Genomic DNA, 47,661 nt, shown 5'->3' with positions numbered 1-47,661 from the left:
ACTTCGGTACTTCAATGATAAGAATTCGCTGGTGAGAAAGTGGTGGGTGATGACGGGATCGAACCGCCGACCCCCTCCTTGTAAGGGAGGTGCTCTCCCAGCTGAGCTAATCACCCACTTCTCATTCTTATCTACACGGCGGAGACTACTTAAAGTAGTGGTGGGTGATGACGGGATCGAACCGCCGACCCCCTCCTTGTAAGGGAGGTGCTCTCCCAGCTGAGCTAATCACCCCCGCTGTGTGGAGTCGCATTATAGGGAGAGTTGAAAATGAGTCAACGCATTTTCAAAAGAAATTGTCCGTTCGTCGTAAATTTAAACAAAACTCTCAATGAACCCTCCGCATGGCCTGATTTATAAACAAAAAAGCCAAAGCGAAGCGTCCGGGCGGGAACAACATTGAGGAATCAGACCACAGTGATAGAATACCACCCTGTTTCTCTATTCCAGGATTTGCCGGTTGTCGGCATCTATACCAACGTAAGGCCTTTTCATGAAAATCAAAACTCGCTTCGCGCCAAGTCCGACAGGCTATCTGCACGTCGGCGGTGCACGAACTGCTCTCTATTCCTGGCTTTTTGCACGTCATCATGGCGGTGAGTTTGTGCTGCGTATCGAAGATACCGATCTCGAACGCTCTACGCCAGAAGCTATTGAAGCCATTATGGATGGCATGAACTGGCTGAGCCTGGAATGGGACGAAGGCCCGTATTTCCAGACCAAACGTTTCGACCGCTACAATGCGGTAATTGATGAGATGCTGGAAGCGGGTACCGCGTATAAATGCTATTGCTCTAAAGAGCGTCTTGAAGCACTGCGCGAACAGCAGATGGCGAATGGCGAGAAGCCGCGTTACGACGGTCGCTGCCGCCATAACCATGAACATCATGCTGATGATGAGCCTTGCGTGGTGCGGTTTGCAAACCCACTGGACGGTTCCGTGGTGTTCGACGATCAGATTCGTGGTCCCATCGAGTTCAGTAACCTTGAGCTGGATGACCTGATCATCCGCCGTACCGATGGTTCCCCGACCTACAACTTCTGCGTAGTGGTTGATGACTGGGATATGGAAATCACCCACGTGATCCGTGGTGAAGATCATATCAACAACACACCGCGTCAGATTAACATCCTGAAAGCGCTGAATGCGCCAGTACCGATGTACGCGCACGTTTCGATGATCAACGGCGATGACGGCAAAAAACTCTCCAAGCGTCATGGCGCTGTGAGCGTGATGCAGTATCGCGATGATGGCTATCTGCCGGAAGCGCTGCTCAACTATCTGGTGCGGCTGGGCTGGTCCAGTGGCGATCAGGAAATCTTCACACGTGAAGAGATGATCAACCTGTTCAGCCTGGGGGCGGTCAGCAAATCCGCCAGTGCGTTCAACACCGAAAAACTGCAGTGGCTGAACCACCACTACATTAATACGCTGGCACCGGAGTATGTAGCGACGCACCTGCAATGGCATATCGAACAGGAAAACATCGACACCCGCAACGGTCCGCAACTGGCTGAGCTGGTGAAACTGCTGGGCGAGCGCTGCAAGACACTGAAAGAGATGGCGGCGAGCTGCCGTTACTTCTATGAAGATTTTGCAGAATTTGATGCCGATGCGGCGAAGAAACACCTGCGCCCGGTTGCACGCCAGCCACTAGAAGTAGTTCGTGACAAACTGTCCGCCATTACCGACTGGACGGCTGAAAATGTGCATCATGCGATTCAGGAAACCGCCGATGAGCTGGAAGTCGGAATGGGGAAAGTGGGTATGCCGCTGCGTGTGGCAGTGACTGGCGCAGGTCAGTCGCCCGGACTGGACGTAACCGTTCACGCGATCGGTAAAACTCGCAGCATCGAGCGCATCAATAAAGCGCTCGCCTTTATCGCGGAACGCGAATCCCAGCAGTAAGCATCAGGCAACGATAACGGCAGGGCAGACCTGCCGTTATGAGGATGCTTCATCGGCGTCAGCAATACCCAGACGCGCCATAAATCCGCTAATGCCTTCTCGTGACAGCAATACCACCAGCCGCTGTTTTTCCGCGTCAGTCATTACCTGTAAAATATCAGCAACCTGCCGCAGAGCAGGATCGGCATCCTTCACGACATAATTCTGCACTGGCTCAGCAAGCTGATATTGTGTTGACCCACGGCGCAACGCTGGCGTGTTCGCCAGATATTCCCTGACGTGATGATCGATATGCACCAACCGCGCACGCCCACCTTTTACACCCGGAATCGTTTCTGTCTGCCAGCCCTGTTCGCGGATCCATCTGTTGACGGTCTGCTTTGCGATGCCGAGGCACTGGGCCAGCTCTTCAGTGGTCATTTTGCTATGTAATATTTTCATAGATGTTGTTAGCTTCGAATGCCCAGACGTTGTAATAACCCGGAGATACCCTCGCGCAGCAGCAATGACGTCAGATGCTGACGTTCTGCATCGGTCATCTCTTTGGCGAGAGTCAGTAGAAGTGAGTCAAAGCTGTTGCTGGCGGGATTCACCGTGGCCGCACCGTTAGCTGCTCTTTGCGCGCTGCGGATAAACTCTCTCACTCTGTCATTAACATGCACCAGGCGTGCCTTACCGCCCTGGACACCGGGGCGAGGAGAGGTTTCCCAACCTTCCTTTCTCACCCATTTGTTAATGGTTTGCCGGCTGTAACCGGTCAGATGAGCAATTTCCTCCGGCGTCATTCGTTCCTTGAGCATAGTATTTCCTGACTGGAAGTGTGGGAATTAGTGGTTCCTGTTATAGCATCATTTTAATAGAAAATGTGACAGCTTTTCGTACCGTCTGCGAAGCGGCTCGCAATGTCATTCATTTGTCTGCTTTTTCAGCGATTGAAATGGGGGGAGATATTTTGCCGTTGACACCTGGCAATGGAATTCATATTATGCCGCCCGTCAACACGACAGCTTTACGTGTCGGGGCTATAGCTCAGCTGGGAGAGCGCTTGCATGGCATGCAAGAGGTCAGCGGTTCGATCCCGCTTAGCTCCACCAAATCCTGCTCCCATCAGATTTGGTACGTAAAACCCCCGTGGGGCTATAGCTCAGCTGGGAGAGCGCTTGCATGGCATGCAAGAGGTCAGCGGTTCGATCCCGCTTAGCTCCACCAAATTTAAGAACCCTCGCTCAGGCGAGGGTTTTCTATTTCTGTTATCCTTATTACTCAGACGCCTTAACATAAATCACTCATTCCTTCGGCAGCCGCAAAAACCAGGAATTTTTCGCATGCGTGTAAACTTGATTCGCGCAATTAATGAACATACTATCTGGGCCGCTAATCCCGCACGGCCCAGGAATATTTGTTAATCATCATGCGTATCCTTCTGAACGACCCCACTAAAAAGTTTCTGCTGGCGCTGGGTCTGTGCCTGCTTTTTATTCCGTTTTCGCGTTTTATCTCGCCCCGGGCAATCATCGACGGTAACAGCATTTATCTTGCCTGGTTGCCGCTAAGCGTAATGCTGGCAATCATGATGTTATTTGGCCGCCATGCGGTGTTGCCCCTCATCGTCGGGTTGTCGCTGAGTAATGACTGGATGCTGAATCTGCCGTATCCCCAGTCAGTGGTATTGATCGCCTGTCAGCTCTCCGGTGTATTTGTGACCAGCGCGTGCATCCGCCTGCTGATAGGGCGGCGCTGGCGGTTTGGTCTGCCGGGCAAAAACGTCGGCGTACGGATTTTCTGGTTCGGATTCATTTCGCCAGCGATAATAAAATGCTCAATGTATTTGTCAGGGGAATATATGGACTTCCCTCTGACTGTCTCCAGCTATTTTGAATCCTCGTCAGTGATCTACACGATCGTTGATGTGCAGAGCCTGGTCAGTTCAGTGCTGATTTTCACCATGCTGTTCTATTATCCGATGCGTATGATCCTCAACCCGCGCTATGCACGGGCCTTCTGGATCCGTAACGTACGGCCCAGCATCACGCGCCCGCTCCTGTTCTTTACTCTCTACTGGGCGCTGGCTTTGACGCTGGTGTTAATCATCCTTTGCTCGCCCTACGAGTCTGACTATATTGCCGGTTACCTTGTTCCGGTGATCTTCATTCTCTATTTCCTTGCCGTAAGCCGGTTGAGCTGGCCCTTTCTCAATCTGACGTGGGCGGTTTCTGTCTTCTTGCTGGTGGCCTATAACAAAAATTTCCTGCACGGTGTGGATACTGAGTATTCGCTGGCGTTTATTCTCTCGGTGCTGATCTCTTTTACGATTTGTATTCTGTTCATGTCGCAAATCTATTTTCGCAGCGACGTGCTGAAGCATAAGTGGCAAAGCCAGGCGATGCAGGATCCGCTCACCGGTTTACCTAACCTGCGCGCGCTTGAAAACTTTTTAGCCTTGCATCAGAAAGTCAGCATCTGTTGCCTGCGAATAGGCAATCTGGATTTTCTCAGTCGCCACTACGGGATGATGATGCGGGTACACTGCAAGCGCACTATTATCAGCGAATTGCAGCCCTTGCTCGGTGCGGAAGAAAAACTGTATCAGTTACCGGGGAGCGAGCTATTTCTGGTGCTGGAAGGGCCAGAGACTATGTCGCGATTGACGCATATCGTCGATTTTCTCAACAGCCGCCCCATCTACTGGAACAATACCCGTCTGGAGCTGCAGTTTGGCGCGGCCTGGGGGATTGTGGACGGGCTGGAGGGCGAAGATTTGCACCATACGTTGGGGCAACTGAGCTGGCTGTCCGAGGAGGCCTGTCATACGCAGCACGTACTGGCGCTGGACAGCAGTCAGTCGACGGTCTCTGACCAGACGACAGGGCCTGTCCTGCTGCTCAATCGTATTAAACGCGCGCTGGAAGGCAACGGTGTGGCGCTTTATGCGCAGCCTATCGTGGATGCGCAAGGGAGGGGATATCACGAGATCCTCACCCGTCTGGTCTGTGACGGCGAAATCATCACCCCCGATCTTTTCATTCCGATGATTGCACAGTTCAACCTGAGTAAACGGTTTGACATGCAGGTACTGGAGACGTTGTTTACCTCGCTGCATGCACATCCCGGTCTGCATTTCTCAGTCAATCTGTTACCTTTTACGCTGATGCAAAAGGAGAGCGCGGCAGAAATCATTGCTCTGTTTGAGCAGCACGGCGTGGATGCGCAAGCCATTACTATCGAAATTACTGAAGAGCAGGCCTTTTCTAATTCGGAAACCAGTGTTAAAAACATCCAGAAACTGCATGATTTTGGCTGCCGGATTGCGATTGACGATTTCGGCACTGGCTATGCCAACTATGAACGATTGAAAACCCTGCAGGCGGATATCATCAAAATCGATGGCTGCTTTGTGCGTGACATCGTGACGGACTCGATGGACAGCATGATTGTGAAATCGATTTGCGACATGGCGAAGGTGAAAAACCTGACAACAGTGGCGGAGTTTGTCGAAACCGAAGAGCAGCGAGCGCTGCTGCTGAAGCTTGGTGTAGATTATCTGCAGGGGTATCTGTTGGGGAAACCTCGACCTCTCAGCGAATTACTGGCGTAAAAAAACCGGCACGAATGCCGGTTTTTTTATTGCAGCGGCTTACAGAACCAGCGCGGCAATAGAAGCAGACAGTACGCTTACCAGCGTAGAGCCGTAGACCAATTTCAGACCGAAACGGGACACAACGTTACCCTGTTCTTCGTTCAGACCTTTAATCGCACCCGCGATGATGCCGATAGAAGAGAAGTTAGCGAAGGAAACGAGGAAGATAGACAGAATGCCTTCCGCACGCGGAGACAGCGTGCCAGCTACTTTCTGCAGATCCATCATTGCCACGAATTCGTTGGAAACCAGCTTGGTCGCCATGATACTGCCGACCTGCAGCGCTTCGCTCGCCGGAACACCCATTACCCAGGCAACCGGGTAGAAGATATAGCCAAGGATACCCTGGAAGGAGATACCCAGTACTGCCGCGAACAGGGCGTTCAGACCAGAAATCAGCGCGATAAAGCCAATCAGCATCGCCGCGACAATAATCGCTACTTTAAAACCTGCCAGGATGTATTCACCGAGCATTTCGAAGAAGCTCTGACCTTCATGCAGATTAGACATCTGCAGGTTCTCTTCACTCTCTTCCACGCGGTACGGGTTCACCAGCGACAGAACGATAAAGGTACTGAACATGTTAAGTACCAGCGCAGCAACCACATATTTTGGCTGCAGCATGGTCATGTACGCACCGACGATAGACATCGACACGGTGGACATCGCCGTCGCCGCCATGGTGTACATACGGTTGCGGGACATCTTGCCGAGAATGTCTTTATAGGCAATGAAATTTTCTGACTGACCCAGAATCAGGGAGCTGACCGCGTTGAAAGATTCCAGTTTCCCCATACCGTTGACTTTAGACAGCACGGTCCCGATGGCGCGAATGACAATCGGCAGAACACGGATATGCTGCAAAATACCAATCAGAGCAGAGATAAAGACGATCGGGCACAGGACTTTCAGGAAGAAGAATGCCAGGCCTTCGTCGTTCATTTTGCCGAAGACGAAATTTGTCCCTTCATTGGCAAATCCGAGCAGTTTTTCAAACATTTCGGAAAAGCCTTTTACAAATCCAAGGCCGATATTTGAGTTCAGGAAGAACCAGGCCAGTAAAACTTCAATAACAAGTAATTGCACAACGTAGCGGATGCGAATCTGTTTACGGTCATGGCTGACCAGCAACGCAAGAATCGCTACCACAACAAGCGCGAGGACAAAGTGCAAAACGCGGTCCATATTTGCTCCAAATATGAGGCAGGTTAAATTTCCGTGCACATTCTATGCAACAAGCTAAAAGAAAACGAGATCCAGGCCGCATTATAATAACAGCCTGTGAGTAAACTATGAGAAAAGTGATCAGGCATACATTTTTGTTATGTTTGGTAAATGTATTAAAAGTTGTGTTTTTGTTCTAATCTTGATAACAAGGTAGCATGTGACAGAACACCTTGCCCGCACCTCATTTAAATTCAGCCCAGCTTATCGTTCATAGCTATCAGAGAAATCATTATCACCTTTCTAAATGAACTTGATAATCATTCTCATTTTAGTAATATGAAACATAGCAAAGGCTATATTTCAGAGGCAGAAAATGACAAACAGTCGCGTTGAGAACAGTCGTGGTCGTGCAGCGCGCCGAATGAGGCTGGCGCTGATGGGGCCGGCATTCATTGCTGCCATCGGGTATATTGACCCAGGTAACTTTGCGACCAACATTCAGGCGGGCGCCAGCTTCGGCTACCAGTTACTGTGGGTGGTGGTATGGGCAAATCTAATGGCCATGCTTATCCAGGTGCTGTCTGCAAAGCTCGGTATTGCCACCGGGAAAAACCTCGCTGAACAAATTCGCGACCACTATCCACGTCCGTTGGTCTGGTTTTACTGGGTTCAGGCGGAAATCATCGCGATGGCGACCGATCTCGCGGAGTTTATCGGTGCCGCTATTGGATTTAAGCTCATTTTAGGTATTTCACTTTTGCAGGGCGCTGTGCTGACCGGTATCGCAACCTTCCTGATTTTGATGCTGCAACGACGCGGCCAGAAACCGCTGGAGAAAGTGATTGGCGGTCTGCTGTTGTTTGTCGCCGCAGCGTATATCGTGGAACTGATTTTTTCTCAACCCAGACTGGCGCAGCTTGCCAAAGGGATGGTCATCCCGTCATTACCCACCAGTGAAGCAGTATTCCTTGCTGCCGGGGTGCTGGGGGCGACCATCATGCCGCACGTCATCTATTTACACTCTTCGCTGACGCAACATCTTCACGGCGGTACGCGTCAGGAACGTTACAACGCTACCCGCTGGGACGTCGCGATTGCCATGACCATCGCCGGTTTTGTTAACCTGGCGATGATGGCAACAGCAGCGGCGGCATTCCATTTTAACGGCCATACAGGTATTGCCGATCTGGATGAAGCCTATCTGACGCTGGAGCCACTGCTCAGCCACGCGGCAGCGACAATATTCGGTCTGAGCCTTATTGCCGCAGGGCTTTCTTCCACGGTGGTGGGGACTCTGGCAGGGCAGGTGGTGATGCAGGGATTTATTCGTTTCCATATTCCGCTGTGGTTCCGTCGTGTCGTCACCATGCTCCCTTCATTTATTGTGATTTTAATGGGGCTTGACCCGACCCGTATTCTGGTCATGAGTCAGGTTTTACTCAGTTTTGGTATTGCGCTGGCACTGGTTCCGTTGCTGATTTTCACCAGTAATAAGTCGTTAATGGGTGATTTAGTGAACTCTGAATTAGTGAAACGCACAGGCTGGACTATTGTTGTGTTGGTGGTCGCATTGAACGCCTGGCTGTTGATAGGCACCGCACTCGGACTGTAAGAAGGTCCTTAAATCTCTGGCTTTCCGTCGGCCTGGCCATGTGAAATCCACGCGCCAGGCATTTCTTAAACCTTTCACAACCATTTTGTGATCTTCTTATATAAGACCATTTCACTGCGTCCGGCGTGATCTCGCTGGCATTCTGTACTGACTAAATTTCACCCGTGGGCTGATGACAGCGACCACTAACGTTAAACAGTACAGACAATATGAAAAACATTTATATCGCGACCGAAAATGCCTTCTTACGCTCAGGACTGGTTGAACTGGCGCAGGAATCCGACATTACCCTTCAGCCCGCGAAGATTGATGAGCCAGGTTTCATTGACGCTCTTGAGAAAGACGATGCGGTCATTGTCCATATCGACAGAAACACACCGGCTGAATACTTTGATTACACCATGCGGATTAACGAAAAGTGCCGTCTGATGCTGGTACTCAACAATCCGAACCTGATGTACATCTGTGATGCGAGTGTTATCACCACTTCAAGAAGCTCACTCAAAGAGCTGATGCGGGCTGTGGGTGTGCTGATGAGCAACAAGAAGCTGGAAAACCAGATGCGAGTGTGCCTGACGGCGAAAGAGAAAATTATCCTGCGTGAAACGATGAACGGCCAGAAAGTTGACCAGATTGCGAAAGTGCTGAACATGTCGCCGAAAACGGTTTATACGCACCGGGCAAATGTTTTCAGCAAACTGGGAGGCAGCAGTGTAAACGCCATTTACTCGCTGAAAAACAGAATTATGAAAGAAATGACCGTTTGATTTCTTGTTTGATTTTTTTATTGCAGTAGTAGACCGGTTGCCAGAGTCCAGTTACCTTCGGACTCTGGCTTTTTTTTACCTTAGTGGCGATGCCCATGACCACGGCCACGCCCGCGATGGTCATCACGGTCACGCCAGCCTTCGCGATAACCACGTTCATATGCGTTGCGCTTATCCCAGCCGCGATGGAGACCATTGTCATGTCTCCACCAGCCTCTGTCACGCCATTCATAGTGACGATGCCAGTAATCCCGGTCGCGCCAGCGTCCGCCGTCCCAGTAGTTACCGTAATTGTCACGATCGCCAATTTGTAATTTTATTGATGGCACCAGGGTGATTTCGCCAGCACTGGCAATCAGCGGTGCTGATGAAGCCAGCAGTACTGCTGCAAGAATCATTGACCTGAACATACTCTTCTCCTTCACGATCGGGGCCATGCGCGGCCTGTTACCGTAATATTACGAGGTGGTAAACCCTCTTATCATCGGCAACATTCTGAAACATGCAGTGAGAGCATTTTTTGCTAAAGAAAAATCTACTTCTCCGTATTCAGGATTGTCTCAATTGCGGCACGTTCTTCTGCGGTAAATCGTCGGTTCGCCAGCATGCCCACCGCATCATCCAGTTGTGCAGTTTTACTGGCGCCAATCAGTACGGAGGTAATTTTCTCATCGCGCATCACCCATGCCAGCGCCATTTGCGAGAGTTTCTGTCCGCGCTGTGCCGCCAGGGCATTCAACTGACGCACCTTATGCAATTTCTCTTCCGTAATCTGCTCGGGGTTAAGAAAGCGACTGCCGCTGGCCGCGCGCGAGTCAGCGGGTATACCGTTCAGGTAACGATCGGTCAGTTGCCCGCCTGCCAGTGGTGAGAATGCGATGCTGCCGACGCCTTTTTCCTGCAGGGTATCCAACAGGCCGTCCTCCACTCTGCGTTCAAACATGGAGTATTTCGGCTGATGAATCAGACAGGGCGTTCCCAGGTCGTCGAGGATCTCAATCGCTTCCCGGGCCAGCGCAGCCGGGTAGTTCGACAGCCCGACATACAACGCTTTACCCTGGCGAACAATATGATCCAGGGCGCGCATGGTCTCTTTCAGCGGCGTCTCCGGGTCCGGGCGGTGGTGATAAAAGATATCGACGTAGTCGAGCCCCATGCGTTTCAGACTCTGATCGAGGCTGGCGATCAGATACTTACGCGAGCCCCAGTCACCGTACGGGCCGTCCCACATGGTGTATCCCGCTTTCGTTGAGATGATGAGCTCATCACGCCAGGGGAGAAAATCTTCGCGCAGGATGCGACCGAAATTGCTCTCCGCCGAGCCAGGCGGTGGACCATAGTTATTTGCTAAATCGAAATGGGTGATGCCGAGATCGAACGCATGGCGCAACAGCTGTCGGCTGTTCTCCACCTGCGTCACATCGCCGAAGTTATGCCAAAGCCCAAGAGAGATAGCCGGAAGCTTAAGTCCGCTGTTCCCGCAGCGGCGGTAGTCCATACTCTGATACCGCGCACTATTTGCCTGGTAAATCATCCTCATCTCCACAAATCGTCAGGGTGGGTAAGCACTTACACTAATGAATGTTCAGTCTGGAGTACACTGCTGATATTCGTAAAGCTGACGTTCCACCGGCTATCTCCGATACATCCTGGACAGCATTAGCGCTTCTCCAATACTCAAATTTATCTTAACAGAGGAGGTAGTGACGCTATGCAACTGACTTACACTATTGGTGATTATTTACTGGATCGTCTCTCTGCGCTGGGCATCGACCACCTGTTTGGCGTCCCTGGCGATTATAATCTGCAGTTTCTCGATCATGTCATTGCCCATGATTCTGTGTGTTGGGTTGGTTGTGCGAACGAACTGAACGCCGCTTACGCGGCCGACGGCTATGCCCGTATTCAGGGGGCTGGCGCTCTGTTAACTACGTATGGCGTTGGCGAACTGAGCGCCATCAACGGCACCGCAGGCAGTTTTGCTGAGTATGTGCCGGTACTGCATATCGTCGGCGCGCCACGGACGTCATCACAGCAACGCGGTGAATTATTACATCATACGCTCGGTGACGGAAACTTTAGCCATTTTTATGAAATGAGCAGGCCGGTGAGCTGTGCGCAGGCGCAACTGACCGTTGATAATGCCTGCCGGGAAATCGACCGGGTACTGCAGGAAATGATCGCCCAGCGCCGTCCTGCCTATCTGATGCTGCCTGCGGATGTCGCCAGTGCGCCGACGTCGCCGCCGGGTTGTCCACTGACTATTGCGTCTTCAACGGTGGATGACAATCAACTGGCTGAATTCAAAGAACAGGCACGCCGCCTGTTAAGCAACAATCGCCGCGTCGTATTGTTAGCTGATTTTCTGGCCCAGCGTTTTGGCCTGCAGCAACAGCTTCAGCAGTGGGTGGATTCGCAACCGTTGCCGCATGCCACCATGCTGATGGGTAAAGGGCTCTTTAACGAACAGCATCCGGCTTTTATTGGTACCTACAGCGGTGTCGCCAGCGACAAACAAACCCGTGAAATTGTGGAAAGCGCCGAAACGCTGATCTGCGTCGGTACCCGTTTCACCGATACCCTGACCGTCGGCTTTACGCATCAAATCAACGTTGAAAAAACCATCGATCTGCAGCCCTTTGCGGCACGGATTGGTCATCGCTGGTTCAGTGGTCTGCCGATGCACCAGGCGCTACTGGCGTTGATTGAGGTTACCGCCTCACTGTCCTCGCAATGGATAGTACCGCACTATTCGAGCAGACCAATCGCCAAAGAGAAGCAGGGCGACCTGACGCAGAAAAATTTCTGGAGCACGATACAAGAACAGTTACAGCCGGGAGACATCGTACTGGCCGATCAGGGCACCTCGGCGTTTGGTGTGGGCGCGCTGAAACTTCCCCGGGATGTCACGCTGATTGTCCAGCCGCTGTGGGGTTCGATTGGCTTCACGCTGCCCGCCGCTTTTGGCGCGCAAACCGCCGCTCCGGACAGACGAGTGGTGTTGATCATCGGCGACGGCGCCGCGCAATTGACGATTCAGGAGATAGGCTCAATGATGCGCGACGACCAGCGACTGGTTATCCTGCTACTGAACAACGAAGGCTACACCGTTGAGCGGGCCATTCACGGGCCGGAAGAACGTTACAACGACATTTCGCTATGGAACTGGACGCAACTGCCGCAGGCGCTCAATCTCGACAGCCAGGCGCAGTGCTGGCGTGTCACTCAGGCGGTACAACTGAAAGAGGCGTTGACCCATAGCGAACGGCGCGACCGGTTAACGCTGGTGGAGGTAATGCTGCCCCGAATGGACATCCCGGATTTCCTTCGCGTGCTTACGCAGTCCATCGAAGCGCGCAACCAGACCGCATAATCACTCACGCCGCTGCGCCATCATTACCGGTTTCCCTGCCAGCAATAGCCAGGCTGGCAGCATTACGATACACAGCAGCGGCAACAGGGTTGTATCCGGAACCACGACGGCGGCCATGAACAAACTGAGCCAGCCGTCGCGCGTAACCACCAGTACCAGCCCCAGGATGGCGCAGGAGACAGTAATAGCCGCTGGCACCGCGTCCACATGGGCATGCAGCATCAGCCCAAGGGCGACGGCGACAAACACTGCCGGGAAGATGCGCCCGCCGCGAAAACCACTGGCGGCGGCAATCACCAGCGCCGCCAGTTTCACTAGCGCAATGAGCATAAAATCGGACGCTGTCAGCGTCTGACTGAACGCCAGTTGCTGCATCTCATCCAGCCCCTTAAACAGCGTGATATGCCCGCCCACCACGCCCAGCAGACCGAGCAAAAAACCGCCCAGCGTGAGGATCAGTATCGGGTTTTTCAGGCGATGCAACAGGGTATGCATACGTGGCAGACACCAGACGGCAACCATCCCGACAGCGATAGCGATAATGGCGACGATTGCCCCGCTGAAGATATCCACGATACGCATCTGTCCGTAGTGGGGGATCGGCAGTGAAAAATGGGGCTGAAAAAAGAGACTGGTCGTCAGGGCACCTGCGGCGGCGGCGAGCAGCGGCGCAAACAGGCGATCCCATAGCGGGGCGTCGCCGTTGCCGCTCAGGGTTTGTGAAAAGACCAGCGCTGCGGCGACCGGGGTGCCAAACAGCGCGCCAATGGTGCCTGCCGCGGCGAGGATCGTCCAGTCGAGAGCGTTGACACGTGGGAACACGCGCGCGCCAATGGCCACCGCCAGTGCAATGTTCACCGACATGATCGGGTGCTCCGGCCCAAGACTGACGCCGCCCGCCAGCCCGAGAATCAGCGCGAGGATCAAGCCTGGCAGTGGACCTGTGTCGGTCGGCGCGCCAATCAGCGGCTCCAGCGCCGGATCCGGCCCTGCATGTCCCGGGCTGTAGCGGATCACCAGACCCACAGCCAGCCCTGTCAGCGTCAGCATCACCACGATCCAGACGTGGGAATCAAGTCCAACGCCGAGTCTGAGCGGGAATGTTTGCCAGAGAATGGTTTGTACGAGCGCGGCAACTTTCATCACCGCGACTAAAATCAGGCTGGATGCGATACCAATCAACAATGCCGGCACGGAGAGCAGCAACATGGTACGGGCTCGCGGATGGAGCATGGTGATTTCCTTTTAGTTTCAGTGTACAGCACAGTGCGCCCGTTTGCGGGAGGCGTCAGTGCAAATGGTGCTGAAACGATAAACGTAATCTGTGACGCAGATCGATAATCCTGGGGCGCTTGTACGGCGGGCGTTGTCGTTCTGGCGTCATGAATTTACAGTGTTTGCAGAAAAGTATTCTGACTTTAGCGGAGCAGTAACAGAATGACAAAGTTTGCGTTAGTGGGTGATGTCGGCGGTACCAATGCGCGTCTGGCGCTGTGTGATATGACCAGCGGTGAGATTTCACGGGCCAAAACGTATTCCGGGCTGGATTACCCCAGTCTGGAAGCGGTCGTACGGGTGTATTTAAAAGAGCACGATGTGGCGGTCGAAGATGGTTGTATCGCCATTGCCTGTCCCGTCACCAGCGACTGGGTAGCGATGACCAACCATACCTGGGCGTTTTCAATCGCAGAAATGAAAAAAAATCTCGGTTTTTCACATCTTGAAATTATTAATGATTTCACGGCGGTATCGATGGCAATTCCGATGCTGAAAAAAGAGAATCTGATTCAGTTCGGCGGTGCAGAACCGGTTGACGGCAAACCTGTTGCCGTATTTGGCGCGGGAACCGGGCTGGGTGTCGCGCATCTGGTGCATGTTGATAAGCGCTGGGTCAGTCTGCCGGGCGAAGGCGGTCATGTGGATTTCGCACCCAACAGCGAAGAAGAGGGCATTATCCTTGAGGAACTGCGTGCGGAGCTCGGTCACGTTTCTGCTGAGCGGGTGCTCTCCGGGCCGGGGCTGGTCAATCTCTACCGGGCGATTGTGAAATCAGACGGTCGTCTGCCGGAAAACCTGCAACCGAAAGACGTCACTGAGCGGGCGCTGGAAGATAGCTGCATTGACTGTCGTCGCGCGTTGTCGCTGTTCTGCGTCATCATGGGTCGGTTTGGCGGCAACCTGGCGTTGACGCTGGGCACTTTTGGGGGCGTATACATCGCGGGCGGGATTGTGCCGCGCTTCCTCGAGTTCTTCAAAGCCTCGGGTTTTCGTGGCGCGTTTGAAGACAAAGGGCGCTTTAAGTCCTACGTGCAGGATATTCCGGTTTATCTGATCGTCCACGAAAACCCGGGGCTTCTCGGTTCCGGCGCTCACCTGCGTCAGATCCTCGGGCAATACCTCTAAGTCTTTTACCCGGCAGGCGCTGGCCCGCCGGGTATTCCTCACAGATGCATCAACTGGCGAAATTCTTTCACTTTGCTGCGGCTGACAGGCACCTGAAAATCGAGATCCCGAAGGCGCAGAATATAAGTGTTGTTAAACCACGGTTCGATTTCGCGGATCTTATTCAGGTTCACGCAAAAGGATCGATGGCAGCGGAAAAAGTGTGACGGCGGCAGTTTGCTGCAAAATTCAGTGATATTCATCGGCATCACGAAGGATTCGCGCTTCGTATAAACAAACGTCATTTTCTCGTGCGCTTCCGCATAATAAATATCGTTGATGCTGGTGACGATAATCTTCTCGTCTTTGATCAGGTTGATGGTATCGTTTTCCCATGCCACGCCGGGCGTGCTGGTGCCCGACTGTTGCTGCCAGGCATTTTCCAGCTTTTGCAGCATATTAATGATCCGCGACTCCTGATACGGTTTCAGAATGTAGTCGAATGCTTCCAGTTCGAAAGCTTCCACCGCATGTTCTTTCCACGCAGTGATAAACACAATAAAGGGCTTATGGGCAAACTGGCTGATATTTTGCGCCAGCAATACGCCGTCCAGCGAAGGGATATTGATGTCGAGGAAAATGGCGTCCACTTTGTTGTGCTGCAGAAACTTCAGCACATCCAGCCCGTCGTCGAACGTGCCGATGATTTCCATCTGGCTGTGTTCTTTGATAAGCCAGGTCAGTTCCTGCTGGGCGAGGAATTCATCTTCAACAATAATGACTTTCATATGAACTCCGGATCAGAGTAACAGCGGGGAGGGCGTCGCGACAGGCGAACGCTGGTTCGGCACATAAAACGCAATCTCGGTTCCCGGCTCAAGACGACGAATGTGCAACCCTTCGCCATACAACAGTTTCACGCGGTGATGGACGTTCAACAAACCGATTTTATTGCCCGGCATCTCGTTGGCTTCCACCCTTTCCACCACACTCGGGTCAATGCCGTTGCCGGTGTCGCGAACACTGATGCGTACCCGGTGACCGCACTCGGTCACGCCAATCGTCACCACCCCTTTACCCTTGCAGGGCTGAATACCGTGAACGATGGCATTTTCTACCAGAGGCTGGATCAGCAGGCTTGGGATCACACAACTGACCTCATCATCAATGTCGTAGATCACCGTCAGCTTGTCACCGAAACGCGCCTGTTCTATCGCGATATAATCTTTTATCTGGTAAAGCTCTTTCTTGATATCAATCTGTTCATCGTCTTTTAATTCAATGTTATAGCGCAAATAGCGCGATAAATTGAAGATCAGTTGCCGCGCGGTATCGGGGTTCAGGCGAATCGACGATGAGATAGCGTTGAGCGCGTTAAACAGAAAATGGGGATTTATCTTGCTTTGTAGTGCGCGTAACTCTGCCTTATTTGCCATTTCGCGTAACTGTTCGGCGCGGGAAACTTCCAGTTGGGTGGAAATAATCTGCGACAGGCCAATCGCCATCTCCTGTAACGACGAGGTAATCTGGTGCGCGTGGCAGTAATAGATTTTCAGTGTGCCAGTGACGATGCCTTTTTCCCAGAGCGGGATGACCAGCATTGAATGAATTTCCGGCGTGCGGTGCGCTTCATCATTGTTTTTAATGATAATTTCCCCGCTGTTGATCGCCTGGCGGGTCGTCGGGCTGACGATGTCGTTGCTGTTGCGGTAGTTGTTTTCCCCGACGCCGACGTAGGCCAGCACGTGCTCGGTATTGGTAATAGCGACCGCATCGGCATTGATATCGCGACGGATGATATCGCAAACCTGACGCAGCGATTCGCTGTTCACATGGCGAAACAAGGGCAGCGTTTTGTTGGCGATATCCAGCGCCAGCTTGGCCTGACGCGCGGCGCTGGCCTCTTTTTCCCCTTCCACGCTTTGCACCAGCAGAACGATAAACCCGATGCAGACACTGCCGAGGATCATCGGAATTCCGATTTTGGACACAATATCAATGCCCAGTGCCGTGGTGGGCGCCCATATTACTACCAGAATCATCGTCAACGATTCGCACACCATACCGCCCAGAATCCCTGCCTTCCAGTGCTGCGCTTTTGGCACACGGCGATGGATCCAGCCTGACAGCACGCCTGCCAGGATACTGGTGATAAAGCAGGGCACCGCTGTCACGCCGCCGATGTCGATAAGATAACGATGCGTCCCGGCAATAAGGCCGGTGATCACCCCCACCCACGGGCCGAACAGAATTCCGCCGGACATCACGGCGATGATGCGCACGTTGACCAGCGACCCTTCCACCGGCACGCCGGACCAGGTGCTGAACAGGGCGAACAGCGAGAAAATGGCGGTGACTGCCAGCAGTTCTTTCGACGTGTGGGCGGATTTGTGCAGCAGCTCGCGGAACAGGCGGATACGGATCAGAAAGAACAGACAGATCAGCATCAGTGCCGCCCGATCGAAGACCGCGAGCAGCATGGTGAATATTTCGTGCATGGGGACGCCATCGGTAATGCAGGGAAGGGGTATGATAGAAAACCTCGTGCCGAATGACCAGCTATCCCGCACCGGGCGCATAAACCGGAAAAACCATAAATTTAAAAGGGGATTGTCAACGAGTTTCCGTTGTGCAGGGAAAATGCGGCAATCGCGAAAAAACAAAGTAAGAATTCTGATGTTATTGTGTTAATTAAAAATTTCTTTTTGCCGATTTGCGGAACATCATTGTTATTTCGCTGGCTGAACATGTTCCTCTTTTGCAGCTGCGCAATTATTTTTTGTTCATCCTCTCGACAGCAGGAAATTTTTCAGCGTATTTTCTAAAGACGCCACACACGTGGCAGCGTCGCTCGGACGGTCCGGGCGCTAACGTTACTCCGAGGAATCTATGGCTGACTTCAGTCCTGAACGCCGTTTTACGCGTATCGATCGTCTCCCTCCGTATGTTTTTAATATTACTGCCGAGCTGAAAATGGCTGCGCGTCGGCGTGGCGAAGATATTATCGATTTCAGTATGGGCAACCCTGATGGCCCGACACCGCCGCATATCGTCGAGAAACTTTGTACCGTGGCGCAACGCCCGGACACGCACGGTTACTCGGCATCAAGAGGTATTCCCCGCCTGCGTCGGGCCATTTCGCGCTGGTATCTGGATCGCTATCACGTTGATATCGACCCCGAGACCGAAGCGATTGTTACCATCGGCTCGAAAGAGGGGCTGGCGCATCTGATGCTGGCGACGCTCGATCACGGCGATACCGTGCTGGTGCCGAATCCCAGTTATCCGATTCACATATACGGCGCAGTGATTGCCGGCGCGCAGGTGCGCTCGGTGCCGCTGGTGGAAGGCGTCGATTTCTTTAACGAACTGGAACGCGCGATCCGCGAAAGCTACCCGAAACCGAAGATGATGATCCTCGGCTTCCCGTCAAACCCGACGGCGCAATGTGTTGAGCTCGATTTCTTTGAGAAAGTCGTCGCGCTGGCGAAACGCTATGACGTGCTGGTCGTTCATGATCTGGCTTACGCCGATATTGTTTACGATGGCTGGAAAGCGCCGTCAATCATGCAGGTACCCGGCGCGCGAGATGTCGCTGTGGAGTTCTTCACGTTGTCGAAAAGTTACAACATGGCAGGCTGGCGCATCGGTTTTATGGTCGGCAACCCGGTGCTGGTCAACGCGCTGGCGCGTATCAAGAGTTACCATGATTACGGTACCTTTACGCCGCTTCAGGTGGCGGCCATTGCCGCGCTGGAAGGCGATCAGCAATGCGTACGCGACATCGCCGCCCAGTATAAACGACGCCGCGATGTGCTGGTGAAGGGGCTGCACGAAGCAGGCTGGATGGTCGACATGCCGAAAGCGTCGATGTACGTGTGGGCGAAAATCCCGGAACCGTACGCGGAAATGGGATCGCTGGAATTCGCCAAAAAGCTATTGAAAGACGCGAAGGTCTGCGTTTCGCCCGGCATTGGTTTTGGTGACTACGGCGACACGCATGTCCGTTTCGCGCTGATTGAAAACCGCGATCGTATTCGCCAGGCGGTGAGGGGCATTAAGGCGATGTTCCGCGCTGATGGTCTGTTGCCTGCAACGGCAAAAACATCAGCCGAAGAGACGTCATAAAACGCAAACAGGAGCCAGATGGCTCCTGTTTTTTTTGCATTATGCTCAGTTTAGATCATCAGGGCAAAGGTACCGGCCCAAACGATGACCATAAAAGAAATGCCCATAAAGAAATATTTCACGTCTCACCACTCCGCGTTGTACTGATACGCTCAAGTAACTGATTATAGAGAGCTGACACCAGCCCGAAACCGTTTTAGGAATACTCCCGGTTTCGCTGTGGCACCACCTCGGAATTCTGTGCGATCTCGCTCCAGACGGCGCTAATGTACGCCTAAAAATGAGGGGTAGCAAGAGGGATTTTTTTATTTATTTTTAGCGACTTACAACTGTCGTGATTCGGCGACAGATTAATTTCGCAGAGTAATATATTGCATTCGGGCGACGCTTCGAAACGGTAAAAAAGGGCTGAATTACCTTATTGATTTCGCGGGTATTTCGGCCGCTGTCTGTCAGATTTTCTCGATCCACTCTGGCGGGTAGTGCGCAGGAACAAACCGCAGCGTTAACAACATTAACCCTGCCACGCAGAAGGCGTGAAAAGTCCAGTCCATAAGATAATTGCCGCTGAGACTGCGCAGCACGCCGGAAAGGTATGGTGAGAGCCCGGCAATGATAAAACCAATGCCCTGCATAAAGGCGACCAGCCGTCCGGCAATCACTGGATGAGAGGCGTGGTCAAGCGCCAGGACCAGGCAAAGCGGAAACGCGCCACCGAGGCCAAAGCCGCAGATAACCGCCCAAAAAATGGACATATGCAGCGGGGCGGCAATAAACCCACAGAAACCGATCATCTGCAGGAGGAGAGCGAGCATCAGCAGAAATCGGCGATCCTGACGGCGCGCCAGCATCGGCAGGATTAGCGCTCCCGCAGTTTGCCCGACAGTCATCAACGCCAGTAATGTGCCGCTGAACTGGGCGCTGGTGCCAAGCTGAATGTAATACGGCGGCAGCCAGGCGATCAGGCTCGCGTAGCCGCCATTGATGACGCCGAAATAGAGCCCCAGGGTCCACGCGCGGGGATGAAAAGTGATACGCACGCGTGTCGATGCTGTTTTTTGTTCATCCTGCGCCAGCGATTTGCTGTTCGGCCACCAGCCGATCAACGCGATAACGGCGGGCAACGCCCACCAGGCGAGTGATCGATGCCAGACATCGCTGTGCGCGGCGAGCCACGGCGTCAGCGCGGCGCCGAGGCCGCCACCGCCCATCAGCGCGGCGGACCACAGACCCATGACCTGCGGCATACGGCGATGAAAAAGGCGTTTGATGACCGTCGGCATGACCACCTGAATGATCCCTATGCCGATCCCGCCGAGCAGCGCGCTGCTCAGCAGCACTACGCTTTGCGGCGCCAGTTCGCGCAACAGTGCGCCCGTAGCCACCATCAGTAAGCTCAGCGCTACACTGTTGCGCTCGCTGATGTGCGTGTTGATCCAGCTTCCCGCCAGCGCCAGCCCGCCCATCGCCACCACCGGTAACGCAGTGAGCAGGGCGGCGACGGTAAAACTCATCCCGCTGGCGGCGCGCAATTGCGGCAGTAGCGGCCCGACGGAGGTCAACAGCGGCCGCATATTGAGACCCATCAGCACCAGAACCAACAGCATCAGACCAAAACGTGGTGTTTTATTCATGACTGTTTTTGTGCCCATCGCGCGTACAGCGCAATACCGTTTGCCTGTGGACGGTGATAAACCGGCAGCGATTGTTGCTCTGTGGGTTGCTGTAACTGCTGATAGATGGCGGCAGTAGAGAGACTGAAACGTTCACCATCGTTGTTGCTGTTGGCAAAATACACTTCCCGCACGCCAGTAAGATACATCGCGCTCAGGCACATCGGGCAGGGTTGTCCGCTGGCATACACAGTACATTCGCGCAGTGCCGCGCTGCCTGATCGGGCGGATACCGCCCGTATCCCGTTCAGCTCCGCATGGCCAGTGGGATCGTCATCAAGATGTAATGTATTCACGGCTTCCGCCACCACTTCACCCTTGCGCACAATCACCGCGCCAAACGGACGTCCACCCTGCTCAACATTCTTTTCTGCCAGTGTCAGCGCTTGTTGCAGGTAGTCATCATGAGAAGGCATCGTTTACTCCTGTCAGAAAGGTTTGGTTGGCAAATACTTACCATCAAGTGTAATCACCGCCCGCTCGCCACCGTCCGGGTCAGCAACCTTTTTCACATCCAGTTTGAAATTGATGGCGCTGATGATGCCGTCGCCAAATTTCTCGTGGACCAGCGCTTTCAGCGTCGTGCCGTAAACCTGCAACATTTCGTAGAAACGGTACATTGTGGGGTCGGTGGGCACACGATCATCAATGCTGCCGCGCAGCGGAATGGTCTGTAACAGCAGGATGGCATCGTTGTCGAGCTCCAGCTTCTCTCCCACCAGGCGTGCAGCGTCTGCCGGCAAAGCATGCTGGCCCAGCAGTGCGGCGGTAACAAACGCTTCGGCTAAACCGGTACCGTCAGCGAGCTGGGCGAAAGTCAGATCTTTCTTCGCTTTAATGAGCAGGATCTGGTCAGCCAGTGCCAGACGAATATCGCGATTAATTTGTGACTGAATCATGTAAAACCTCTGATGATGTATGGAATAAAAGGGTTATGCCGCAGACGCCGGACGATAAGGCATGGCGCGTGTCTCCGGGTTTTCTGCCAGCGATACGAACTGGCGGGTCACGCCGTCATAAGCTGTGATTTCGCCGCTCTCGATGTCATATACCCAGCCATGCAGGGCGATGCGTCCTTCTTCGAGCGCCAGACGTACCGAAGGGTGAGTCTGAATATTGGCCAGTTGGGCGATGACGTTTTCGCGTACCATTGAGGCGGTTTTGTCATGCAGGTTCAGGTGCTCCCGCGCTTCATTAACCACCCGGGCGGAGTCGGCGTAGCGCAGCCAGTGACCGACAGCAGGCATGTTGTCGAGGCAATGACAACCGGCAATGGCGGTCATGGCGCCGCAGTCGGAATGGCCGCAAATCACAATGTCTGAGACCCGCAGCGCGGCAACCGCGTACTCTACTGAGGCGGTGACGCCGCCGGGTTCCGGGCCGTACGAGGGCACGATATTCCCGGCGTTGCGGATCACAAACAGATCGCCGGGTTCGCGTTGCGTCACCAGTTCGGGCACCAGGCGGCTGTCTGAGCAGGAGATGAATAGCGCGCGTGGGTTTTGCTGTGTGGCAAGGCGTTTGAATAAATCAGCACGTTCAGGAAATGCGTCACGCTGAAATTTCAGAAAGCCGTCAATAATCTCTTTCACGATAAATCCTCTGTCTCGCTATGCGATGACGAGAAGGCTACGCGGATCATTCCATAAGATAAAAGACTCATTTATGATGGAGTCTATTGGAAAAACTTATAGGTGGTCAGATGCTGTTCCGACATATCCATTATTTTCTCGCCGTCGCCGAACACCATGGTTTCACGCGTGCGGCTGCGGCGTTGCATGTCTCGCAACCCGCGCTATCGCAGCAGATAAAACAACTGGAGAGCTTACTGGGCGCGCAGTTGTTCGATCGTACCGGACGCAACACCCGGCTGACCGATGCGGGCGAGGCCTGGCTTCGCTATGCACGAAACGCGCTGCAGGCGCTGGAAGAGGGAAAACGGGCGATTCATGATGTCGAAGATTTAAGCCGGGGTTCGTTGCGTGTTGCCGTCACGCCGACCTTTACGGCGTATTTCATCGGGCCGCTGATTGCCGCGTTTTACGCACGTTACCCCAATGTGACGTTGCAGCTGCAGGAGATGTCGCAGGACAAAATTGAAGAGCTGCTGGTCAATGATGAACTGGATGTGGGGATCGCGTTTGATGAAGTGCACTCGCCGGATATCGACGCACAGACGCTGCTCACCGAAACGCTTGCTCTGGTCGTGGCCCGTCATCATCCGCTGGCGCAACAAAAATCTGTCGGGCTGAGTGTGCTTAACGAGGAAAAACTGATTCTGTTGAGTGCGGAATTCGCTACGCGCGAACAGATTGATCGCTACTGCCGTCAGATGGGATTACGCCCGCAGGTGGCGATGGAAGCCAACTCGATCAACGCAGTATTATCGCTGATCCGCCGGACGCCGTTATCGACGCTGTTACCGGCCGCCATTGCGGTGCAGCGCGATGATTTGATTGCGGTATCGCTGACACCGCCATTGCTGGAAAGAACCGCGGTACTCATGCAGCGCAAGGGAGCCTGGCAGACCGCCGCCGCACGTGCGTTTGTGGCGATGGCGCTGGAGGAAGCGGACAAAGTAGCGCTTCCTCCGAAACGCCAGCAAGGGAGTGATTAATACTTCAGGGTCGAGAGGGAATCTTTACCGGCCTGAGCGTATTTATCTTTGATGTCTTCCGTCGCGTTAAAGGTCGAAATCATCATTTTCCCGTCCATGGAGGAAATCTGCATCACGTTGAAAATCTTCGCGTCAACACCTGGCGTTGTCATCTCCAGACGGGCCATTTTTTTACCGTCGATAGTCATCTCAGAGACCACCGGTGAGAAGGTGTTCATTTGGGTTTTCAGTGCGGTCATTACCTGCGGGAGCAACGCTTCGGTCACACGGTTTTCGGTTACTGCGAACGCGAGCGTCACTTTGCCACCTTCGCTTTCCACATACCAGGCTTCCTGCGGACGCTGACCCGGGTTGGTGTATTTTTTATCCATCAGATCCTTCGGCATCTTCACGAAACCTTCCGGCAGCACAATAGAGGCTTTGCCGTCGAGGATTTTGGTGGCGTTACCGGTGTCTGCGGTGTCGGTGCTGTCACAGGCGGAGAGAAACAGCGCAGAGCTGATCAGCAGTGCGCTAAACATGGCGTTGATTTTCATTGGTTAACTTCCTGTAGTGTTGTTAAGTCCATTGTCAGACCCACGGTCAGTGGTTGAAAAAGGATGCTCACTTTATCAGCCATATTGCAAGAATTTATCTTAAATCGTTGAGTCAGTCCGAAAGCAGATCTGTTGTGATCTGGTCTGCGCAGACGCTGTCGCGCCGCCGGACTGTAACAAATCGTAACTCTTTTTGATCCCGCCACGGCTTTTACCTCCATCGGGGTATGCTCCTGTCCTCCTTCCTCACATAACGTACGTAATAGATGGGTACGCAATAAATATAAGAGTTTTTGATAGATCCCTGAGCCTTGCAAGGAAGTCGTCATGGTGGATGTTACACGTCGCGGCATGTTAACCGGATCCTGGCGTAATGCCGTTCCGGCCATCCGTCCCCCCTGGAGTGGTGGAGAAGCGGATTTTCTCGCGCGCTGTACCCGCTGTGACCGCTGTGTCGAGCACTGTGAAACCGGCGTGCTGAACCGTGGATCCGGGGGGTACCCCACCATCGATTTTCTGCGCGGCGAATGCTCCTTTTGTTATGCCTGCGCGAAGGCCTGCCCCGAATCTCTTTTTTTGCCGCGCCACACCAGGGCATGGGAACTCACGATAACCATCGGAGAACGCTGTCTGGCGCAACAGTCCATCGACTGTCGCCATTGTCAGGATAGCTGTGATGCATCGGCGATTGTCTTTCGTCCCGGGATGAGAGGTATCTGGCAACCGGAATTAAATCAACAAACGTGCAATGGTTGTGGCGCCTGCGTCACCCGTTGCCCGGTCAATGCAATAACGGCGGAGTATAGCCATGGAAACGCTCTGGCAGGTTTGTAGCCTTGTGGTTCAGGCAAAGAATCAGCAGGTTCCTGAGATCAGCAACACGCTGAACGGGCTACCTGGTTGTGAAGTCGCAGTTTTTGATGTCGCAAGCGGCAATCTGGTGGTGGTGGTTGAAGCGACGGAAAGCCAGATGCTGTTAGACACTATCGAGTCGGTACGCAACACAGAGGGCGTGCTGGCGGTTTCGCTGGTATATCACCAGCAGGATGAGCAAGGTGAGGAAGCACCATGAAACTCAGTCGTCGTAGCTTTATGAAAGCTAACGCCGTTGCGGCCGCTGCGGCGGCTGCCGGTCTCAGTGTTCCCGGTGTTGCACGCGCCGTGGTGGGGCAACAGGAAGCCATTAAATGGGATAAGGCGCCATGCCGCTTTTGTGGTACCGGGTGTGGCGTTCTGGTCGGTACGCAAAATGGCCGTATTGTCGCCTGTCAGGGTGACCCCGATGCCCCGGTAAACCGTGGCCTGAACTGCATTAAGGGCTATTTCCTGCCCAAAATCATGTACGGCAAAGACCGTCTTACTCAGCCGTTGCTGCGTATGACCGACGGTAAATTCAATAAAGAAGGCGAATTCACCCCGATCAGCTGGGAACAAGCCTTCGACATCATGGAAGAGAAGTTTAAAACCGCGCTGAAGGAGAAAGGTCCAGAATCGATCGGCATGTTTGGTTCCGGTCAGTGGACCATCTGGGAAGGTTACGCGGCAGCGAAACTGTTCAAAGCCGGTTTCCGCTCCAACAACCTTGATCCTAACGCCCGCCACTGTATGGCGTCGGCGGTAGTGGGCTTTATGCGTACCTTTGGTATGGACGAACCGATGGGCTGTTACGATGATATCGAACATGCCGACGCGTTTGTGCTCTGGGGGTCGAACATGGCGGAGATGCACCCGATTTTGTGGTCGCGCATCACCAACCGCCGACTGGCCAATCCGGACGTTACCGTGGCTGTACTTTCAACCTTCCAGCACCGCAGCTTTGAACTGGCTGACAACGGTATGGTCTTCACGCCGCAAAGCGACCTCGTGATCCTCAACTACATCGCCAACTATCTGATTCAGAACAATGCGGTGAACCAGGATTTCCTCGACAAACACGTCACCCTGCGTAAAGGGACGACGGATATCGGCTACGGTCTGCGCCCGAACCATCCGCTGGAGCAGAAAGCGAAAAACCCTGGCGCCGACACCTCCGAGCCGATGACTTTTGAGGATTACAAAGCATTTGTGGCGGAGTACACCCTTGAAAAAGCCACCCAGATGTCCGGCGTGCCTGCCGATCAGCTGGAAAAACTGGCGCAGCTTTATGCTGACCCGAAGAAAAAGGTCATCTCCTACTGGACGATGGGCTTCAACCAGCATACCCGTGGCGTCTGGGCCAACAACCTCGTTTACAACCTGCACCTGCTGACCGGCAAAATCTCTCAGCCGGGTTGCGGGCCGTTCTCACTGACTGGCCAGCCTTCGGCCTGCGGTACGGCGCGTGAAGTCGGGACCTTCGCCCACCGTCTGCCGGCTGACATGGTGGTGACCAACGAGAAGCATCGTGAAGTCACTGAGAAGCAGTGGAATATTCCGGCAGGGACCATTCCGCCGAAAATCGGTCTGCACGCCGTGGCGCAGGATCGCGCGCTGAAAGACGGCAAGCTGAACGTTTACTGGACCATGTGCACCAACAACATGCAGGCCGGTCCGAACATCAACCAGGAGCGTATGCCAGGCTGGCGCGATCCGCGTAACTTTGTGATCGTTTCCGATCCGTACCCGACGGTGAGCGCGCTGGCGGCGGATCTGATTCTGCCTACCGCTATGTGGGTAGAAAAAGAAGGGGCCTACGGTAACGCCGAGCGTCGTACTCAGTTCTGGCGCCAGCAGATCAAAGCACCGGGCGAAGCAAAATCCGACCTGTGGCAGATTGTCCAGTTTGCTCGTCGTTTCAAAACCGAAGAGGTGTGGAGCGAAGAGTTGCTGGCGAAGAAACCAGAACTGCGTGGCAAAACATTGTTTGACGTGCTGTTTGCGAACGCTGAAACCACCAAATTCCCGCTCACTGAGCTGGCGGAAGGGCAGCTTAATGACGAGTCCCGTGACGTTGGTTTCTATCTGCAAAAAGGGCTGTTCGAAGAGTATGCCGCCTTTGGTCGCGGACATGCCCATGACCTGGCGCCGTTCGACGATTACCACAAAGCACGCGGTCTGCGCTGGCCGGTCATCAACGGGAAAGAGACGTTGTGGCGATACAGCGAAGGCAACGACCCGTACGTGAAAGCGGGCGAGAGCTACAAGTTCTACGGCAAGCCGGACGGCAAAGCGACTATTTTCGCCCTGCCGTACGAGCCGCCCGCAGAAGCGCCGGACAGCGAATACGATCTCTGGCTGTCAACTGGGCGTGTGCTGGAGCACTGGCATACCGGCAGTATGACTCGCCGTGTTGAGGAACTGCACCGCGCCTTCCCGGAAGGGGTGGTGTTTATGCACCCGCAGGATGCGAAATCACGCAATCTGCGTCGTGGCGACAAGGTAAAAGTCATCTCCCGCCGTGGCGAAGTGGTCTCCATCGTCGAGACGCGTGGTCGTAACCGTACGCCGCAGGGTCTCGTGTATATGGCGTTCTTTGACGCCGCACAGTTGACCAACGCACTGACGCTGGATGCGACAGATCCGATCTCGAAAGAGACGGATTACAAGAAGTGCGCCGTTAAACTGGCAAAGGTGTAACGTATCATGTCCCGGGTCGTGAAGTCGCAAGGTCGTCGCCGCTTTCTGCGTGATATGGTTCGCGCAGCGGGTGGGCTGACCGTCGTTGGCGTCGCGCTGGGTTTGCAACAGCAGACCGCGCGTGCCAGTGGCGTGCGGCTGCGCCCACCAGGCGCGCTGGCGGAAAATGCCTTTGCCAGTGCCTGTATCCGTTGCGGTCAGTGCGTTCAGGCTTGCCCGTACGACACCCTGAAGCTGGCGACGCTGGCGTCAGGGTTGTCGGCGGGGACGCCGTATTTCGTCGCCCGTGATATTCCCTGCGAAATGTGCGAAGACGTTCCCTGTGCAGTGGTCTGCCCGAGTGGCGCGCTGGACAGCGAAATTGCTTCTATTGACGATGCCCGGATGGGGCTGGCAGTCCTGCTCGATCAGGAAAACTGCCTGAACTATCAGGGCTTACGCTGCGATGTCTGCTATCGCGTCTGCCCGTCTATCGATAAGGCGATTACGCTCGAACTGGATCGCAACATGCGCACTGGCAAACATGCCCGCTTTATACCGACTGTCCACAGCGATGCCTGTACCGGCTGCGGGAAATGCGAGAAAGCCTGTGTGCTGGAACAGCCGGCAATAAAAGTGTTGCCGCTGTCGCTGGCGAAAGGGGAACTGGGGCACCACTACCGTTTCGGTTGGCTGGAGGGAAGCGATGGCAAACCGTAAATGCGACGCTGGCCGTGAAGCGCTGGCGAAAAAAGGATGGTGGCGCAGTTACAAATGGCTGGTGTTGCGCCGCGTGAGTCAACTGTTGATCCTCGGCATGTTCCTGAGCGGACCATGGTACGGCATCTGGATCCTGCGCGGAAACTACAGCGGCAGTCTGTTGCTCGATACCGTGCCGCTTACCGATCCGCTGATGGTTCTGCAAAGCCTCGCCAGCGGTCATTTGCCCGCCGTTCTCGGGCTAACCGGTGCCATTATCATCGTACTGTTTTATGCCATCGCAGGGAAACGACTGTTCTGCAGTTGGGTCTGCCCGGTGAATCCGATTACCGATCTCGCCAGCTGGCTTCGTCGCCGGCTCGATATCAGCCAGTCCGCCACCATTCCCCGTTATCTGCGCTATTTGCTGCTGGTGATGGTGCTGGTGGGCGCAGCGATCACCGGCACGCTCATCTGGGAGTGGATAAACCCGGTGTCGTTGACAGGGCGTAGTCTGGTGTCCGGGTTTGGTACTGGCGCGTTTCTGCTGCTGGCGCTGTTCTTGTTTGATTTGCTGGTAGTAGAACATGGCTGGTGTGGGCATCTTTGCCCGCTGGGGGCGCTGTATGGCGTGGTGAGCAGCAAAGGCGTGCTGACGGTGTCAGCGAAAGGGCGTGGTAAATGTTCGCGCTGTATGGATTGTTTTCACGTTTGCCCGGAGCCGCATGTGTTACGTGCTCCGGTTCTGGATGAGCAAAGTCCGGTGCAGATCACCGGCCGCGATTGCATGACCTGCGGCCGCTGTGTGGATGTCTGCCCTGAGGATGTATTCACAATAACTACACGATGGAGTTCGGGAGCGAAATCATGAAAAACCATGTCCTGATAAAGGCGTTTAGTCAAGGGATGGCGGCGCTGGCCCTGGTAGTAAGCGGGATGGTTTGGGCGGCGAATGGTGTGGATTTCAGCCAGTCGCCTGAAGTGTCGGGAACGCAGGAAGGGGCGATCCACATGCCGAAAGAGCAGGAGCGGATGGCGCTGAACTACGTCAACCAGCCGCCGATGATCCCGCACAGTGTGGATGGCTACCAGGTAACCACTAACACCAATCGCTGCTTACAGTGTCACGGTGTGGAGAGTTACCGCACCACAGGTTCGCCGCGCATCAGCCCGACCCATTTCATGGACAGCGACGGTAAAGTGCTGGCTGAAGTGTCGGCGAGCCGGTATTTCTGCCTGCAATGCCACGTGCCGCAGACCAATGCCGCGCCGATTGTCGAAAATACATTTACCCCGTCGAAAGGGTTCGGGAAGTAAGAGGCTGCTATGGAAACATCGAACCGTAAACCGGGAATTATTCGACGCCTCTGGCAATGGTGGCGGCGACCGAGCCGCCTGGCACTGGGAACGCTGTTGCTGACAGGGTTTATCGCCGGGATTATTTTCTGGGGTGGATTCAACACCGGCATGGAAATGTCTAATCGTGAAGAGTTCTGCATCAGTTGCCACGAAATGCGCAATACCGTTTATCAGGAATATATGGAAACGGTGCATTACAACAACCGTAGCGGCGTGCGTGCAACCTGTCCGGATTGCCACGTTCCGCACGAGTGGGCACCGAAAATGTTGCGCAAGATCCAGGCAAGCAAAGAACTTTACGGAAAAGTGATGGGCCTGATTGACACGCCACAGAAGTTTGAAGACCATCGCCTCACGATGGCGCAGAACGAATGGCGTCGAATGAAAAACAACAACTCACAAGAGTGTCGGAACTGTCACAACTTCGAATTCATGGATCTGACGATGCAGAAAGGTGTGGCAGCGAAGATGCACGATCAGGCAGTTAAGGACGGGCAAACCTGTATCGATTGCCACAAGGGTATTGCACACAAACTGCCGGACATGCGTGAAGTAGAGAATGGATTTTAACCCATGCTTGAAGTGGTAACGTTGTACTGCGAACGAGACGACAGGGTACTGTTTAGCGACCTGTCGTTTGAGGTCAACGCAGGTGAGTGGGTGCAAATCACCGGCGGTAATGGCGCGGGCAAAACAACCTTGCTGCGCCTGCTGACTGGGCTATCGCGTCCCGATGACGGGGAGGTGCTCTGGCAAGGAACGCCAGTCTCCCGACAACGGGATGTGTTCCACCAACAACTTCTCTGGATAGGTCATCAGCCGGGTATTAAAGCCCGGCTGACCGCGCTTGAGAATTTACGTTTTTTCCACCACGACAGCTCCTTGCAGGCCTGCTTTTCCGCGCTGGCGCAGGCAGGGCTGGCCGGTTTTGAAGATATTCCCGTTAATCAACTTTCCGCAGGCCAGCAGCGCCGCGTTGCCTTGTCGCGCCTGTGGCTGAGCCGCGCACCGCTGTGGATCCTCGATGAGCCGTTTACCGCCATTGATGTTACTGGCGTTGAACATCTGACCGCGCAGATGAGCGCCCATACGGAGCAGGGTGGCATGGTGATCCTCACGACCCATCAGCCGCTTCATGTCGGCGACGATAAACTGCGCCGCGTCGCCCTGACGGGAGGTGCGGCATAATGTGGCAAATTTTCCGACTTGAGCTACGGGTAGCGTTTCGTCACAGCGCGGACATCGCAAATCCGTTATGGTTCTTCTTAATCGTTATCACTCTGTTTCCGTTGGGTATTGGGCCTGAACCGCAACTGCTGGTACGCATCACGCCAGGCGTAATCTGGGTCGCTGCGCTACTTGCCTCGTTGCTGGCGCTGGAACGTCTGTTTCGCGATGACCTGCAGGACGGCAGCCTTGAGCAACTGATGTTGTTACCGCTGCCATTACCAGCGGTGGTGCTGGCTAAAGTGCTTGCGCATTGGGTGGTGACCGGACTACCGCTGATTATCCTCTCTCCGTTGGCGGCTTTGCTGATGGGCATGGATGTTCACACCTGGCAGGTGATGGCGCTGACGCTGTTGCTGGGAACGCCGACACTGGGTTTCCTCGGCGCGCCAGGCGTCGGGCTGACGGTCGGTATCAAGCGTGGTGGCGTATTACTCAGTGTGCTGGTGTTGCCATTAACCATCCCACTGCTGATTTTTGCGACAGCGGCGATTGACGCCGCGACAATGCATCTGCCGGTTGACGGCTATCTGGCAATACTTGGTGCGCTGCTGGCAGGCAGTGCAACGTTAAGTCCCTTTGTGACTGCAGCAGCGTTACGCATCAGCATGCAGTAACTGGATGCGAAAGGATTGGGTGACAACTATGTGGAAACAACTTCATCAACTGGCGATACCGCCCCGACTCTATCGGCTCTGCAGCGTGCTTATTCCCTGGTTCGCCATCGCCAGCCTGTTGGTACTGCTGACAGGCTGGATCTGGGGATTCGGCTTCGCGCCCTCGGATTATCAGCAGGGACAAAGCTACCGCATTATTTATCTGCACGTCCCGGCGGCTATCTGGTCGATGGGGATTTACGCTTCCATGGCGATCGCAGCGTTTATCGGCCTGGTGTGGCAAATGAAAATGGCTAACCTTGCCGTCGCCGCGATGGCCCCGGTCGGTGCCGTTTTCACCTTCATCGCACTGGTCACGGGATCTGCCTGGGGCAAACCCATGTGGGGGACCTGGTGGGTATGGGACGCCCGCCTGACCTCTGAACTGGTGTTGCTGTTTCTCTACGTTGGTGCCATCGCGCTGTGGTACGCCTTTGAAGACCGCAAAATCGCCGGGCGTGCGGTCGGGATCCTGGTGCTGATTGGCGTCGTCAATCTGCCGATTATTCACTACTCCGTGGAGTGGTGGAATACGTTGCATCAGGGGTCGACCCGCATGCAGCAAAGTATCTCCCCGTTGATGCGTACGCCGCTGCGCTGGTCAATTGTGGGCTTCCTGCTTCTTTTCGTCACCCTTACCCTGATGCGAATGCGTACCCTGATTTTGCTACAGGAGCGCCGTCGCCCGTGGGTCAGCGAGCTTATCGCTAAGCGAGGTCGCTTGTGAACAGCGCATTTGCATCCTGGTCTGATTTTTTTGCCATGGGCGGTTACGGCTTTTATGTCTGGCTGGCCGTCGGTTTTACTGTTTTTCCCCTGCTGGCGCTCTGTTTCCATAGCTGGGCGCAGCATCGCGCCATTTTGCGTGGGCTTAAGCAACAGCAGGAAAGGGAAGCGCGCATGCGTGCCGCGAAAATGCAGAAGGAGCTTGCATGAATATTCGTCGTAAAAACCGTTTGTGGCTGGCGCTCGCTGTGCTGGCGGGTTTAGCCCTGACGGCAACGCTGGTGCTCTACGCCCTGCGTTCGAATATTGACCTTTTTTATACGCCTGGCGAAATCGTCTACGGCAAGCGCGAGACGCACCAGTTGCCGGAAGTGGGGCAGCGTCTGCGCGTCGGCGGTATGGTGATGCCGGGCAGCGTGAAGCGTGATCCGGATTCGCTGAAAGTGACTTTCACTGTCTACGACGCGGAAGCAGAAATCAACGTCAGTTACGAAGGCATTCTGCCGGATCTGTTCCGTGAAGGGCAGGGCGTCGTGGTGCAGGGTGAACTGCAAAAAGGCGACAGCGTGGTGGCAAAAGAGGTGCTGGCGAAGCATGACGAGAACTACACACCGCCTGAAGTGGAAAAAGCGATGCAGGATAACCATCGTCGTCCCGCCAGTTTCTACAAGGAAAACGCCTCATGATGCCTGAAGTCGGCAATGCGTTGCTGTGTCTGGCGCTCGGCCTGGCGCTTTTGCTCTCCGGCTATCCACTGTTGGGTGTGGCAAGAGGCGACACGCGCCTGATGGCGATGGCGCGTCCGCTCGCCTGGCTGTTGTTTATTGTGGTCTGTGGCGCCTTTGCCATTCTGATCCACGCCTTTGTGGTCAATGATTTCACCGTGTTGTATGTCGCCAGCAACTCCAATACACAGTTGCCGGTCTGGTATCGCGTCGCGGCGACCTGGGGCGCTCATGAAGGCTCACTCCTGTTATGGGTACTGTTGATGAGTGGCTGGACGTTTGCCGTAGCTATCTTCAGCCGCGCGATCCCGCTCGATATCGTCGCGCGGGTGCTGGCGGTGATGGGCATGGTGAGCGTCGGCTTTCTGGTCTTTATCCTGTTCACCTCCAACCCATTTAACCGTACCCTGCCGGAATTCCCGATAGAAGGACGCGATCTCAATCCGCTATTGCAGGATCCAGGGCTGATTTTCCACCCGCCATTGCTTTATATGGGCTATGTCGGCTTCTCGGTGGCCTTTGCCTTTGCCATTGCTTCATTATTGAGCGGTCGTCTCGACAGCACTTACGCGCGTTTTTCTCGCCCCTGGACGCTGGCGGCGTGGATATTTCTGACGCTGGGTATTGTGCTGGGCTCTGCCTGGGCATATTACGAGCTGGGCTGGGGCGGCTGGTGGTTCTGGGATCCGGTCGAAAACGCCTCGTTTATGCCGTGGCTGGTGGGCACCGCACTGATGCACTCGCTGGCGGTCACCGAACAGCGTGCCAGCTTTAAAGCCTGGACGTTGCTGCTGGCGATCACCGCGTTTTCGCTCTGTCTGCTCGGCACCTTCCTGGTGCGTTCCGGGGTACTGGTCTCCGTTCACGCGTTTGCCTCTGATCCGGCGCGCGGGATGTTTATTCTGGCCTTTATGGTGCTGGTGATCGGCGGTTCCTTACTGTTGTTTGCGGTCAGAGGGCATCGCGTGCGGTCTCGGGTGAATAACGCGCTGTGGTCCCGCGAGTCATTACTGCTCGCTAATAACGTCCTGCTGGTGGCGGCGATGCTGGTGGTGTTGCTGGGCACGCTGCTGCCGCTGGTGCATAAACAGCTGGGACTTGGCAGTATCTCTGTCGGTGAGCCGTTCTTTAATACGTTATTCAGCGCGCTGATGGCACCGTTTGCGCTGCTGCTGGGTATTGGCCCGCTGATTCGCTGGGGACGCGATCGCCCCGGCAGATACAAAAAATTGTTCCTGCTGGCGCTGATGTCGACGCTGGCACTGTCGTTGCTGCTGCCGCTGTTGCTACAGGATCACATCATGGCAATGACCGTGGCCGGTCTGGCGATGGCGAGCTGGGTGCTGGTGCTGGTTTTTGCGGAAGTCGTCCTGCGCCTGAAGAAGGGCAACAAACTCACCGCCAGCTATTGCGGCATGGTGCTCGGGCATATTGGACTGGCGGTGACCGTGGTCGGTATCGCGTTCAGTCAGAACTATAGCGTGGAACGTGACGTACGCATGAAGGCAGGCGATTCGGTTGATATTCACAACTATCGCTTTATTTTCCGTCAGGTGGAAGAGCGTACCGGTCCGAACTGGCGCGGCGGCGCGGCGATCATCGACGTCACCCGTAATGGCAAGCCTGAAGCGACGTTGCATGCCGAAAAACGCTTTTATAACTCCAGCAGCATGATGATGACGGAAGCCGCGGTTGATGGCGGCGTGACGCGTGATCTGTATGCGGCGCTGGGTGAAGAACTGGATAACGGCGCGTGGGCGGTTCGCCTCTATTACAAACCGTTCATCCGCTGGATCTGGGCGGGCGGTATTCTGATGTCGTTAGGTGGCCTGTGCTGTCTGTTCGACCCGCGTTATCGCAGGAGGCCACATGAAGCGTAATGTTCTGCTGATCCCCTTTTTCATTTTCCTCGCCATTGCCGCGGCGCTGTTGTGGCAGCTGGCGCGCAATGCTGAGGGTGATACCCCGACGAATCTCGAATCGGCGTTGATTGGCAAACCGGTACCGGCGTTCCGTCTGGAGTCGCTGGACGAGCCGGGAAAAGTGTATGACGCGGCAGTGCTGACGCAGGGGAAACCTGTGCTGCTGAACGTCTGGGCGACCTGGTGCCCGACCTGCCGTGCGGAACATCAGTTCCTCAACCAGCTTGCCGCGCAGGGCGTGCGCGTGGTGGGCATGAACTATAAAGATGAACGGGCGAAAGCGATGACCTGGCTGAAAGAACTGGGTAATCCGTATGCGTTAAGCCTGTTTGACGGTGACGGCATGCTGGGACTGGATCTCGGCGTCTACGGCGCGCCAGAAACGTTTCTTATTGATGGCAAAGGGATTATTCGCTATCGCCACGCCGGTGATATGAATATAAAAGTCTGGGAACAGGAAGTGAAACCGCTGTGGGATCGCTACAGTCAGGAGGCGAAATCATGAGAGCGCTACTGTTCAGCCTGTTGGTGCTGTTTTCCGCTGTCGCCTTTGCGACGACTGACGTGATGACGTTTCGCGATGAGGCGCAGGAGCAACAGTTCCGGCAACTGACTGCCGAACTGCGTTGCCCGAAATGCCAGAACAACAGCATTGCCGACTCCAATTCCATGATCTCCGTTGACATGCGTCAGAAGGTGTATGAACTGATGCAGGAAGGGAAGAGCAAGCAGGAAGTGATCGATTACATGGTGGCGCGCTACGGCAATTTCGTCACCTACGATCCACCGCTCACGCCACTGACGGTGCTGCTGTGGTTGATCCCGGCGGTGGCGGTACTGGCGGGCGGATGGGTGATTTTTGCCCGTACGCGGCGCCGGGTGTTGAAAGCGAAAGATGAAGTTGTGCCACAGCCGACTGCTGCGGCACCGCTGAATTTATGGCTGCTGGTGCCGGGTGTGGTGGTGGCGCTGAGTCTCAGCGGCTGGGCTTACTACCAGGTCGGCGGCTATGCGAAGGTGCGAGTCTGGAACCTGGCGACGGCGCAAACCGATGAGCTGATGGGGCGCGTGCTTGATCAAAAAGCGAAAGCGCTTAACGTCGAGGAGATGTCACGTCTGGCGCTGGGGCTGCGGACGCAATTGCAGAATAAACCCAATGATGTTGATGGCTGGATGATGCTGGGGCGTATCGGGATGGTACTGGATAATGCCAGCACGGCGACAGATGCGTGGGGGCGCGCTTATGCGCTGGCGCCCACCAACAGTGAAGTGGCTGTGGGATACGCTCAGGTGCTGATCCGCTCGCCGGACAGCAATGACAACCGCCGCGGCGGTGAGTTACTTCGCGCGCTGGTGAAAACGAATCATGCTGATGTGCGGGTGCTTAGTCTGTATGCCTTTAACGCTTTTGAAGAGCAGCGCTACGATGAGGCGATTTCGTCATGGCAACTGATGCTGAAGCTACTGCCTGGCGGTGATCAGCGCCGCGCCATCATTGAGCGCAGCATCGCACAGGCAATACAACAGCGGGGTGGCAGCTAACGACTGTCAGCAAGAATTACTGAATGCCGCGCGTTTGCAGGAACAGGATCGTCGCGGCAACCCGTGAACGGACGTTGAGTTTGCGCAGCAGATTGCGAATATGCACTTTCACCGTCTGTTCGGAGATATCCAGCACTGACGCAATCTGTTTATTCGACAGGCCGCGCGCCAGTTCATGCAATACATCCAGCTCACGTTCGGTCAGGACGCTAAAAAGATCATTTGTGCCTCCGGCGTTCTCGCGCTCCTGCAGGTAAGCGAATACCCGCTCACTAAACGCATCGCCGCCGTTGGCGCTGTTGCGGATGGACTCCAGCAGCTCCTCCGGCTCGCCGTCTTTTAGCAAATAGCCATCTGCGCCTGCATCGATCATCGCGTAGATGTCACTGGCTGCGTCGGAAACCGTAAGAATGACGATTCGCGCGGTGACGCCATCTCGGCGCAGCGCCCTGAGTGTGTCCAGTCCGCTCATTCTTCCCATATTGAGGTCGAGCAGGATGAGATCGAGGTCGTTCTGATTCGCAAGTTCAATGGCTGTCTGACCATCGCCCGCTTCAGCAACTACGTTAAAAACACTGTCGAGTTCCAGTAACTGACGAATCCCTCGTCTCATGAGGGGATGGTCGTCCACGATCATCACCTGAAAGGAGGTGGTCCCAGGCATAACAGACTCCATGGCCATAAAGTACCTCAAGGGTATTATTCATTATTGTTATTGCGTGTGTGATTTTCCAGATTCGCACCAGTGCGATAAGAACAAATATTACCTTATTTATGTCAGGGGCAATAAGGGAAAACGGCTCAATGTTCATGCCACGTCGCAAAAATAAGTATTCATAGAAATAGGGTCTTCATGATTTCAGCTTTCTGACACATCGCCATAGACAGAAAAAACGAAAAATATAAAAATTATTTAATAACAAAGAGTTATCTTGTTCTTATAAATCATACCAACAAAGGGTTTACGGGTTTATTGATTTCAGTGCGGCGATCTAACCCTAAAGGTGTATTTAACATGCATTTACATTTGATTAAAAACAACATTATTGTTGTGGTTTTTTGTTACATATAGAAATGAGTAATGTCATGACGGTTTTTTGTGCGGTTACTGTCATGGAAGAAAAATAACAGAGCCGCCATTTTACCCGGTGGCGCAATCTGGACGAGGCCCCTATGGCAAGGATAAAAATAAGCGCACGCCGTATTTTCAGCTTGATTCTTCCCCTCTGCTTTATCTTTAGCGCCAATGCTGAACCAACGGCTGTACCCGCAAAATCTGCACCCATTGAGGCAAAGAACGAAACCTTCGCCTCTAAAAACCCTGATCAGTATCAGTCCTGGAAAGCTACCAGCGAGCAGTCAGATCGCGTTGACGCGCTGGCTGAAGATCCTCGTCTGGTCATCCTCTGGGCGGGGTACCCTTTCTCTCGCGACTATAACAAACCTCGCGGTCATGCTTACGCGGTGACTGACGTCCGCGAGACGCTGCGTACCGGTGCGCCGAAAAACGCGGAAGATGGTCCGCTGCCAATGGCCTGCTGGAGCTGTAAGAGCCCGGATGTGGCGCGTCTGATCCAGAAAGAGGGTGAAGACGGTTACTTCCACGGTAAATGGGCACGCGGCGGCCCGGAAATCGTCAATAATTTAGGCTGTGCCGACTGCCACAATACCGCTTCTCCTGATTTTGCACAGGGCAAACCGGCGTTGACCCTGTCACGTCCGTATGCCGCGCGTGCGATGGAAACCATTGGCAAGCCATTTGAGAAGGCCAGCCGTTTCGATCAGCAATCGATGGTATGTGCTCAGTGCCACGTTGAATACCACTTCGATGGCGCAAACAAAGCCGTGAAATTCCCGTGGGATGACGGCATGAAAGTTGAGGATATGGAGAAGTACTACGACGCCATTACCTTTGCTGACTGGGTTAACCCACTGTCCAAAACCCCGATGCTGAAAGCGCAGCACCCTGAGTATGAAACCTGGACTGTTGGCATCCACGGCAAAAATAATGTGACCTGTATTGACTGCCACATGCCGAAAGTGCAGAACGCCGAAGGCAAAACTTACACCAGCCACAAGATCGGCAATCCATTCGATAACTTCGAGCAGACCTGTGTGAACTGCCATACCCAGGATAAAGCCACGCTGCAGAACATCGTTGCCGAGCGTAAAGAAGCGATTCGCGTGCTGAAGCTGAAAGTGGAAGATCAGATTGTGCGTGCTCACTTTGAAGCGAAAGCCGCGTGGGATGCGGGCGCGAAAGAAGCAGACATGAAACCGATTCTGGCGGATATCCGTCATGCGCAGTGGCGCTGGGACCTGGCTATCGCTTCTCACGGTATCCATATGCACGCGCCGGATGAGGGGTTGCGGATGCTCGGCGGCGCGCTGGATAAAGCCGCTGATGCACGTACCAAACTGGTTCGTCTGCTGGCCACTATGGGTATCACCCATGAAATTCCAATGCCGGATATCTCAACGAAAGAGAAAGCCCAGGCAGCAATCGGCCTGAACATGCAGCAGATCAAAGCTGAAAAAGAGGACTTCCTGAAAACGGTAGTTCCGCAATGGGAAGAGCAGGCACGTAAAAACGGTCTGTTAAGCCAATAACCCCTGTATCCGCCCCTTGCGGGGCGGATTGATCAATGGAGTGAATATGAGCGTACTACGTTCGTTATTAACTGCCGGGGTGCTGGCGTCAGGCCTGTTATGGAGCCTTTCCGGGATGTCCGAAACGCCAGCGCCACAGGATCCCGACCAGCGCTGGACGGTGACCCAGCAGCGCAATCCGGATGCCGCATGTCTTGACTGCCACAAACCCAATACTGAGGGGATGCACGGCAAACATGCGTCAGCGATTAACCCGGGTAATAAACTGCCCGTAACCTGTACCAATTGTCACGGTAAGCCATCGCCGAAACACCGTGAAGGTGTGAAAGATGTCATGCGTTTCAACAATCCGATGTATACGGTAGAGCAGCAGAATAGTGTCTGTATGTCCTGCCATTTACCGGAACAGTTACAGAAAGCGTTCTGGCCTCACGATGTCCATGAGACAAAAGTGGCCTGCGCCAGTTGCCACCAATTGCATCCACAGCAGGATAAGATGCGGGCGCTGGACGATAAAGGGCGGATTAAGTTGTGCGTAGATTGCCACAGCGATCAGCGTACCAATCCGCACTTTAATCCGGCGTCAGTGCCCCTGTTTAAGGAGCAGCCATGAGTTGTTCACGTCGCCAGCTAATCACCCGTATGGGCGCGCTGATTGCGATCAGCGGGGCGGCGGGGCAGATTGTGGCAAAAACGCTGAATATTAACGGAGTGCGTTACGGCATGATCCACGACGAGTCGTTGTGCATCGGCTGTACCGCCTGTATGGATGCCTGCCGGGAGGTGAATAACGTCCCGGAAGGCGTATCGCGGCTTACCATCATTCGCAGCGAGCCGATTGGCGAATTCCCGGACGTGAAATATCGGTTTTTCCGCCATTCATGCCAGCACTGCGATCTTGCGCCTTGCGTAGATGTGTGCCCGACCGGCGCCTCTTATCGTGACGCGGCAAATGGTATTGTGGACGTGAATCCAGACCTTTGCGTGGGTTGCCAGTACTGTATCGCTGCTTGTCCGTACCGCGTTCGTTTTATCCATCCGGTTAGCAAGACGGCGGATAAATGCGATTTTTGCCGGAAGACCAACCTCAGACAGGGAAAACTGCCTGCCTGTGTTGAATCCTGTCCGACGAAAGCGCTCACCTTTGGCAATCTGGACGATCCCAACAGCGAGATCTCTTGCCTGTTGCAGCAAAAAGCGACTTACCGCTTCAAGCTGGCGTTGGGAACGAAGCCGAAAGTCTATCGCGTCCCTTTTAAATATGGAGAGGTGAGCCAATGACCCCCGCTTCTGCTTTCCATTTTGAGTCGCTGGTCTGGGACTGGCCGATTGCGATTTACCTGTTCCTGATCGGTATTTCTGCCGGGTTGGTGACGCTGGCTGTACTTCTGCGCCGTTTTCATCCTTCCGAGGGAACCGCAGAAAGTTCGCTGATGCGCACCACCCTGTTCGTCGCACCATCCACTATTATTCTTGGCCTGGTGATTCTCATCTTCCATCTGGCGCGGCCATGGACATTCTGGATGTTGATGTTCAACTACAGCCTGACGTCAGTGATGTCGATGGGGGTACTGCTGTTCCAGGTTTACATGGTGGTGCTGATCCTGTGGCTGGCGGAAATTTTCGAAAACGAGACGATCGCGCTGCAACAGAAGTACTTTCCGCGTCTGACGTTTGTTGAGAAGGTGCTGAAACTGCTGACGACGCTCCAGCGACCACTGGAAACGGTCATGCTGGTGCTGGCCGTGCTGCTGGGCGCCTATACGGGTTTCCTGCTCTCGGCGCTCAAGTCCTACCCGTTCCTGAATAACCCGGTGTTACCGGTGCTGTTCCTGTTTTCGGGCATCTCATCCGGTGCGGCAGTGGCATTGATCGCGATGGCGTTTCGTCACCGCAATAACCCGCACAGTACAGAACTCCACTTTATCCACCGCGTCGAAAAACCGGTCTTCTGGCTGGAAGTCTTCCTGCTGGTGGCCTTTTTCGTCGGGCTGGCGCTGGGCGATGACGGCAAAATGCGTGCGCTGGTTGCCGCGCTGGGCGGCGGGTTCTGGACATGGTGGTTCTGGATTGGCGTGGCGGGTATTGGTCTGGTAGTACCATTGTTGTTGAAACGGTGGGCGACGCGTGATTCTGCCTTTGTTGGCGCGCTCATTGTCAGCGGTGCCAGTCTGACAGGCGTCCTGCTGCTGCGTTTCTTCATTCTTTATGCAGGACAGTTAACAGTGGCGTAAGCCCGGCAAGGTGATTTCTGGAACTGTTTGTACCCGAAGCGGGTTTTCTGGCATTACTGCTTAGCCTCGGGGCCAGCCTGCTGACCCCGCTGGCGACGCTCACGGGCGTTCGCCTGCGCTGGCGGGGTATGACTCGCCTTGCGGTCGTCGGTGTGTGGTTGCAGTTTACTTTCCTGCTGCTGGCGTTTGCGATACTGGTTCAGAGTTTCATCAGCGATAACTTCACGGTGGTCTACGTTGCTCAACATAGCCACCGTGCGTTGCCTCTGGGGCTTAAAATCGCGGCAGTATGGGGCGGACATGAAGGCTCCCTGCTGCTGTGGATTTTCTTCCTTTCCGGCTGGAGCGCGCTGTTCGCCTGGCGCTACCGGCAACAAACTGACCCGTTGTTCGCGTGGACGCTGGCGCTCCTGTCGGTGCTGACCGCCTCGTTGCTGCTGTTTGTTGTCCTCTGGTCGGATCCTTTCGTTCGCCTGTTTCCGCCTGCGGTGGAAGGGCGTGACCTCAACCCGATGCTGCAACACATCGGGCTGATTCTGCATCCGCCGCTGCTCTATCTCGGCTATGGTGGATTGATCGTGGCTGCTGCCGTCGCACTGGCGTCATTGTTGCGCGGCGGGTTCAGCGCGGCGGTGGCGTGGGTTTGCTGGCGTTGGGCATTGCCTGGCTGGTGCGCGCTGACGCTCGGTATCCTGCTGGGATCGTGGTGGGCCTATTGTGAGCTGGGCTGGGGTGGCTGGTGGTTCTGGGACCCGGTAGAAAATGCCTCACTGATGCCCTGGCTGTCAGCGACCGCGCTATTGCACAGCCTGTTTGCGTCGCGGCAGCGAGGGATTTATCGCCACTGGTCGTTGCTGCTGGCGATACTGACCATGATCCTGTCACTGCTTGGTACACTCATCGTCCGCTCGGGGATCCTGGTGTCGGTACATGCGTTTGCGCTGGATAACGTGCGCGCGGTACCGCTTTTTGCGCTGTTCGCGCTGTTAAGCCTGGGCTCGTTGTTGCTGTATGGCTGGCGGGCGCGGATGGAACGCCCGGCGGCGCGTTATACCGCCCGGTCGCGGGAAATGTTAATCCTTGTATCGTTGTTGCTGTTCGCTGCCGTGTTGCTGATTGTCCTGATCGGCACGCTTTATCCGATGCTGTATGGTCTGGCGGGTGGGGGAAGACTTTCCGTTGGTGCTCCCTATTTTAACCTCGCCACACTGCCGTTTGGCCTGCTGATGCTGATAACGCTCGGCCTGGCCGCAGGGGCTTTCTGGAAGCGCTCGCCGGCCAGTAACTGTTGGCGCAGGGCAGGTATCCTCGTCATTTCGCTGGCGACGGTGGCGTTTTGCTGGTCACAGGGTGCGCAGGTGGCGCTTCCCGGCGGGCTGGTCGCTGGTGTGATGGTGTCGCTGTGGGGGCAACCCCTGAGTCTGTTGAAGCGGCAGTTGCCCGCGTTGCTGGCGCATACCGGCGTGCTGCTGGTCGCGGCCGGCATTATCTTCTCCAGCGGCAGCCGCCAGGAGATCAGCATCAATCTCGCCCTGAAGCAAAGCGTGACGCTGGCAGGTTATACGTTCCGTTTCGAACGGCTGGAACAACGGGCGAAGGATAATTACACCACCGAAAAGGCGTTTATCGACATTTATAAAAATGACGAACGTCTCGGTACGCTGACCCCGGAACGCCGCTACTATTCCGCGCGTCGCCAGCAGATGGTTGAACCCGCCATTAACTGGGATTTGCTGCATGACCGCTATGTGGTGATCGGCGAAAAAACCGGTGAGAATCGTTTTGCCATGCGTTTTTATGTGCAGACAGGCATTCGCTGGATCTGGGGCGGCGGCTTGTTGATGATCGCCGGTGCTCTGCTGAGTGGCTGGCGCGGGAGACGTTGCCATGACTAGAGTTATTCTCTTTCTGTTATCGCTGTGGATGGCAGGCAGCGCGCAGGCGCAGATTGTCGATACCTGGACGTTTGCCAGCGCTCAGCAACAGGAAACGTCGCTCAGTATTGCCCGTCAGCTCCGCTGCCCGCAATGTCAGAATCAGAACTTACTGGAATCCAACGCGCCAGTGGCGGTCAGTATGCGTCATCAGGTGTTTACTATGGTGGCGGAAGGGAAGAGCGAAGCAGAGATCACCCGCTGGATGACGCAGCGCTATGGTGATTTCGTCCTCTACAGTCCGCCGCTAAAACCGCAGACGTGGATCTTATGGGGTCTGCCGGTACTGTTGATCCTGTTACTGGGCGGCATTTTCCGCAAGGCTGCCCGGGCGTTACCGGGCACGGTGGGCGACACGCTGGCTCACGAACTGCAACAGGATCTGCGGGGATCTCAGGCGACTCAGGCGACTCAGGCGACGCATAGCCCGGTGCCGGTACGTCTGCTGTGCGCCGCTGCGGTGCTGGTGATGCTGGCATGTCTGACTGGCTACGGGCTGTCATCGCGACCGGCTGCCGTGATGGCCGAACAGCAGCGTCTTGCCGATCCACTGCGCGCATTTTCCGCCGAACGAGAGCCCGAAAAACAGCTCATCGCCCTGCAGGACAAAATTCGCGCCACGCCGCAGGACAGCGCCCTGTGGGCGACGCTCGGCGAGTATTACCTTTATCGCAACGCGTTTGACAACGCTCTGCTGGCCTATCAGCGGGCGCTGGCCCTGCGTGGTGAAAATGCGGAACTCTACGCGGCGATGGCGACGGTGCTCTATTATCAGGCAGGGCAGAACATCACGCCTGAGACCCGCAAGATGATCGACCATGCGCTGGCGCTGGATGCCGGTGAAGTCACTGCGCTGATGTTACTGGCTTCCGACGCGTTCATGACCGCCGACTACAAACAGGCGATCGCCCTCTGGCAGCAGTTGCTGGATGCCAACAGTCCGCGCATCGACCGGGCTAAACTGATTGAAGCCATTAATCTGGCGACCATGCTGAAAAACCAGCAGCAATAACCTCCCCCGCGTTTCCTTATCAAAAAACGTCTGAAATTAGGGCATCACCACGCTGTCATTGCGCGGTCATAAACGCAGCCTACAGTGGCGGTCATTAAATCCCAAAGAGGATAACAATATGTTGGCTCCCCTGGTGTTCACTGCCATTGATCTCAAGGGCGTCTCTTATGCCTTTGGTCAGCACCGCGTTTTGCATGATATCGATCTCCACATTGCTGCCGGAAGCGTGGTCGCGCTACTTGGCCCGTCAGGTTGCGGCAAAAGCACGCTGTTGCGTCTGCTGGCCGGACTGACGCCTCCCGAAGCCGGTGAAATCCATTTTGGTGAACGTCTGGTCGCTAAAGCGGGGTGGTCGTTGCCGCCTGAAGCGCGCGATATCGGCATGGTTTTCCAGGATTACGCGCTGTGGCCGCACATGACGGTCGCGCAGAATGTGGCGTTTCCGCTGAAGATGCGCAATGTTCCGCGCCGCGAACGAGACGCACGGGTGGTGCAGGCACTGACACGGGTCGGACTGGCTGAATTCCTCGATCGTAAACCGTCAGGGTTATCCGGCGGTCAGCAGCAGCGCGTGGCGCTGGCGCGCGCCATCGTTGCCGAACCCCGCGTGCTGCTCTTCGATGAACCGCTCTCGAATCTCGACAGTGAACTTCGTGAATCGCTGTGCCTCGAGATGGCCGGCCTGTTGCGCCAGCTCGGCACCACTGCCATCTATGTCACTCATGACCGCCGGGAAGCGGAAATTCTCGCTGACCGGATTGTGCATTTATCGGCTGGCAGCGTCGCTGTCGACCGCCTTGTTACTTCATCCTCAGGGGAGTTCGCATGAAAACCGTAATGTCCATGAAAAAAGGAGTGCTGTTAGCGATGGTGTTCTCTTCCGTCATGATGTCCAGCGCTCAGGCGCTGACCGTGTACACGGCGGGCCCAGGCTCGCTGGCGAAAAATCTGGCGACCGGGTTTGAGAAAAAAAACGGCGTGAAGGTCAATATTTTCCAGGCGACCACTGGCAAAGTGATGGCGCGTCTGGAGGCTGAACAGGCCAATCCACAAGCTGATATTCTGATTTCCGCGTCGGTGGATACGGCGGAAGATCTGCATAACCGCGGCTGGCTGTTGCCGTATCAGAGTGCCAATGCTGACAAGGTGCCTGCGCAACTGAAATCGACGGATTACGTCGCCCAGGGCGTGTCGGCGCTTGGCATCGTATGGAATACCAAAAGCGGGACGCCGGAGCCGAAAGAGTGGCAGGATCTGACTACCGCAGCATTTAAAGACAACGTCACGACGCCGGATCCGTCGCTGTCCGGCGCATCGCTGGATCTGTTGATTGGCCTGCAAAACGGTATGGGCGATAAAGCCTGGGCGCTGTTTGATGCGCTGAAAAAGAACGGCATGGTGGTGAGTGGCCCCAACGCACAGGCGGTGACGCCGGTGATGCAGGGTGCGAAAGCGGCGGTCTTCGGCGCGGTGGATTATGTGTCCTATGGCAATATCAGCCAGGGTGAGTCGCTAAAGGTGATTTTCCCGGCCAGCGGCACGGTTATTGCGCCGCGTCCGATGATGATCCTCAAATCCACGCAACACAGCGACGACGCGAAAGCGTTTGTTGACTATGTGCTGTCTCCGGAAGGCCAGACCATGGTGGCGGACGCCTGGCTGATGCCTGCCCGCAATGATGTTCCGGCTAAACGCCCGCTGTTCAATGAGCTGAATGTCCTGCCGACCAAAAGCGATGGTACCAGCGAGCGTGGTGATGTTCTTAAACGCTTCAGCGCGCTTTTCTCCTTATAACGATAACGGGGGCAACCCCGTTTTCAGGATCATACCGTGAAACAGAAAATCCTTTCTGCGGCAACGCTGGTGCTGCTGGTGGTTCTGGTGGCACTGCCACTGGTGTTTATTGTGCTGCAGGCAGTGTTTCCGCAATTCAGCGCCGGGTCGTTTGCGCATGCGTTCAGTGGTGTTTCCGCATTGCTGGCGGAACCGCAGTTACCAGACATGCTCGGCGGAACTTTACAGATTGCGCTCGGCGTGGCGCTGGTCAGCGCGTTGATTGGTTTTCCGCTGGGCGTCGCGCGAGGGCTGTTTTCGCTTCCATTCCCTCGATTGTGGGATCTGCTATTTCTGATCCCATTCCTGACGCCGCCTTACATCGCGGCGCTCTCCTGGATGCTGGTGTTACAGCGCAGGGGGTATCTTGAGCAGTTAACGGGTATCGACCTTAATGATTTGCTGTTCAGCAAAACCGGTATCGTGCTGGTGATGGCGCTGAACATTTTCCCGGTCGTCTATTTCGCGGTGTCGCGCAGCCTGCTGGCCAGCGGACAACGTCTGTCTCTGGTCGCCCGCGTACACGGTGCCAGTGCATGGCGGGCGTTCTGGCATATCACATTGCCGATGGTTTCCCCGGCGCTGGCGGCGGGAATGCTGCTCGCTTTTACGCTGGCGATTGAGGAGTTCGGCGTCCCCGCGGCGCTGGGAACGCGCTCCGGCGTCGTGATGCTGACGACCGGCATTGAGAAAAAGCTCGCCGACTGGCCAGTCGATCTCTCCGGCGCATCATTGCTTTCCGTGGTGCTGGTGGCGATCGCGCTTTGTGCGTGGTGGTTACAGCGCACGCTGACCGGTAAAAAAGAGGTCACCAGTATTACCGGCAAGCCGACGGAGAATTGCGGGGCGGAACCAGGTCTGCTGGCGATACCGATGGTCATTTTGATGACTGTCGTCGGATTGCTGGCTGTGGTGTTACCTGGCGCGTCAATGGCGTTGTCCGGGGTGTTGTTGACGCTGTCGGGCGGTGTGAAGCTGGATAATATGACTGGATCGCACTATGCGGCGTTGTTCAGTCAGCAGGGGGATGCATTGTTGGCGTCAGGCACCAGTCTGTCACTGGCCCTGGGTGCCGCGTGTGTTACCGGGCTGGTGGGGTTACTCGCCTCGTGGCTGGTGGTGGTGCAGAAGATTAAAGGGCGTGCGGTCATCGACGCGCTGTCGCTGATCCCGGCGGCGCTACCGGGTATTGTGGTTGGCGTGGGGCTGATCCTGCTCTGGAACCGCGCGTTCTGGCCCATCTCACCCTATAACAGTTGGGTTATTCTGCTGCTCTCTTATTGTTGCTTATTGCTGCCGTGGCCGGTGCGCTACATTGGCAGCGCGTTGCGTCAGCTCGGCGGCAACCTGGAATCCGCTGCGCGCGTACATGGCGCCTCGCCATTCCAGGCGTTGCGTTTTATCGTATTGCCGCTGGTATTTCCCGCTTTGCTCGCCGCTATGCTTATGGTCTTTGCGATCGCCTCCCGCGAGCTGGTGACCTCGCTGCTGCTGGCACCTGCCGGTATGCAGACAGTGTCCGTGTTTATCTGGCGTCAGTTTGAACAGGGAGCGGTCGGGCAGGGGATGGCGATGGCAACCCTGACGCTGGTGACAGGGCTTATTTTGATGCTGACAGCGCTGGGCATTATGCAGCGTGGGGGGCGAGGGGAACGGTAAAAATCAGGTTGCCGGGCAACATCGTCGCCCGGCAACGCTTTCATCAGAACGAGGCTTTAATACCAATCATCGCCGCGGTATCGCTGTAGCCTTTGTCACCGATCTGCTGACCGACGTTACCCCACAGGGTGACGTTCTTCGTCAGCTGACCTTCTACACCGGCTTTCAGTTCACCAATATTGCGGGCG

47 protein-coding genes, 4 tRNA genes and 1 pseudogene are annotated in these 47,661 nt (G+C 55.0%); 34 read left to right on the top strand and 18 right to left on the bottom strand.

Annotated elements, in window-relative coordinates; translation table 11 throughout:
• Nucleotides 1–40 precede the first annotated feature (40 nt).
• A tRNA-Val gene (locus tag GTGU_RS11330) sits at nt 41–116 on the bottom strand.
• Between the two features lie 42 nt (nt 117–158).
• Nucleotides 159–234, bottom strand: a tRNA-Val gene (locus GTGU_RS11325).
• Between the two features lie 259 nt (nt 235–493).
• Between GTGU_RS11325 and gltX the strand changes: the two genes are divergently transcribed.
• A complete protein-coding gene (gene gltX / locus GTGU_RS11320; RefSeq protein ID WP_038156878.1) occupies nt 494–1,909 on the top strand; it encodes a glutamate--tRNA ligase in 1,416 nt (471 codons plus the stop codon).
• A 36-nt stretch (nt 1,910–1,945) separates the two neighbouring features.
• Here the strand turns inward: gltX and GTGU_RS11315 are convergent, their stop codons facing one another.
• Both GTGU_RS11315 and GTGU_RS11310 read right to left on the bottom strand, forming a co-directional pair.
• Nucleotides 1,946–2,350: a YfeC-like transcriptional regulator gene (locus GTGU_RS11315; RefSeq protein WP_038156876.1), complete on the bottom strand. Its 405-nt coding sequence runs from the start codon at nt 2,348–2,350 to the stop codon at nt 1,946–1,948.
• 8 nt (nt 2,351–2,358) lie between these two features.
• Nucleotides 2,359–2,709 carry a YfeC-like transcriptional regulator gene (locus GTGU_RS11310; RefSeq protein ID WP_038156874.1) on the bottom strand — a complete coding sequence of 117 codons (351 nt, stop codon included), beginning with the start codon at nt 2,707–2,709 and terminating at the stop codon, nt 2,359–2,361.
• 218 nt (nt 2,710–2,927) lie between these two features.
• Here GTGU_RS11310 and GTGU_RS11305 point away from each other — a divergent pair.
• The 3 genes from GTGU_RS11305 to GTGU_RS11295 all read left to right on the top strand — a co-directional run bounded on the left by GTGU_RS11305 (nt 2,928) and on the right by GTGU_RS11295 (nt 5,504).
• Nucleotides 2,928–3,003 (top strand) — tRNA-Ala (locus tag GTGU_RS11305).
• A gap of 39 nt (nt 3,004–3,042) precedes the next feature.
• A tRNA-Ala gene (locus tag GTGU_RS11300) sits at nt 3,043–3,118 on the top strand.
• Between the two features lie 202 nt (nt 3,119–3,320).
• Complete coding sequence (locus GTGU_RS11295) at nt 3,321–5,504, top strand: EAL domain-containing protein (RefSeq protein WP_038156871.1); 2,184 nt, start codon at nt 3,321–3,323, stop codon at nt 5,502–5,504.
• Between the two features lie 39 nt (nt 5,505–5,543).
• Here the strand turns inward: GTGU_RS11295 and GTGU_RS11290 are convergent, their stop codons facing one another.
• A complete protein-coding gene (locus tag GTGU_RS11290) occupies nt 5,544–6,731 on the bottom strand; it encodes a NupC/NupG family nucleoside CNT transporter (protein ID WP_038156868.1) in 1,188 nt (395 codons plus the stop codon).
• A 355-nt stretch (nt 6,732–7,086) separates the two neighbouring features.
• Here GTGU_RS11290 and GTGU_RS11285 point away from each other — a divergent pair, with 355 nt between their 5' ends.
• Nucleotides 7,087–8,325, top strand: coding sequence for an Nramp family divalent metal transporter (locus GTGU_RS11285; RefSeq protein WP_038156866.1), 1,239 nt, complete (start codon nt 7,087–7,089; stop codon nt 8,323–8,325).
• 209 nt (nt 8,326–8,534) lie between these two features.
• Nucleotides 8,535–9,092: a helix-turn-helix domain-containing protein gene (locus tag GTGU_RS11280; protein WP_038156863.1), complete on the top strand. Its 558-nt coding sequence runs from the start codon at nt 8,535–8,537 to the stop codon at nt 9,090–9,092.
• Nucleotides 9,093–9,172: 80 nt separating this feature from the next.
• Here the strand turns inward: GTGU_RS11280 and ypeC are convergent, their stop codons facing one another.
• Both ypeC and mgrA read right to left on the bottom strand, forming a co-directional pair.
• Nucleotides 9,173–9,502 (bottom strand): DUF2502 domain-containing protein YpeC, encoded by a 330-nt coding sequence (ypeC, locus tag GTGU_RS11275; protein WP_038156860.1) that lies wholly within the window; start codon nt 9,500–9,502, stop codon nt 9,173–9,175.
• Between the two features lie 125 nt (nt 9,503–9,627).
• The gene (gene mgrA, locus GTGU_RS11270; protein ID WP_038156858.1) at nt 9,628–10,626 is read right to left on the bottom strand and encodes an L-glyceraldehyde 3-phosphate reductase; all 999 of its coding nucleotides are present in this window, start codon (nt 10,624–10,626) and stop codon (nt 9,628–9,630) included.
• A 177-nt stretch (nt 10,627–10,803) separates the two neighbouring features.
• Here mgrA and GTGU_RS11265 point away from each other — a divergent pair, with 177 nt between their 5' ends.
• Nucleotides 10,804–12,465: an alpha-keto acid decarboxylase family protein gene (locus GTGU_RS11265; protein WP_038156857.1), complete on the top strand. Its 1,662-nt coding sequence runs from the start codon at nt 10,804–10,806 to the stop codon at nt 12,463–12,465.
• Here the strand turns inward: GTGU_RS11265 and GTGU_RS11260 are convergent, their stop codons facing one another.
• Nucleotides 12,466–13,698 (bottom strand): ion channel protein, encoded by a 1,233-nt coding sequence (locus tag GTGU_RS11260; RefSeq protein WP_038156854.1) that lies wholly within the window; start codon nt 13,696–13,698, stop codon nt 12,466–12,468.
• Nucleotides 13,699–13,902: 204 nt separating this feature from the next.
• Between GTGU_RS11260 and glk the strand changes: the two genes are divergently transcribed.
• The gene (glk, locus tag GTGU_RS11255; protein WP_038156852.1) at nt 13,903–14,868 is read left to right on the top strand and encodes a glucokinase; all 966 of its coding nucleotides are present in this window, start codon (nt 13,903–13,905) and stop codon (nt 14,866–14,868) included.
• 38 nt (nt 14,869–14,906) lie between these two features.
• Here the strand turns inward: glk and GTGU_RS11250 are convergent, their stop codons facing one another.
• Nucleotides 14,907–15,635 (bottom strand): LytR/AlgR family response regulator transcription factor, encoded by a 729-nt coding sequence (locus tag GTGU_RS11250; protein WP_038156851.1) that lies wholly within the window; start codon nt 15,633–15,635, stop codon nt 14,907–14,909.
• Nucleotides 15,636–15,647: 12 nt separating this feature from the next.
• On the bottom strand, nt 15,648–17,345 hold the full coding sequence (locus tag GTGU_RS11245) for a sensor histidine kinase (protein WP_038156849.1): 1,698 nt from the start codon (nt 17,343–17,345) through the stop codon (nt 15,648–15,650).
• 391 nt (nt 17,346–17,736) lie between these two features.
• Between GTGU_RS11245 and alaC the strand changes: the two genes are divergently transcribed.
• Nucleotides 17,737–18,975 (top strand): alanine transaminase, encoded by a 1,239-nt coding sequence (alaC, locus tag GTGU_RS11240; protein ID WP_038156848.1) that lies wholly within the window; start codon nt 17,737–17,739, stop codon nt 18,973–18,975.
• A gap of 50 nt (nt 18,976–19,025) precedes the next feature.
• Here alaC and ypdK read toward each other — a convergent pair whose 3' ends face one another.
• From ypdK to GTGU_RS11220, 5 genes are all read right to left on the bottom strand, one after another.
• Nucleotides 19,026–19,097, bottom strand: coding sequence for a membrane protein YpdK (ypdK, locus tag GTGU_RS25725; RefSeq protein WP_010723117.1), 72 nt, complete (start codon nt 19,095–19,097; stop codon nt 19,026–19,028).
• A gap of 330 nt (nt 19,098–19,427) precedes the next feature.
• Nucleotides 19,428–20,582 carry a cyanate transporter gene (locus GTGU_RS11235; protein ID WP_211252866.1) on the bottom strand — a complete coding sequence of 385 codons (1,155 nt, stop codon included), beginning with the start codon at nt 20,580–20,582 and terminating at the stop codon, nt 19,428–19,430.
• A gap of 23 nt (nt 20,583–20,605) precedes the next feature.
• Nucleotides 20,606–21,064: a nucleoside deaminase gene (locus GTGU_RS11230; RefSeq protein WP_038156846.1), complete on the bottom strand. Its 459-nt coding sequence runs from the start codon at nt 21,062–21,064 to the stop codon at nt 20,606–20,608.
• A 12-nt stretch (nt 21,065–21,076) separates the two neighbouring features.
• A complete protein-coding gene (gene cynS, locus GTGU_RS11225; RefSeq protein WP_038156843.1) occupies nt 21,077–21,547 on the bottom strand; it encodes a cyanase in 471 nt (156 codons plus the stop codon).
• Nucleotides 21,548–21,580: 33 nt separating this feature from the next.
• Complete coding sequence (locus tag GTGU_RS11220) at nt 21,581–22,240, bottom strand: carbonic anhydrase (protein ID WP_038156841.1); 660 nt, start codon at nt 22,238–22,240, stop codon at nt 21,581–21,583.
• Nucleotides 22,241–22,350: 110 nt separating this feature from the next.
• Between GTGU_RS11220 and cynR the strand changes: the two genes are divergently transcribed.
• Entirely contained in the window at nt 22,351–23,265 is a 915-nt protein-coding gene (cynR, locus tag GTGU_RS11215; RefSeq protein ID WP_038156839.1) for a transcriptional regulator CynR, read from the top strand.
• On the opposite strand, the gene GTGU_RS11210 is transcribed toward cynR, so the two are convergent.
• Nucleotides 23,262–23,801: a hypothetical protein gene (locus GTGU_RS11210; protein WP_038156837.1), complete on the bottom strand. Its 540-nt coding sequence runs from the start codon at nt 23,799–23,801 to the stop codon at nt 23,262–23,264. The two genes, cynR and GTGU_RS11210, sit on opposite strands and share 4 nt — an antisense overlap.
• 327 nt (nt 23,802–24,128) lie before the next feature.
• On the opposite strand from GTGU_RS11210, the gene napF reads away from it, so the two are divergent.
• From napF to GTGU_RS11130, 15 genes are read left to right on the top strand one after another with little or no spacing between them, the layout of a single operon-like run.
• A complete protein-coding gene (napF, locus tag GTGU_RS24605; RefSeq protein WP_072011961.1) occupies nt 24,129–24,635 on the top strand; it encodes a ferredoxin-type protein NapF in 507 nt (168 codons plus the stop codon).
• Nucleotides 24,610–24,873 carry a chaperone NapD gene (napD, locus tag GTGU_RS11195; RefSeq protein WP_038156834.1) on the top strand — a complete coding sequence of 88 codons (264 nt, stop codon included), beginning with the start codon at nt 24,610–24,612 and terminating at the stop codon, nt 24,871–24,873. Before napF ends, napD begins: the two co-directional genes overlap by 26 nt.
• The gene (gene napA / locus GTGU_RS11190; RefSeq protein ID WP_038156831.1) at nt 24,870–27,356 is read left to right on the top strand and encodes a nitrate reductase catalytic subunit NapA; all 2,487 of its coding nucleotides are present in this window, start codon (nt 24,870–24,872) and stop codon (nt 27,354–27,356) included. Before napD ends, napA begins: the two co-directional genes overlap by 4 nt.
• Nucleotides 27,357–27,362: 6 nt before the next feature.
• Nucleotides 27,363–28,055 (top strand): ferredoxin-type protein NapG, encoded by a 693-nt coding sequence (gene napG / locus GTGU_RS11185; protein ID WP_038156829.1) that lies wholly within the window; start codon nt 27,363–27,365, stop codon nt 28,053–28,055.
• Nucleotides 28,042–28,905, top strand: a complete 864-nt coding sequence (gene napH, locus GTGU_RS11180; protein WP_038156825.1) for a quinol dehydrogenase ferredoxin subunit NapH — start codon at nt 28,042–28,044, stop codon at nt 28,903–28,905. Before napG ends, napH begins: the two co-directional genes overlap by 14 nt.
• Complete coding sequence (gene napB, locus GTGU_RS11175; RefSeq protein ID WP_038156821.1) at nt 28,902–29,351, top strand: nitrate reductase cytochrome c-type subunit; 450 nt, start codon at nt 28,902–28,904, stop codon at nt 29,349–29,351. The genes napH and napB overlap by 4 nt, the downstream gene beginning before the upstream one ends.
• 9 nt (nt 29,352–29,360) lie before the next feature.
• Nucleotides 29,361–29,963 carry a cytochrome c-type protein NapC gene (gene napC, locus GTGU_RS11170; RefSeq protein ID WP_038156818.1) on the top strand — a complete coding sequence of 201 codons (603 nt, stop codon included), beginning with the start codon at nt 29,361–29,363 and terminating at the stop codon, nt 29,961–29,963.
• A gap of 3 nt (nt 29,964–29,966) precedes the next feature.
• The gene (gene ccmA, locus GTGU_RS11165; protein WP_038156815.1) at nt 29,967–30,581 is read left to right on the top strand and encodes a cytochrome c biogenesis heme-transporting ATPase CcmA; all 615 of its coding nucleotides are present in this window, start codon (nt 29,967–29,969) and stop codon (nt 30,579–30,581) included.
• A complete protein-coding gene (gene ccmB, locus GTGU_RS11160; protein ID WP_156964131.1) occupies nt 30,581–31,237 on the top strand; it encodes a heme exporter protein CcmB in 657 nt (218 codons plus the stop codon). Before ccmA ends, ccmB begins: the two co-directional genes overlap by 1 nt.
• 28 nt (nt 31,238–31,265) lie before the next feature.
• Nucleotides 31,266–32,003 carry a heme ABC transporter permease gene (locus GTGU_RS11155; protein ID WP_038156811.1) on the top strand — a complete coding sequence of 246 codons (738 nt, stop codon included), beginning with the start codon at nt 31,266–31,268 and terminating at the stop codon, nt 32,001–32,003.
• The gene (gene ccmD, locus GTGU_RS11150) at nt 32,000–32,212 is read left to right on the top strand and encodes a heme exporter protein CcmD (RefSeq protein ID WP_038156808.1); all 213 of its coding nucleotides are present in this window, start codon (nt 32,000–32,002) and stop codon (nt 32,210–32,212) included. The genes GTGU_RS11155 and ccmD overlap by 4 nt, the downstream gene beginning before the upstream one ends.
• Nucleotides 32,209–32,688: a cytochrome c maturation protein CcmE gene (ccmE, locus tag GTGU_RS11145; protein WP_038156805.1), complete on the top strand. Its 480-nt coding sequence runs from the start codon at nt 32,209–32,211 to the stop codon at nt 32,686–32,688. Before ccmD ends, ccmE begins: the two co-directional genes overlap by 4 nt.
• Nucleotides 32,685–34,607 carry a heme lyase CcmF/NrfE family subunit gene (locus GTGU_RS11140; protein ID WP_038156803.1) on the top strand — a complete coding sequence of 641 codons (1,923 nt, stop codon included), beginning with the start codon at nt 32,685–32,687 and terminating at the stop codon, nt 34,605–34,607. Before ccmE ends, GTGU_RS11140 begins: the two co-directional genes overlap by 4 nt.
• Nucleotides 34,597–35,154, top strand: coding sequence for a thiol:disulfide interchange protein DsbE (gene dsbE / locus GTGU_RS11135; RefSeq protein ID WP_038156800.1), 558 nt, complete (start codon nt 34,597–34,599; stop codon nt 35,152–35,154). The genes GTGU_RS11140 and dsbE overlap by 11 nt, the downstream gene beginning before the upstream one ends.
• Nucleotides 35,151–36,191, top strand: a complete 1,041-nt coding sequence (locus tag GTGU_RS11130) for a cytochrome c-type biogenesis protein CcmH (RefSeq protein ID WP_038156797.1) — start codon at nt 35,151–35,153, stop codon at nt 36,189–36,191. The genes dsbE and GTGU_RS11130 overlap by 4 nt, the downstream gene beginning before the upstream one ends.
• 16 nt (nt 36,192–36,207) lie before the next feature.
• Here GTGU_RS11130 and narP read toward each other — a convergent pair whose 3' ends face one another.
• A complete protein-coding gene (gene narP / locus GTGU_RS11125; protein WP_038156795.1) occupies nt 36,208–36,855 on the bottom strand; it encodes a nitrate/nitrite response regulator protein NarP in 648 nt (215 codons plus the stop codon).
• Nucleotides 36,856–37,364: 509 nt separating this feature from the next.
• Between narP and nrfA the strand changes: the two genes are divergently transcribed.
• From nrfA to GTGU_RS11080, 9 genes and pseudogenes are all read left to right on the top strand, one after another.
• Entirely contained in the window at nt 37,365–38,801 is a 1,437-nt protein-coding gene (gene nrfA / locus GTGU_RS11120) for an ammonia-forming nitrite reductase cytochrome c552 subunit (RefSeq protein ID WP_038156793.1), read from the top strand.
• A 46-nt stretch (nt 38,802–38,847) separates the two neighbouring features.
• A complete protein-coding gene (gene nrfB / locus GTGU_RS11115; RefSeq protein ID WP_038156791.1) occupies nt 38,848–39,414 on the top strand; it encodes a cytochrome c nitrite reductase pentaheme subunit in 567 nt (188 codons plus the stop codon).
• Nucleotides 39,411–40,082, top strand: coding sequence for a cytochrome c nitrite reductase Fe-S protein (nrfC, locus tag GTGU_RS11110; protein ID WP_038156789.1), 672 nt, complete (start codon nt 39,411–39,413; stop codon nt 40,080–40,082). Before nrfB ends, nrfC begins: the two co-directional genes overlap by 4 nt.
• On the top strand, nt 40,079–41,035 hold the full coding sequence (gene nrfD / locus GTGU_RS11105; RefSeq protein WP_038156787.1) for a cytochrome c nitrite reductase subunit NrfD: 957 nt from the start codon (nt 40,079–40,081) through the stop codon (nt 41,033–41,035). Before nrfC ends, nrfD begins: the two co-directional genes overlap by 4 nt.
• Before the next feature lie 17 nt (nt 41,036–41,052).
• Nucleotides 41,053–43,276: pseudogene (nrfF, locus tag GTGU_RS11100) on the top strand (heme lyase NrfEFG subunit NrfF); the annotation flags it as partial.
• A gap of 75 nt (nt 43,277–43,351) precedes the next feature.
• On the top strand, nt 43,352–43,981 hold the full coding sequence (gene nrfG, locus GTGU_RS26900; protein ID WP_425427433.1) for a heme lyase NrfEFG subunit NrfG: 630 nt from the start codon (nt 43,352–43,354) through the stop codon (nt 43,979–43,981).
• Between the two features lie 118 nt (nt 43,982–44,099).
• Entirely contained in the window at nt 44,100–44,810 is a 711-nt protein-coding gene (locus tag GTGU_RS11090; protein WP_038156777.1) for an ABC transporter ATP-binding protein, read from the top strand.
• A complete protein-coding gene (locus tag GTGU_RS11085) occupies nt 44,807–45,775 on the top strand; it encodes an ABC transporter substrate-binding protein (protein ID WP_038156775.1) in 969 nt (322 codons plus the stop codon). Before GTGU_RS11090 ends, GTGU_RS11085 begins: the two co-directional genes overlap by 4 nt.
• Before the next feature lie 36 nt (nt 45,776–45,811).
• Complete coding sequence (locus tag GTGU_RS11080) at nt 45,812–47,473, top strand: ABC transporter permease (RefSeq protein ID WP_038156773.1); 1,662 nt, start codon at nt 45,812–45,814, stop codon at nt 47,471–47,473.
• Between the two features lie 43 nt (nt 47,474–47,516).
• Here GTGU_RS11080 and GTGU_RS26845 read toward each other — a convergent pair.
• The coding region (locus GTGU_RS26845) for an autotransporter outer membrane beta-barrel domain-containing protein (RefSeq protein WP_156963996.1) at nt 47,517–47,661 on the bottom strand (145 nt) is incomplete at its 5' end.

The organism is Trabulsiella guamensis ATCC 49490 (assembly GCF_000734965.1).
GTDB classification, from domain to species: Bacteria; Pseudomonadota; Gammaproteobacteria; order Enterobacterales; family Enterobacteriaceae; genus Trabulsiella; species Trabulsiella guamensis.
This window is presented reverse-complemented; position numbering and strand designations above follow the sequence as displayed.

Excerpts from the sequence above, each read along its gene's own strand:
- nrfC (WP_038156789.1), top strand. The coding sequence starts at position 39,411 with ATGAGTTGTTCACGTCGCCAGCTAATCACCCGTATGGGCGCGCTGATT.
- GTGU_RS11310 (WP_038156874.1), bottom strand. The coding sequence starts at position 2,709 with ATGCTCAAGGAACGAATGACGCCGGAGGAAATTGCTCATCTGACCGGT.
- GTGU_RS11245 (WP_038156849.1), bottom strand. The coding sequence starts at position 17,345 with ATGCACGAAATATTCACCATGCTGCTCGCGGTCTTCGATCGGGCGGCA.
- napB (WP_038156821.1), top strand. The coding sequence starts at position 28,902 with ATGAAAAACCATGTCCTGATAAAGGCGTTTAGTCAAGGGATGGCGGCG.
- GTGU_RS11295 (WP_038156871.1), top strand. The coding sequence starts at position 3,321 with ATGCGTATCCTTCTGAACGACCCCACTAAAAAGTTTCTGCTGGCGCTG.
- GTGU_RS11155 (WP_038156811.1), top strand. The coding sequence starts at position 31,266 with ATGTGGAAACAACTTCATCAACTGGCGATACCGCCCCGACTCTATCGG.
- GTGU_RS11130 (WP_038156797.1), top strand. The coding sequence starts at position 35,151 with ATGAGAGCGCTACTGTTCAGCCTGTTGGTGCTGTTTTCCGCTGTCGCC.
- napF (WP_072011961.1), top strand. The coding sequence starts at position 24,129 with ATGGTGGATGTTACACGTCGCGGCATGTTAACCGGATCCTGGCGTAAT.
- nrfD (WP_038156787.1), top strand. The coding sequence starts at position 40,079 with ATGACCCCCGCTTCTGCTTTCCATTTTGAGTCGCTGGTCTGGGACTGG.
- GTGU_RS11085 (WP_038156775.1), top strand. The coding sequence starts at position 44,807 with ATGAAAACCGTAATGTCCATGAAAAAAGGAGTGCTGTTAGCGATGGTG.
- dsbE (WP_038156800.1), top strand. The coding sequence starts at position 34,597 with ATGAAGCGTAATGTTCTGCTGATCCCCTTTTTCATTTTCCTCGCCATT.
- gltX (WP_038156878.1), top strand. The coding sequence starts at position 494 with ATGAAAATCAAAACTCGCTTCGCGCCAAGTCCGACAGGCTATCTGCAC.
- napA (WP_038156831.1), top strand. The coding sequence starts at position 24,870 with ATGAAACTCAGTCGTCGTAGCTTTATGAAAGCTAACGCCGTTGCGGCC.
- GTGU_RS11260 (WP_038156854.1), bottom strand. The coding sequence starts at position 13,698 with ATGCTCCATCCGCGAGCCCGTACCATGTTGCTGCTCTCCGTGCCGGCA.
- GTGU_RS11230 (WP_038156846.1), bottom strand. The coding sequence starts at position 21,064 with ATGCCTTCTCATGATGACTACCTGCAACAAGCGCTGACACTGGCAGAA.
- cynR (WP_038156839.1), top strand. The coding sequence starts at position 22,351 with ATGCTGTTCCGACATATCCATTATTTTCTCGCCGTCGCCGAACACCAT.
- napC (WP_038156818.1), top strand. The coding sequence starts at position 29,361 with ATGGAAACATCGAACCGTAAACCGGGAATTATTCGACGCCTCTGGCAA.
- ccmB (WP_156964131.1), top strand. The coding sequence starts at position 30,581 with ATGTGGCAAATTTTCCGACTTGAGCTACGGGTAGCGTTTCGTCACAGC.
- GTGU_RS11210 (WP_038156837.1), bottom strand. The coding sequence starts at position 23,801 with ATGAAAATCAACGCCATGTTTAGCGCACTGCTGATCAGCTCTGCGCTG.
- napD (WP_038156834.1), top strand. The coding sequence starts at position 24,610 with ATGGAAACGCTCTGGCAGGTTTGTAGCCTTGTGGTTCAGGCAAAGAAT.
- ccmE (WP_038156805.1), top strand. The coding sequence starts at position 32,209 with ATGAATATTCGTCGTAAAAACCGTTTGTGGCTGGCGCTCGCTGTGCTG.
- GTGU_RS11290 (WP_038156868.1), bottom strand. The coding sequence starts at position 6,731 with ATGGACCGCGTTTTGCACTTTGTCCTCGCGCTTGTTGTGGTAGCGATT.
- narP (WP_038156795.1), bottom strand. The coding sequence starts at position 36,855 with ATGCCTGGGACCACCTCCTTTCAGGTGATGATCGTGGACGACCATCCC.
- GTGU_RS11235 (WP_211252866.1), bottom strand. The coding sequence starts at position 20,582 with ATGCTGTTGGTTCTGGTGCTGATGGGTCTCAATATGCGGCCGCTGTTG.
- alaC (WP_038156848.1), top strand. The coding sequence starts at position 17,737 with ATGGCTGACTTCAGTCCTGAACGCCGTTTTACGCGTATCGATCGTCTC.
- GTGU_RS11285 (WP_038156866.1), top strand. The coding sequence starts at position 7,087 with ATGACAAACAGTCGCGTTGAGAACAGTCGTGGTCGTGCAGCGCGCCGA.
- nrfA (WP_038156793.1), top strand. The coding sequence starts at position 37,365 with ATGGCAAGGATAAAAATAAGCGCACGCCGTATTTTCAGCTTGATTCTT.
- GTGU_RS11315 (WP_038156876.1), bottom strand. The coding sequence starts at position 2,350 with ATGAAAATATTACATAGCAAAATGACCACTGAAGAGCTGGCCCAGTGC.
- ccmA (WP_038156815.1), top strand. The coding sequence starts at position 29,967 with ATGCTTGAAGTGGTAACGTTGTACTGCGAACGAGACGACAGGGTACTG.
- GTGU_RS11280 (WP_038156863.1), top strand. The coding sequence starts at position 8,535 with ATGAAAAACATTTATATCGCGACCGAAAATGCCTTCTTACGCTCAGGA.
- GTGU_RS11090 (WP_038156777.1), top strand. The coding sequence starts at position 44,100 with ATGTTGGCTCCCCTGGTGTTCACTGCCATTGATCTCAAGGGCGTCTCT.
- mgrA (WP_038156858.1), bottom strand. The coding sequence starts at position 10,626 with ATGATTTACCAGGCAAATAGTGCGCGGTATCAGAGTATGGACTACCGC.
- cynS (WP_038156843.1), bottom strand. The coding sequence starts at position 21,547 with ATGATTCAGTCACAAATTAATCGCGATATTCGTCTGGCACTGGCTGAC.
- GTGU_RS11140 (WP_038156803.1), top strand. The coding sequence starts at position 32,685 with ATGATGCCTGAAGTCGGCAATGCGTTGCTGTGTCTGGCGCTCGGCCTG.
- GTGU_RS11250 (WP_038156851.1), bottom strand. The coding sequence starts at position 15,635 with ATGAAAGTCATTATTGTTGAAGATGAATTCCTCGCCCAGCAGGAACTG.
- GTGU_RS11265 (WP_038156857.1), top strand. The coding sequence starts at position 10,804 with ATGCAACTGACTTACACTATTGGTGATTATTTACTGGATCGTCTCTCT.
- nrfB (WP_038156791.1), top strand. The coding sequence starts at position 38,848 with ATGAGCGTACTACGTTCGTTATTAACTGCCGGGGTGCTGGCGTCAGGC.
- ypeC (WP_038156860.1), bottom strand. The coding sequence starts at position 9,502 with ATGTTCAGGTCAATGATTCTTGCAGCAGTACTGCTGGCTTCATCAGCA.
- napG (WP_038156829.1), top strand. The coding sequence starts at position 27,363 with ATGTCCCGGGTCGTGAAGTCGCAAGGTCGTCGCCGCTTTCTGCGTGAT.
- glk (WP_038156852.1), top strand. The coding sequence starts at position 13,903 with ATGACAAAGTTTGCGTTAGTGGGTGATGTCGGCGGTACCAATGCGCGT.
- napH (WP_038156825.1), top strand. The coding sequence starts at position 28,042 with ATGGCAAACCGTAAATGCGACGCTGGCCGTGAAGCGCTGGCGAAAAAA.